The following is a 57,671-nucleotide window of genomic DNA, read 5'->3' on the forward strand; positions in this document are numbered from 1 at the left end:
ACAAGTAGAAGGAAGAAAAGACCTTGTAAGTGCTAGATATGATTTGCAAAGACTTAAAAGAAATTATGAGCAAAACAAATCTCTGTATGAAGAAGAATTGATTTCTAAAGAAGATTATTTGGTTGCCAAAGAAAATTACGAACTTTCTCAAAAACAATTTGATATCATCAAAGTTCAGACAGAGCAAGATAGTGCTTTGCGTAACACCTCTTTGAGTGAGTTGGATACCGATCTTGCCAGAATGAAAAAAACATTGTCTATGGTATATGAGCGTATTGATCACCTAAATGTAAGAGCTCCAGCCGATGGACAATTAGGATTTTTGGATGCAGAAATAGGGCAGAATATACGACAAGGGCAACGCATAGGTCAGGTAAATGTACTTACAGATTATAAAATAGAAGCAGAAATCGACGAACATTATATCGATCGTGTAAAAAGAGATCTAACTGCAGTATTAGAACGTAATGGGAAAGAATATAAATTACGTCTTCGTAAAGTATATCCAGAAGTACGTAATGGTAAATTTAAAGTAGACTTAGTATTTCTTGACCAGAAACCAGAAACCATAAGAAGTGGACAAAGCTATAATATCAAGCTACAATTAGGACAATCTAATGATGCTTTATTATTACCTAGAGGAAGCTTTTTTCAAAGCACAGGAGGGCAGTGGATATTTGTCTTAGACGCTTCCGGAGAAACTGCTTGGAGAAGATCAATTAGGATTGGGAAACAAAATTCGAGATATTATGAACTATTAGAAGGGTTAGAAGCTGGAGAAAAAGTAATAACTTCAAATTATGATAGCTTCGGAGAAGCCGAGAGAATAGTTTTAAAATAAAATAATAAAAGAAAACAATCAAAAAATGATACAGATACAAAATTTGAAAAAGAGTTTTAGAACAGAAGAAGTAGAAACTCTTGCCTTAAATAGTGTAAACCTTAAAGTAGAAACAGGAGAATTTGTTGCTATCATGGGGCCTTCAGGATGTGGTAAATCTACTTTGTTGAATATTATTGGGATGCTTGATAACCCAACAGATGGTGCTTACTTTTTTAATGGAGAAGAAGTAGGCGGGCTTAAAGAAAACCAAAGAACCAAAATCAGAAAAGGAAATTTGGGATTTGTTTTTCAGAGTTTTAACCTTATTGATGAACTAACGGTTTATGAAAATGTAGAACTTCCTCTTATTTATCTTAATATGAAAAAGAGTGAACGTCAGCAAAAAGTAAAAGAAGTGTTAGAACGTATGAAGATAGCACATCGAGAAAAACATTTCCCACAACAATTATCAGGAGGTCAGCAACAAAGAGTAGCAATAGCAAGGGCAGTAGTAACCAATGCAAAACTAATCCTTGCTGATGAACCGACAGGTAATCTTGATTCTAAAAATGGTATAGAAGTAATGAACTTACTTACAGAACTTAATCAAGAAGGGACAACCATCATAATGGTAACACACTCAGATAGAGATTCGCATTATGCTCATAGAGTAATCAACTTATTCGATGGTCAAATCGTAACAGAAAGCCAAAACAAACCTTTTGAAGTTAATGCACAATAAAATAAACTCAATTCAATCATAAAACAATAGCAGTCATGACAAAAATATCTCTATATCTCGTTTCAATAATTATATCACTAATCACATATGTATCTGGTTTTTGCCAGTCAAAAACTATAGAAGTAAATGATTTTAATAAAGTGATTGTAAGCCCTCATATTCAGGTAACTTTCAAAGAAGGCGATAAAGAAGCTGTTACCATAGAAAGTGCACGCCTTCCTGAAGATAAAATCAATATCAAAGTAGTAGGAAAAACATTGAGAATATATCTTGATGGTGCTAAAATGGTTACTAAAAACGAAAAAATTAAAGAAAATGGATGGAAACGTAAACAATCAATATACAAAGGAACACAAGTTGTCGCAACAGTTACATATAAGAATCTTAAGGAACTTTCCGTACGAGGTGAAGAAATAATAGCTTGTGAAAGCAAGATTACACAACAGGATTTTAAATTAAAAATGTACGGAGAATGCAAAGTAACGCTTAACGCACTAGAGGTTAACATGTTCGATACAAATATGTATGGTGAGGGGTATCTGGAAATCAAAGAAGGCATGGCAAGCAAACAAAAATATACCGTGTATGGCGAGGGCGAAGTAAATACCCTTAATATGAGCAACGAAAACACAAAAATCACTGCCTATGGAGAAGGTAATTTTAGAATAAAAGTATCAGATCAGTTAAAAGTGACCGCTTTTGGAGAAGCTACTGTAGCGTATAATGGAAACCCATCAATAAGTAGAGGAATCGTAATTGGAGAAGCTACCATCCAAAAAATGGATTAATACTTTTTTATCGCAAACCCATATTCATCAAATCAAAAAAACGAACAGTTATGTTTAAAAATTATATCAAGATCGCATGGAGAAACCTATTGAAAAACAAAGTTTTTTCTATGATCAACATTTTTGGGTTGGCTATAGGTATTACGTGTGCAAGCCTTATCTTTCTTTGGGTTGAAGATGAATTAAATTTTAATAGCGTATTCGAAAAAGAAGATCAAGTATACTACGTGCCTACTAATCAAAGGTATGAAGGAGAATGGCGTACATTTTTTAGATCTACACCCGGACCTTTGGCAGAAGATATGAAAAATGAGATTCCTGGGATTATTAGATCAGTTAGAACAACTAAAAGTGAATTCTTATTTAAGGTAAACGAAAATTCTATAACCAAAACCGGGAGACATGCCGATCACGATATTTTTGAAATATTTGGACTATCTTTTATAGAAGGTAATGCACAAGAAGCATTTGCAAATCCAGAAGCCATAGTCTTAAGCAGAAAAACAGCAGATCAACTTTTTGGAGAAAACACAAAAGCCTTAGGTAAAGTCATTAAAGTTAATAACCTAGACAATTATGTAGTTACCGGGGTTATCGAAAACTTACCAGAAAATGTTACTTATACTTTTGATTGGATCGCTCCTTTTGAAAGGTATGCAATAGGAAAAGAATGGATGACAGAATACGGCAGTAATTTTGCAGACACCTTTGTAGAGCTTTCGCCAGAAGCAGATTTTGGAACAGTAGATGCCAAAGTACGCCAAATCATGCAAGAAAAAGATGAAGGAAATGATACCTATGCCTTCTTACATTCAATGAAAGATTGGCATTTACGAGATAATTTTGAAGGAGGCAAGCGTGTCGGAGGACGTATCCTGTATGTTCGTTTATTTTCGATCATAGCGTTTATTATCTTATTAATTGCCTGTATTAACTTCATGAACTTGGCTACTGCGCGAAGCGAAAAAAGAGCAAATGAGGTAGGCGTTCGTAAAGCATTAGGTTCTGGTAGGAAAAAAATAATAGTTCAGTTCATTTTTGAAGCTTTATTAATGACAACAATGGCAACAGGAGTGAGTATTATTTTCCTATTGATATTGCTGCCACATTTTAATATTCTAATCGAGAAAAATTTAACCTTAGGGATATTAGAACCTCTCCATATAGGGTTTTTATTTGTAATTACCATAGTCTGTGGTTTCCTTGCAGGGGTATATCCCGCTTTTTACCTGTCTTCATTTAAACCGCTAGAAGTACTAAAAGGGATAAAAGTAACACATGGTGGCGCATCTTTAATTCGAAAAGGATTGGTTATTGGTCAGTTTACGGTTTCGATTGTGTTTATTATCAGTACTATTTTAGTATATCAGCAAATCCAACATGTAAAAAGCCGAAGCCTAGGCTATGATAAAGAAAACCTGATCACAATGCGAGTTAAAGGAGATATGGTAAAAAACTTTACTGCAATCAAACACGATATGATCAATTCGGGGATGATTACCAATGTAGCATTAAATAGTTATGAAACTTTATCTGCTGGTAATAATGGGTCCGGAGTTCACTGGGATGGGATTGATCCAGAAAGTGATTTATTAGTCTCATACAGATACATAACCCCAGAGTTTTTATCAACGGCAGGAATGGAAATTATAAATGGTCGTGACTTTTATACAAACTCATTAGCCGACACTACCAAAGTAGTCATTACAAAATCTCTCGCTCAACTCATAGATCAAAATAATGTAGTTGGAAAAATGATTGGATCCAGAGGTAAGCAAAGAGAGATTATTGGGGTGATAAACGATTATGTATATGGTGATATGTATGGAACCAGTGATCCTGTAATTTTCTTTTTCGACCCTGAGCAAGAAAATAAGAGGTTCAGCTACAGAAATATGTATGTAAAATCAAAGTCCGGAGCAGATATTACTCAAGTACTCTTAACAATGAAAGATATTATGTATAGACATAATCCGGCTTTTCCTTTTGAGTATAGTTTTGTGGATGATTCTTTTCATTCAAAATTCAAAAGTGAAATGTTGGTAGGAAAACTATCCAGAGTCTTTGCCATACTTGCAATCATTTTATCCTGTCTCGGTTTATTTGGTTTAGCAGCATATACTGCCGAGCAGCGCAATAAAGAGATAGGAATACGAAAAGTATTAGGAGCGAGTGTATTTGGAGTAGTTCGATTACTGTCAAAAGAATTTATTCGACTGGTTTTTCTGGCAATTCTCATTGCAATACCTCTAGCATGGTTGATGATGCAATATTGGTTAGAAAACTTTGCGTATCGAATTGAGATAAATTGGACAATCTTTTTACTAGCCGGTGTAATTGCAATTGGTATTGCTTTGATTACCGTAAGTTTTCAAGCAATAAAAGCAGCAACATCAAATCCTGTAGATAGTTTACGCACAGAATAAATCATTATCAAAAAACAAATTGTTATGTTTAAAAATTATATCAAAATAGCGTGGAGAAGTCTTAAAAAATCACCGTTTTTTACTTTCTTAAATACTTTTGGACTTGCTGTTGGTATGGCAGGGGCATTAATTATGTCTTTGTATATCTACGATGAACTTAGCTTTGATACCATGTTTGCCGATGCTGATCGTATCTATAGAATAAATGCAGATATAAAATTTGGAGGAGAAGCCAATGAGTCAGCAGAAGTATCTGCACCGATGGCAGAAGCTCTCAAAAATGATTTTGGCCAAGTAGAAATGACGACCAGATTTAGAAATATTGGGAGTGTACTTATTAAAAAAAATAATACAAAAACCAATGTGAAAGAGCTTTCTGCTGCTTATGTCGATTCTACACTCTTTAAAATGTTCGGTATAGAGTTATTATATGGAGATGAAGCAACGGCTTTAACAAAACCCAATACACTGATTCTGACCAAAACAGCGGCAGAAAAACATTTTAAGATAGAAGAAGCTGTCGGACAAGTTGTTGTATTAGAAAATTCAAATGCATATACCGTTACTGGTATAATAGATGATTTACCTCAGAACTCTTTTCTTAGAGATCGAGGGGTTTTTATGGCGATGTCGGGATATGCAGATGCTCAAGAAAACGGATGGGTTAGCCATAACTATTTTACTTTCGTAAAGTTGATTGAAAATGCAGATATGAGTGCTTTTCAAGAACTTTTGCAATCAATGGTTGGTAAATATATAATACCATATGCACAAAGAATTTATCCTGGTATTACAGAAGAGCAATTTGTCGCTTCAGGAAACTATTTGCGATATACTACTATTCCATTAACAGATATCCACTTATATTCTGATAGATATACAGAGTTAAGCCCTAACAGTAGTATTCAAAATGTCTATATTTTGTCTTCTATAGGAATATTTTTAATCCTGTTGGCAAGTGTAAATTTTATGAATTTATCTACAGCCCATTCATTAAAAAGAGCAAAAGAAGTTGGCGTAAGAAAAACGCTGGGATCACGTAGATTAGACCTAGTTAGGCAATTTTTGATAGAATCTTCAATGATTTCATTTTTTTCTCTGGTATTAGCTTTACTAATAACAGTCATAGTATTACCATTTTTTAATGAGCTTTCAGGAAAAGCAATTGCTATACCATTTACAAACCCTGTTTTTTGGTTGTTATTGATGTTAATGACCATCATATTAGGGCTTTTTTCAGGAAGTTACCCCGCATTCTTTATGTCAAAGTTTATGCCTGTCAAAGTACTCAAAGGTACAGGGAGCGTAAAAGTAGGAGGAGGGCGTATAAGAAATGCTTTGGTGATTTTTCAATTTGCAATATCTGTGTTTTTGATTATGAGTACATTAGTTGTATTTCAACAACTGGATTTTATACAAAATAAAGATATTGGGTATGCCAAAGATCAAGTTTTAATTATTGAAGACATATATGCTGCAGGCAATCATGTAGAGTCCTTTAAGAAAGAAGTAATGCAACTTGGACAAGTAGAAAACGCATCTGTAAGTGGTTATCTACCAACACCTTCTTATCGTAATGGTTCTACTTTTTTTAAAGATGGATCATCAGATCAAGAGGATGCAATCAGCATGCAAAAGTGGAAAGTAGATCATGAATATCTATCTACTTTAAATCTAGAATTGATTGCCGGGCGTGATTTTAATCGAGATTTTAGTGGGGATTCTACGGCAATGCTTTTAAATGAGTCTGCCATCAAAATTCTAGGGCTGAAACCCGAAGAAGCTATAGGAACTAGGATACAAGATTTGGATCAAGAAGACGAGAAACTTTTCACCGTAATAGGAGTAATTAAGAATTTTCATTTTGAATCACTGAGAAGTGATATCAATGCATTGAGCCTCTCTCTCGGAAAATCTAACGGTTATATGGCTGTAAAGCTAAACTCAGGTAATTTTTCGAATACTATAGCAGATATAGAAAAAATTTGGGATAAGATTGCACCGGGGCAACCATTTAATTATCGTTTTATGGAAGACTCTTTTAATACTACATACAAAGCTGAGCAACGTTTGAGTCGAGTATTTATAGTATTCACAATATTATCTCTTCTCATCGCATGTCTTGGGTTATTTGGCTTGGCAACTTTTAATGCAGAAAAAAGAACCAAAGAGATTGGAGTAAGAAAAGTAATGGGAGCCAATGTTTTTCAAATTACGTATAGGCTTACTGTAGATTTTCTTAAACTAGTTGGGATTGCAATCATTTTTTCTCTGCCACTGGGATGGTATGCTATGACAAAATGGTTAGAGGATTTTGCATATCGAATAGAAATTGGTGTCGAAGTACTCATCATCGCAGCATTATTGGCAATTATCATTTCTATCATTACAGTGAGTTATCAAAGTATAAAAGCTGCAATTGTAAATCCGGTAAAAAGTCTTAGAACAGAATAAAATAAGATTCATCATCAAAATCGAACAAAAATGTTTAGAAATTATATCAAAATAGCTTGGAGAAACCTGATAAAAAGTAAGGTGTATTCTGGTATTAATATTATGGGCCTTGCCATAGGCCTTACTGCCGGATTTTTGATTTTATTGTATGTAAACTTTGAGCTTAGCTACGATAAGTTTCATGCCAAAGGCGATCGGATTTATAGAGTCGTATCAGACTTAAAAACTCCTGATGGAGTAATGAAGACTGATGTACCATCTTGTGCAGTTTCACCTCATTTACAAGAAGAATTTCCAGAAGTAATCTCGGCAGTGCGTCTTATGTATTTAAATCTGGCGGTACGAAAAGATGATATCAAATTTATAGAAAATGATGCCGCAGCTGCAGATGAAGCTTTTTTTGAAATGTTCGATTTCACATTACTACAAGGAGACAAAAAAGATGTTTTAAGAAAACCTTTCAGCGTAGTATTAACAAAAACTACAGCCAAAAAATATTTTGGAGATCAGCAAGCAATAGGACAAACACTGAAAATTAAAGATGAAGATATTAATGATTTAAGCTTTACAGTTACAGGGATTATGGATGATATTCCTGAAAATTCTCAAATTAAAGCTAACATGGTTATCTCTATGACTACCTATAGTCAAAGTATACTTCCAACAATCGATGATGCTTGGGGAACGTATGATCCTTATACTTATATTCTATTACACCCCAATACAAACCCAAATGCTTTAGAAGAAAAATTTCCTGAATTTTTAGAACGTAATACAGGAGAAATGATGAAAAGAGATCAGTTGTATGTTTCTTTATATCTAGAGCCTTTTCAAGAAGTGTATTTACATTCGGCTCGAAGTATGGGCGATGCTGATGGTGACATCAATTCAGTGTACGTTTTTTCTGTAGTCGCTATTTTTATATTACTTATCGCTTGTATTAATTTTATTAATTTGACAACAGCACGTTCTGTAGAGAGAGCAAAAGAAGTAGGTGTTCGAAAAGTAATTGGTGCAGAAAAACCTCAATTAGCGATCCAGTTTGTAGGAGAATCCATTATTATCTGTCTCATAGCATTTATGATTACGATCATGCTTACGGCTTTAATATTGCCAACGTTTAATACACTAGCGGGAAAAGTAATTAGTCAAGGTATTTTTTCTAATCCTATCCATATTTTTTATCTCTTTTTAATAACAATCACTATTGGTGTTTTGGCAGGAATTTATCCTGCATTTGTGATATCATCATTTAAACCTGTTCATGTTTTAAAAGGAAGTTTTTCTACAGGAACTAAAGGGATAATACTGAGGAAAGTATTAGTTATCACTCAATTTACAATTTCTATTGCACTTATTTTGGGAACTATTATTATCTATACACAGATGGATTTTATGCGTAGTCAAGAATTAGGTTTTGATAAAGAGCATACGATTGTATTAAATACCAGAGTTTCTCCTTCTCAAAAAGAATTAAAAGACAAACTAAATGATTTGCCAAATGTGCTATCGACCAGTCTTGCTTCTAGTGTGCCGGGAACAAATAATGCCATAGCATATTCTACTCTCGAAAATAGTAATAATGAAGATCAGGCAGTAAGCATCAGTGCCTATTTTGTAGACTATGATTTTATTTCTCAATTTGGATTAAAGATACTTGCAGGTAGAGGTTTTTCAAGAACGTTTGCAACAGACTCTACACAAGCAATGATTGTAAACGAAAAAGCAACACAATTATTAGGTTTTACTTCTCCCGAAAAAGCGATAGGAGCTCATTTTTCACAATGGGGAAAAGAAGGTAAGATTATAGGTGTTTTACAGGATTTTCATTTTAAAACTTTAGAAGAAAACATCGTTCCCTTGACGATGACTATGAAACGAGATCAAATGGATCTAATTGCTGTAAAAGTGAAAGGTCAAAATATAAAAGAAACTTTAGCATCAGTCCAGGAACTTTGGGAAACGGTAGTACCAAATGAGGCTTTTGATTTCTATTTCTTAGACGAGTCTTTTGATAAACAATATCGTACTCAAGAACGTTTTGGGAGCTTGTTCTTTAATTTTGCCATTCTCGCTATTCTAATTTCTTGCCTTGGATTATTTGGTCTTGCTGCTTACAGTATACTTCAGCGTAGACGCGAAATAGGAGTACGTAAAGTATTAGGAGCTTCGGTAGGTGAGGTCGTAAAATTATTATCAAAAGATTTTTTGAAATTAGTAATTGTAGCATTTGCTATCGCTTCGCCAATAGCATGGTTTCTTATGGATTATTGGTTAGCCGAATTTGCCTACAGGATATCGGTACAGTGGTGGATGTTTGTATTAGCAGGATCATGCGCTTTTATAATCGCTTTATTAACGATCAGTTTTCATGCAATTAAAGCATCTCTAACTAACCCTATTATAAGCCTTAGAACAGAATAAAATAAGATTCATCATCAAAATCGAACAAAAATGTTTAGAAATTATATCAAAATAGCTTGGAGAAGTCTTCTAAAGAATAGACTTCAGACATTAATTAACTTATTAGGGTTAACAATAGGTACAGTTTGTTGTTTGAGTATTCTTGTTTATGTCTTTGCACAGTTTGGATATGATAAACATCATGATGACTCTGAATCCTTGTATAAGGTTCGAACTTTTATCAAAGGTACAGGCAATGCCGGTAGCGATGCAAATGTGGCAACAAGTTCACCTCCTATTGCTTTTGCAATGAAAGAAGATTTTCCCGAGGTGCTTGAGGCATGTCGTGTTGTTTATTTTGGAGAAGGAAATGACGCATTATTAAGAGATAAAAATAGTACAAACAGCTATTACGAATCTAAAGGATATCTTGCAGATCCAACTTTTTTTGAAGTATTTAAATATTCTTTTACTCAAGGGGATGCAAAAAAAGCATTAGAAGAACCGAACACTATCGTTTTATCTTCTACACTGGCTCAAAAATTATTTGGAGCCGAAAAAGCATTGGGCAAAACACTTGTTCTTGGTAGTGGCGAGGATAAATTTGATGTGACTGTAACAGGTGTTTTTCAGGAACGAACGTACAAATCACATATTAACCCTAACTATATTTTAAGTATGAACTCGCCGGGAGTAGGCGAATTCGTAAAAAATGTAACTAATTTTGCAACTCAAAATTTTGCCCATACTTATATAAGAGTACTTCCCGGGACTGATTATAAAAAACTAGAACAAAAATTACCAGAATTTCTACAGAAAAGAGGAGGACAGAACCTTGCCGCGGTTGGGTTTGATAAAAGCTTGTTTCTGCAAAAGGTCGGAGATATTCATTTATACTCCAAAGGGATTGAAAATCAATTAGAAGAAGTCTCTAACATACAATACTTGTATCTATTACTTATTCTAGCTTTGGTTATTCAAATAGCAGCATGTATTAATTTTATAAACCTTAGTACTGCTCGCGCCAATAAAAGAGCTAAAGAAATTGGAGTTAGAAAAGTTGTTGGAGCCAATAAAGCTTCACTCATACGTCAATTTCTAGGAGAATCGGTATTATTATCGATCATTTCTCTCATAATAAGCATACCCATTACAGTTTTGGTACTACCATTTGTAAATATCCTGACCAAAGGTGATGCGATATATGCCGATATATTTCATCTTAACATTTTACTACCAATGTTTTTACTAAGTGTAATTAGTGGCCTTCTTGCAGGGATTTATCCTGCCTTGATTCTATCTTCAGTTAGACCAGCGCATGTTTTAAAAGGGATTATGAATGTGTCTTCAGGAAGCGGAAATTTTCGTAAAGGATTAGTAGTGTTTCAATTTGTGATTTCTATTGTATTGATCGTTGCAGTCATTATAATAAATAAACAGATAGAGTATACAAAGAATAAAGATCTGGGATTCAAAAAAGAAAATCTTATTGCAATTCGACTCGGAACTGACGAAGCCATCAAAAAGTTTGACGCACTTAGATCACAAATCTCTGGTATTTCTGGGATAACGTCTTTGGCAGGGAGTAATCAATACCCTTCAGAAAATATTTTAGGAGATTTAGGACTACATCTTCCTGGCGAAGATCCTACAAAGCAAAAAATCGTTGTCTACAACGGGATAAGTGATAACTATTTTAAAACGGTAGGCACAAAATTGGCGATTGGGAGAGATTTACGTGTAGGTGATAGCACTCAAGTTATTGTAAATAAAGCTACGCTCAAGGCCTTTAATATAGACCTAAAAAATGCGTTGGCCTCAAGGTTGATACAGACATATGAGGACCGAACGTATACATATGAAATAGTAGGTGTAGTAGAAGATTATCATTTTTCTTCTCTAAAAGAAGTGATAGCTCCCATCATACTATTCAACGAAAATGAACCAGATTGGTTACTTGTCAAAACTAATACTACGGACTTTGCATCGTTACTATCCAACCTAAAACAAGCTTGGACATCTGTCAACTCACATATTCCTTTTGTGTACACTTTTGTAGATAAAGAAGTTGAAAAACTATATGCAGAAGAACAGAGATTGAGCCAGATTTCAATTGTTTTTACCGGGCTGGCGATCTTAATAAGTTGTTTAGGATTATTTGGGTTGATCTCTTTTATGGCAGAACAAAGAAAAAAAGAAATCGGGATTAGAAAAGTATTGGGAGCTAGTGTAGCCACGATCATAAATATGTTTGCCAAAGATTTTATAAAACTGGTAATCATTGCATTGGTAATAGCAACTCCTATAGCCTATTATTATTTAGAAAACTGGTTAGAGGGATTTGCATATAGAACATCTATTAATTGGTGGGTTTTTATTTTGGCAGGAGGAGTAACTATTGTGATCACCTTTGTGACCATATTTGTTCAAACATTTAGGGCTGCTACTATTAATCCAACCAAAAATTTACGAGCCGAATAAATCATCATCAAAAACAAATCGTTATGTTTAAAAATTATCTAAAGATAGCCTGGCGAAATATTGCTAAAGACAAATTTTTTGCGTTCATAAAAATTGCAGGATTTGCCTTAGGAATTGCAGCGTGCATACTTATCAGTCTTTATATCAAAGACGAATTGAGTTATGATAAACATTATGAAAACAAAGATCGAATTTTTCGAGTATACAGCTCATTGCATGTCGATGGTAAGCTTGAGCAATGGTCGGATTACCCTGCACCCTTTGCAACAGCACTCATGAGTGATTTTCCTGAAATAGAAAAAGCAGGTCGATATCTAAATAGTGAGCTTTTTGGTACAGGTAGCAAAGAATTAAGAGTAGAAGGTCAAACACAAAATGTTTTTGAGAGCGGTTTTATCTACGCAGATCAAGAGTTATTAGAAATTTTTGAGATTCCATTTAGTAAAGGAAAAAAAGAAGAAGCCTTAACATCACCCGGTACTATTGTGATTTCTGAAGAAAAAGCGAATACATACTTTCCCAATGGAGACGCTATAGGACAAACGCTAATTCTAGGAAATGATACCAAAAAACCATATAAAATTACAGGCGTTATGAAAAAAACAAATCAAAAGTCACATTTTGATTTTGATTTTTTAATGACTACGAAAGGACGCGATTTTTATCCGGGAGAAGATACAAATTGGAGGGCTCAAAATTATTACACCTATATCAAATTAAATGAGCAAGCAGATCCAAAAGAAGTAGAAATAAAATTACAAGATATCATCAAAAAATACTTTATCCCCGATGCAAAAAATAGAGGAGATCAAAGTATGATACCATACTTGAAAGAAATTAAATTTCATCTTCAACCGGTACCTAATATCCATCTATATTCTAATGATATTCAAGATAGAATGCAACATGGCGATATTAGATTTGTTTGGTTGTTTGCAGCAATAGCTGGTTTTATTTTGTTTTTGGCTTGTATTAATTTTATAAATCTTTCTACAGCAAAATCAGCAAATCGGGCTAAGGAGGTAGGACTTCGTAAAACTATAGGAGCATTCAAAACCAGTTTGATCTATCAATTTTTGATAGAATCTACTGTGTTTAGCCTTATTTCTTTTGGGTTGGGCATTTTACTCGCTACAGTGTTATTACCTACCTTTAATACAATAGCTTCAAAAGATTTATCTATACCATGGACAGATTGGTGGTTCATCCCTACATTACTTACTTCTTCTTTGATTATAGGAGTAATATCAGGATTATATCCGGCATTTTACTTATCAGCATTTAGACCCTCCAGCGTTTTGAAAGGGCAATTAAGTATTGGAAGCAAAAGTAAAAAATTACGTAGCGGACTTGTTATTTTTCAATTTACAACTTCAATAGTGTTGATTATTAGCACCTTAATAATATACCAACAAATGGATTTTATCTTAACTAAAAAATTAGGGTACAACAAAGAGCAAGTAATCATTATAAAAGGAACAGCTTCTCTAGAAAATCAAACAGAAGCGTTCAAAGAATCTTTAGAAAATATTTCTGATATACAAAGTGTCTCTATAAGCGATTATTTACCGGTTCATGGCAGTAAACGTAATATGAATTCTTTTTGGAGAAAAGGAAAATTTAGACAAGAAAGAGCAGTTGGCGGGCAAATATGGAGAGTTGATAAAGGATATGTAGAAACACTAGGCCTTACTATTAAAGAAGGAAGAAATTTTTCTGAAAGAATGGCTACAGATTCTGCCGAAGCAGCTATCATTAATGAAAAAATGGCTAAAGAATTGGGATTTGCGAAACCTGTAGGGGAGTATTTAACTAATGGAGAATTGAAAAAGATTATCGCAGTAGTAGAGGATTTTCATTTTGATGACCTAAAAAAAGATATACAACCTTTGGTACTTACTATGGGTAATAGCCCCGGTATGATCACAGCTAGATTACAAACCAATGATTTTGAGAAATCAGTAGGCAAAATACAAAGCATTTGGGATATGTTTATACCCAATCAATCATTTCGATATACCTTTTTAGATCAGGATTTTGCAAAAATGCATGCCGAGGTAAATAGAACAGGAAAGATCTTTAACAGTTTTGCGGTCTTTGCGATTTTTGTTGCTTGTTTAGGATTATTTGCATTATCAGCTTTTATGGTCGAGCAACGTAAGAAAGAAATCAGTATCCGTCTGGTGTTAGGTGCTCCTTTTAAAAGTATTTACAAATTACTTACTCTCGATTTTATGCGATTAATAGTTATTGCAGTCTTAATCGCTATACCCATTGGTTGGTTTATGATGAACAGATGGCTAGAAGATTTTGCTTATAGAACCCAAATCAGCTGGGAAGTTTTTTTACTATCAGGTTTTATAGCTTTTGTAGTCGCATTATTCACTATTAGTTATCAGTCTATAAAGGCAGCTATTATAAAACCATTAAATAGTCTGAAAACAGAATAAAATTCATCAACATCATCATCAAAAAACGTGAGTCTTATGTTTAAAAATTATATCAAAATAGCTTGGCGAAATCTGCAAAAACGAAAAGCCTTTACTTTTATCAATATCCTTGGGTTAGCCCTTGGTTTTGGATGTGTAATATTGATTTTTCTATTCATAACACACCATCTTCAATTCGACAATTTTCATGAAAATTCTGATCGTATTTATAGAATTGTAACTGAAGAGCGCAGTGACGAGATAGAGTATGAAGCCGCAGTGCCTCCGGGATTTGCTAATGCGTTTCGTAATGATTTTGGATATGCCGAAAAGGTAGTGAGCGCTTATTTCAGAGATAGACAGCAGGTAAATGGGATCGAGAATAATAGTGCAAAACAATTCAAAAATGATATTGTTTTTGTTGATCTGGAGTTTTTTGAGGTTTTTAATTTTCCTACAGTTCAGAAGCTGAGTAATCGAAGCCTGATCGAACCTAATACTGCTTTTGTAACCGAAAGTTTTACAAAAAGAATGTTTGGAGAAGAAAATGCTTTAGGTCAAAGTTTTGTTTTAGAAAACTTAGAAACAATTCAGATCATAGGAGTACTCAAGGACTTGCCAAATAATTCTACGATTCAGGGAGATGCTTTTATTTCATTTAAAACATTAAAAGCATATGATGAGTTTATTACTAGTCAGTCTTGGGGAGGTATTGATAGTGACCTAAAGTGTTTTGCTATTTTACATCCAAATCAAGATATTGCTCAAATCGAAACTTCTTTGGTTCCTTTGGTTGCAAAGCATAGGCCAAAAAGCAAAAATATACATCGATATAAACTTCAGGAGTTTAATACTGTTCATCTCAATAGTGATTATGGAGGTATTAATACAAATCTATTGTGGATTTTTGGTTTGATAGGTATATTTTTAATCACTATTGCATGTATTAATTTTATTAATATTTCTACAGCGCAAGCTTTTTATCGCTCTAAAGAAATAGGGGTAAGAAAAGTGTTAGGAGGTCAAAAAAGACATTTTTTCTGGCAATTTATTTCAGAGACATTTATTATTAGTCTTTTTGCATTACTGATTGGTGGAGTTGTCGCTTTTTTAGCTTTACCAAAGTTTAATGAATTATTCAATTTAACGCTTACATTTCAAAAGGCATTTACTCTAGAATTTGTAGTCTTCATCTTACTCCTTCTTACAGGGGTTTCTTTCCTTGCAGGAAGTTATCCTGGAGTTTTATTGGCAAAAGTTCTACCCACTCTGGCCCTAAAAGGAAAGCTAACTCAACGTGATACAGGAGGGCAGTTTACTAGAAAGATATTGGTAACTACACAATTTGTAGTTTCAGTCATATTAATTGCATCAACGATTATAATAAGTAAGCAAATCAATTATGCTGTAAATACAGATTTGGGTTTTGATAAAGATGCTATTGTAATGTTGGACATTCCTCGTGATGCAGAGGGTGCTAAAGTAAAAGGGTTAAGAGATCGTTTTATACAGCTTGCCGGAGTCAAAAATGCATCTGCTTGTCTCGCAAGTCCGGGAGGTTCTTATAGTAATTGGTCCACAAGGATAAAATATGACCATCGTCCGGAGAGCGAAGAGTTTTCTATCTCAGCAAAGTTGGCAGACGAAAATTATGTAGATGCTTTTGACCTAAAATTGGTTGCAGGTCGACAATTTATTGTATCTGATTCTATTACCGAAGTAATGGTTAATGAAAAACTAGCTGAAAAACTTGGTCTTGCTTCTTCAGAAGAGTTGATTGGTAAATATGTTGAATTAAATGGAGGAAGAATTAAAGCCAAAATTTCTGGAGTAGTTGCAAACTTTCATGATCAGGATTTTCAATCAGATATATCACCCGTATTTATATCACCGAACAAAAAATATTATGAATATGGTGTAAAAATAAACACACAAGATATAAGTGCAACTCTAGAAAGTATAGAAAAGTTATGGAAAGAAACGTTTCCCAAATACATCTATAGCTTTGATTTTTTAGATCAACGTGTAGCCCAACAATATGAAGAAGAAAAACGCTTTTTGTCTTTGTCAAAATTGTTTTCGGGGCTTGCTATATTTATTAGTTGTTTAGGGCTTTATGGGTTAATCTCATTTTTTGTAGCACAAAAAACCAAAGAGATAGGAGTTCGAAAGGTATTAGGAGGAAGTGTTTCGGATATTTTAATACTGTTTACACGAGATTTTCTCAAACTCATTTTTATTGCAGGTCTCATTGCATCTCCAATAGCTTGGTATTTGATGAACAATTGGCTACAAAATTATCGATATCGAATCGCAATTGATTGGTCAGTATTTGCCATTGCTATTATAGGAGTACTGATCATTATGTTAGTAACGATAAGCTATCAAGTTGTACGTGCAGCGATTGAAAACCCAGTAAATAGCTTGAAAGCAGAATAATGAAGATTAATCAGGAGTGACTATGTTTCAAACTAAAATTAGAACAGCAATTAGGGTTTTTAAAAAAGAAAAAACCTTTATGATCATCAATGTACTTGGTCTTTCTTTGGGGATATGGTGTAGTTTGTTGATCGCATTATGGGTGCAAGATGAGTATAACCAGGATAAATTTCATAAAAACGGAGAACAAATATATAAGGTAATACGCAATGAAAAAGTTGATAAACAAATTGTAAGTACAAAATTTGGTACGGCATACCCTATAGGGCCTGCCTTAGAACAAGAGGTTCCAGAGATTGAAAATATCATACGATATGCTCAGCCCAGAAAAGGAGTTATGCAGGTTTCAGATACTTTTATAGAAGCTGATATAGCTGCGGTAGATGCTGGTTTTTTCAATGTTTTTTCATTTGTTTTAAAAGAAGGAAACCCAAAAAAATGTCTTAAAGATGTAAATGACATAGTTGTCTCAGAAGAATTTGCCTCTAGGTATTTTGAAGAAGGAAATAGTGTGGGTAAAACCATTAAAACTGTAATCAATGAGACCGACTTTACATTTACGATCTCAGGAGTTTTTAAAAAAATACCTCAAAAATCCTCAATGCAATTTGATGCGGTGATCCCTGTATATAATTACCTTCAATTCAATAATGAAAGTTGGGGTAATTCCTGGCTTACTACATATGCCGTAGTAGATACTAATGCCAAAGTAGAAGATGTATTACAAAAAATTGAAAAACTTCCTGCTAGAAAAGCCGATGTAGATTGGTTTACACTATCACTCCAGCCTTTTCATGAGATCTATTTATATTCTAAATTTAGAAATGGTATTGCTACAGGCGGTAGAATAGATTATGTAATACTATTTTCGTTTATAGCAATTTTTACACTTCTTATAGCTTGCTTTAATTTTATTAACCTTACCACATCCTGGTCAATCAAAAGATCAAGAGAAATTGGGGTAAAAAAGATACTAGGTGCAAAAAGAGGCACACTAATAGGGCAGTTTATTTTTGAATCTGTCATTTTTGTTACAATATCACTAGTATTAGGGATTTTATACACTCAAATCTCTATCTCATGGTTTAATGAGATTACCTCAAAACAATTAGAGATACAATATTTTGACTTTACGTTTTATGGTATCTTATTGATGATCGGTTTATTTACCGTAGTATGTTCTGCTATTTATCCGGCTTTCTTTTTATCATCTTTTAATGCGGTATCTGCACTAAAAGGAAAAATCAGTAATAGCATTAATCAGACAATGTTGAGAAAAAGTTTAGTCGTGATTCAATTTGGGATTTCAATCATTATGGTCGCAGGTACAATTGTCGTTTACTTTCAATTAGACTACATACTCAATAAAAATCTTGGCTTAGATAAAGAAAATGTTATTTACATGCCAATGGATGCAAATATCTATAAGCAGGCAGAGGCTTTTAAATCTGAACTGGCAAAATTTCCGGGAATAGTTAGTGTTAGTTCTTCTAATAGTGATTTGATTACTCCGATAGGAAATTCATCAGACCCTGTTTGGGAAGGGAAAACCGAAAATGAAGGACAATTATGGTTTTCTATCCTAGATGTAGATTTTGGACTTATAGAAATGCTCAATCTCGATATCACAAAAGGAAGATCTTTTTCAAAGAGATTATCTAGTGATACAATACACTATATCATTAATGAGGAGGCAGCAAAATTAATGAATATAAAAGATCCTATTAATGCGTCGTTACGTTTTTGGGGAGATGAAAACGGAAAAATTGTGGGAGTAGTCAAAGATTTTCATTTTACGTCATTGCGTAGTCCTATAGCTCCTATGATTATTAGATGTAGGCCGACCAATACAGATATGTTGTACATAAAAACATTACCGCAAAAAACAAAAGAATCTATCTCATATTTAGAGCAATTACATAAACGATTCAGTAGTTTTCCTTTTGATTTTCATTTTCTTGATGAAACTATTGAAAAAAGCTACAAAGAAGAGCAGAGAGTTCAGAAAATAGGAGGGATTTTTTCTGCTTTGGCCATTTTTATTTCTAGTATGGGATTATTTGGTTTGGCATCTTTTACAGCTAATCGAAGAGCCAAAGAGATTGCGATTAGAAAAGTTTTGGGAGCAAGTTCTTTTGGAGTGTTTAATATGTTGTCTAAAGAATGCTTAAAACTTGTATTGGTATCTTCTCTATTTAGTATTCCGTTTGCCTGGTATATTGTAAATGGATGGATACAAGACTTTGCTTTTCGTATTGATATCCAATGGTGGATGTTTGCAATAGCAAGTATTGTAGTTTTACTAATAGCGTTATCAACTGTTAGTTATCAAAGTATAAGATCTGCAAAAACGAATCCTGTAAAAAGCTTAAAAACAGAATAAATACTGCTCACATCAAAAAATGAATAATTATGTTGAAACATCATCTTATCCTCTACATGAGGAGTATCAAAAAATATAAAATTCCCTTTATAATCAATATTATTGGGCTTTCTACAGCTTTAACTTGTAGTATATTAATTTATCTATGGGTGAGTGATGAGTTGCATGTAGATAAATTCCATAAGCATCAAAACCAGATTTTTCATTTGATGGAAACTCTCGACTTTGCAGATGAAAAATCGGTAAGCCCACATACATCTGGTATTATAATACCTTTGTTAGTAGAAGAAATGCCAGAAATCGAGCAGGCAACTCGTGTAGCAAAATACCCTAAAAATGCTTCAATTTTTGTAGAAGACAAAACGATAAAAGCAGATGGGTATTATGTGGGAAAAACGTTTTTTGATATTTTTTCTTTCCCAATTATTGAAGGAAATAAAAATACAATCTGGACGAATACCAATAGTATTTTATTGTCAGAGTCGCTTGCAAAAAATTTGTTTGGAACTACACAAAACGCAATCGGAAAAACAATAGACTTCCAAAAAAAGAAAAAATATGTTGTCTCAGGTATATTCAAAGATGTACCTACAAAATCTTCAGAAAATTTTGATTTTGTTCTCTCTTATGAAGAACGAATACTTGTTCAACCCAATCTTATGGAATGGGGTAGTTCGGGTACTTATGCATATTTAAAAATGAAACCCGAAACAGATGTAGTGGCGTTTAATCTAAAAATAAAAGATTTTATAAAGCAGAAAACAAATAATGATCAAATATACCGAACTCCATTTCTAAAAAAATATTCTGATGAATATCTGTATGGTAACTATAAAGATGGTATACAGACAGGTGGTAGAATTACATATGTAAAACTTTTTTCTATCATAGCTCTATTTATCTTGATTATTGCATGTATCAATTTTATGAATTTGTCTACAGCAAAAGTTTCAAGACGATTAAAAGAGATTGGGATCAAAAAAGCGATTGGAGCAAGTAAAAAAACACTTGTTTTTCAATATTTGACAGAAGCAGTTGTACTAGCATTTATGGCGTTATTTCTTGCTATGATTTTTGTACTTCTATTACTTCCGGAGTTTAACCAAATAACGGGAAAACAACTTACAATTACTCTCGATAGTACACTTCTTATAGCATTATTGAGTATTACTTTGTTTACTGGTTTATTATCAGGAAGCTATCCCGCATTGTACTTATCAGGATTTAAGCCTGCTACTATTTTAAAAGGTAAATTAAATACTTCTGTTGGAGAATTATGGACACGAAAAGGACTTGTAATTATACAATATACAATTTCTATCATTTTAATTGTGTCGGTACTGGTGATCTACAAACAAATTGAATTTATTCAAAATAAAAATTTAGGATATTCTAAAGAGCAAGTGATTCATTTTGATCGAGAAGGAAAAACTCTTGATAATAATTATATCCATACTTTTTTGTCTGCATTAAAAAAAGTTCCCGGTGTAGTCAATGCTTCTTGCACACGTAATAGGATGACCGGTAATAGTTGGGAAGTTGGTGGATTTGATTGGGAAGGGAAAGATCCAAATGACTATACTCAATTTGAGCACATGATAGCATACTATGATCTCATTGAAATGTTGAATATTGACGTCTTACAAGGAAGAGCCTTTTCTGAAAATTTTAAATCAGAAAATACTAAGGTGATTTTTAATGAAGCAGCCATTAATCATATGAATCTTAAAGATCCGGTAGGAAAAACAATTTCTTTTTGGGGAAAACAAAAAGAAATCGTAGGGGTTGTCAAAAATTTTCATTTTCAATCATTGCATGAAGATATTAAACCGATGTTGATCAGTTTTTGGCCTGATAGACTCTCTAAGTTTATGGTGAAAATAGAAAAAGGAAGAGAAAAAGAAGCGATCGCTAACTTAAATACCTTTTACAAAGAATACAATCCTAACTTTTTGTTCGATTATAGTTTTCTTGACGAAAACTACCAAAAATTATACTTATCAGAGCAGCGAATTGCAAAACTATCAAGATATTTTGCAGTATTGGCGATATTGATTTCATGTTTGGGGCTTTTTGGCTTGGTCTCTTTTACCGCAGAAAGAAGAAAGAAAGAAGTTGGTATCCGGAAAGTACTAGGAGACAGTAGCGCACATATTTCTTTTTTACTCTCTAAAGAATTTGTAAAACTTGTTTTGGTAGCGATCTGTTTGGGTCTACCTATAAGCTATGTCCTTACTAATAGCTGGCTATCAGGGTTTGCATATAATGCAGGAACAAGTATATGGTATTTTTTGACCGCTGGTGCATTCGTATTAATTATCACTATCCTTACCGTAAGTACTCAAACTATAATTGCTGCCAATAGAAACCCTGTAGAAGCTTTGAAGGATGAATAACTGTTATTTAAACCACCCATTATGTATATGAATTATCTAAAAATAGCGTGGAGAAACCTAAAAGGGAGTAAACTGTTTTCTGTAATCAATATTCTGGGTCTATCTATTGGTATTGCAGTTACTATAGTATTACTCTTGTATATACATGCAGAGCTTAGTTTCGACAAGATGTATACAAATCAAGATCGTATCCATAGAGTGTTGTTGCATACCGAAGATGGTGTAGCAAAAGAAATTTGGACAGGAATTCCCTCTGCATTAAGCCCTGCTTTACAAAATGAAATTCCTGAAATTGAATACGCATCAAGATTACTAAAACATGACTATGGTGGCAATGCTGCAATTATAAAAGCAAATCAAAAACATTTTTCAGAACAAAAATTGTATTGGGCAGATGCAGCATTATTTAAAATCTTTGATATTGAATTTATAGTGGGGCAGAGTACCACTATATTAAACGATCCCAATACTGTAGTGTTATCAGAAAGTACCGCCCAAAAATATTTTGGGAATGATAACCCTTTGGGCAAACTTATTACACTTAATAATAGTGAGCAACTCGAAGTAAAAGGAGTTTTTAAAGATTTCCCCTCAAATAGCAGTCTAAGTTGTGATATAATTGTTTCATTTACATCACTACAGTACCATCTTAACCCAAGTTGGGGCAATGCAAGTTTTGAAACTTATTGTTTATTGAAACCTAACACTTTTGTTGATGATATACAACAAAGTATTCAGCAGATTGTAGACAAAAATATTCCAAAAGATGAGCAATGGTACTCTTTTACATTACAACCTTTAGAACGTGTTCATTTATACTCAGCTTCTTATAAAGATAACTATTCAAGTAAAATAGGCGATATCAACGAAATCCAAAACTTATCTTTTCTTGCCATTTTGATTTTACTTATCGCTTGTATTAATTACATGAACTTAATTACTGCCCATTCTCAAAAAAAAGCTAAAGATATAGGAGTCAATAAAACATTAGGAGCGACTTCAAGAACATTGATATTTAGGTTTTATGTCGAAACAGCTTTACTTACTTGCATCGCTATGATTATAGGTATTGTGTTTACTATTGTTATGCTACCTTTTTTTAATACTGTTTTTCAAAGTACCCTTGATATTGCGATGCTGGGGAATGTATATTTTATATTTGGAATGATCGTTATTTGGCTTATTGTTACTTTGATTGCCGGGTCTTATCCTGCTATTTTTTTATCAAAAGCTTCGACAGGGATGATGCTTAAGCCATCTTTTAGAATGGGAAAAAATACGATTCTAGTTAGAAAAGGACTGGTAATTTTACAATTTGCAGCATCTGCAGTATTAATCGTAAGTGTGATCATCATGCATAAACAACTTCAATTTATGCAAAATAAGGAATTAGGTTTTGACCCCGAAAATGTAGTAGCGATACCTATAACTGCAATACAAACACCACAAAAACAACATACTTTGGTAAAAGCTTTTGAGTCTTTGGCTACTATATCTCATGTTACAAAAGCACAAGGATTTCCCAGTGTTGATGTAAGTGGAAATTCACTATCAAGAACTCAAGATTTTGCAACATATATCGATATTAGATCAAATGCTGTAGATCCAAATTTTGTGGATGTACTAAAGCTTAACATGTTAGAAGGAAAGCGACTTTCTGAAAATAAGCAAGATGCTGATACGATCAAAGAAATGGTACTTAATGCAAAGGCTGTGAAACAACTTGGATATGATATCAAAGAGGTTGTTGGTAAAAAAGTATATATGAATAATAGGATTTTTTATGTTGTAGGGGTAGTAAATGATTTTAATTTTTCTTCTTTACATATTCCTATTGGAGCCTATGCCTTTCATAATGGTACAAGAGAGTCCAAAAGATATCTTCTGGTGCGCACTACGGGATCAAATGTAAGCAGTTCAATACAACAGTTGGAAGCTACTTTTAAGAAGATAGCGCCAGATGCAATTTTTGAGTTTGAGTTTTTGAACAAGAGACTACAAAATCTATATACTTATGAGCAAAAGATTGCTCAAATTTATGTCATGTTTTGTGGTTTGGCGATTTTGATTGCTTGTCTAGGCCTTTTTGGATTGGCAGCTTTTACTGCAGAGCAACGTACCAAAGAAATTGGTATCAGAAAAGTCCTTGGAGCCAGCGTTACCAGAATTACACAAATGCTTTCACTTGATTTTGTCAAGTTGGTTTTGATAGCGATTATAATTGCTTTTCCTATTGCCATTTTGATCATGAACAATTGGCTTGAGAAATTTGCTTACAAAACAGATATAGGGTTGCATGTTTTTTTGAGCGCAGGTTTTATGATCCTTACTATAGCATTGATCACAATAAGCTCTCATGCTATTAAGGCTGCTATGCAAAACCCAGTAAAGAGTTTGAAAACAGAGTAGTAAATAGTCAATGAGTATTGATAATATTTTTAATGATGTATGTATACTTTATATTTTAAAATAGCGGTCCGATATCTTTTTAAGAATAAATTGTATTCTTTTATCAATATCCTTGGATTAGCAATAGGAGTAACCTCTTTTATTCTAATCATGGTATATGTGAATTATGAACGTAGTTTTGACCGTTTTCGAGGATCAGAAAATGTTTATAGAGTGTATATGGACTATTTGGAGGGAGATCAATATGTTCCCGGAGATGCACAGTCTTATAACGCCATTGGACCTGCGTTTGCAAATGAGTTTCCCGAAGTACTGGATTATGTACGTTTTTATCGTTTTGGCGAAACCGTTTTGCAGCACAACGATAAGTTCTTCGAAGTAAACAATGGTAATCTTGCTGATCACTCATATTTTAAGGTTTTTGATAAACGTCTTATTAAAGGAGATATAAATACAGCATTACTTCAGCCTAATTCTATTGTGCTTACAGAAACGCTTGCGCAAAAAATATTTGGAGATCAAGATCCAATAGGTAAAACCATTACAATGTTTTATACCAAACCTTTGGTCACTACCGTAACAGGGGTAATGAAGGATATTGCAGAAAACACACATTTTAAAATCAAGTATCTAATTTCTTTTGATACCATGAAATCCTGGGAAGGGTTCCCATCTCAACCGCGGTTAAATTGGAATTTGAATGAATATTTTACATATCTACACATTGACCCAAAAACTGATATAGCAGTATTGCAGGACAAAATTATAAATAGCAATTTTGAATCAAATAGTGAGGAACGCCATAATATAGAACCCATAGAGGATATACACTTATACTCAAACAAACCTTATGAAGCAGAAGCCAATGGAAGCATTATGAGAGTGAAGTTTTTGACAGCAATTGCTTTTATCATTATTATTTTGTCATGGTTGAATTATATTAATCTGTCAACTACAAAATCAATGGAACGCTCAAAAGAGATTGGAATACGAAAAGTATCGGGAGCACAAAAACGACAACTCATTTTGCAATCCCTTCTTGAATCGTTTATTTTAAATCTGTTAGCTATTGGAATTGCAATTTTGATCGCTGTACTGATCATCCCATTATATAATTCGCTAACCGGTCATGTCTTAGAACTTGATTCGGCAATTGTCTTTAGAATTCTTCCGATACTCGGTATTTTGCTCCTTGGTATACTAATAGTTGGGTTGTATCCTGCGATAATACTAAGTAATTATTCTCCTTCCAAAGCATTAAAAGGAAAGATAAGAGCTTCTGCAAATGGATTAAATGTGAGAAAAGGATTGATTATACTGCAATTTTTGGCAACTATAGTATTACTGGTAGGCACATTAGTAGTAAATAAACAAATCAGGTTTATGCAAGATCAGCCGATTGGTTCTGATTTAAATAACATCATAGCAATTAGTGGAACGCTCCTAGAGAATAAAACAGATTCTTTGTTGGTAGATGATATGCTAACATTGCAACAAGAAGTAAACAAACTACCTTTTGTAAAAAGCGCTACGATTGCACAAACGTATCCCGGTGGAGGTTTTGAAGGGTTATCATCTTTTATGGGAATCACAAGGCCAGATGGAGTAGAAGAACAACATAATGTATATTATAATTATGACGTGCAGCCTAATTTCTTTGAAGTAATGGGGATCGAATTTCGAGCAGGAAATACATTTACATCTACCAGTAAAAGCAATGACAATAAAAATATAATTGTTAATGAGAACTTTATTAAAAAAATTGAAGCAAAAGGCGCACAAGAAGCCATTGGTAAAAAAGTAAAGTTTTGGGATAATGAGTGGACTATAATTGGAGTGATTAAAAATTATCATCACTTTGGGGTAAAAATGCCTACAGTACCCATAATTTTTATAAATGGTTTTGATATCAGTAACTTACTAATAAAATTAGATGCTAATAGTACCTCGATTTCTGGGTACAATGATATTATTGCTGACCTGAAACGTACATCAAAAAAGACGTTTTCAAACAGTATATTCAAAACCACTTTTATAGACAAAGAATTTCAAGCTCAATATCAAGAGGATAAAAAATTTGGTGATGTATTCAACATATTTACATTATTGGCAATCATAATAGCAGGATTAGGGTTATTTGGGTTAACCTCATATACCTGTATACAACGTAGAAAAGAGATAGGTATTAGAAAAGTAAATGGCGCAAGTGTGTTTAAGATCCTTAAGCTTTTGAATATCGATTTTATAAAATGGATAGGTTTAGCATTTCTACTAGCTATACCTATTGCTTGGTATAGTATGAATACATGGTTAGAAAATTTTGCAGTACGTACTACAATCGGAGTATGGACATATATATCTGCAGGTTTCATAGCTTTATTGATTACTTTACTTACGGTAAGTTGGCAAAGTTTTAAAGCTGCTACGGATAACCCTGTCAAAGCTTTAAAAGACGATTAGAAAAACAATATGGTAAATAAAAAAATAAAAAAATGTTATTACAATTAAAAAACGTATCAAAATGGGTACAATCAGGAGGACAAAAGATTTCTTTGCTCAAAGACATTAACTTTTGGGTTAATGAGGGTGATTTTATCTCTATTATGGGGCCATCAGGATCAGGAAAATCTACATTATTAAATGTTATAGGTATGTTAGACACCTTTAATGAAGGTGAATATACATTTTTGGATCAATCTGTTCACAAATTAAGAGAAAAACACCGTTCTAATCTATACAAACAGTATATGGGGTTTGTTTTTCAATCCTACCACTTAATCGATGAATTAACGGTAAAAGAAAATTTAGAAATGCCATTATTATATAAAAAATATAACTCTTCTGAACGAAAAGCTTTGGTAGCCGATATATTGGATCAGTTTAATATTGTAGGTAAAAAAGATCTTTTTCCAACCCAATTGAGCGGAGGACAACAACAATTAGTAGGTATTGCACGAGCACTTATTGCAAGTCCAAAATTAATTCTTGCAGACGAACCTACAGGAAATCTTAACTCTAAGCAAGGTGAGGAAATTATGGAGACTTTTAAAGAGCTTAATAAGCAAGGAGTTACGATTATACAGGTTACACATTCAGAAAAAAATGCACAATATGGCTCGAGAGTCATTAATTTGCTAGATGGTAGTATTGTATAGTAGGGTGTAATGCTGTATTATTGGTAAAAAGGTTCTTCTGTTTTGTCGATTACGTCTTTTTTACCTTCCGTTGGGTCTTTATGATCAAAATTTCTATTGAATACGTTGAAATTTTAACGTGTGAAGTCAAAATTTCAACCTTGCGCGTTAAAATTTTAAAGATCAAGGCCAAAATTTGAGTTACACTTCTTAAAATTTCAACCTTTGAAGTTAAACACTTCGTCTTTTTTACCCATAATTTGGTCTTTGAGGTTAAACGTTTGGTGATAAGTGTGAAAAATTTAAGAGGAATTATCAAAAATTTAATGCTGTTCGTTAAACGTTTGAGCTTGATTGTTGATTTTTTAATGTTTTACTCGATAATTGAGATTTAAATCGTTGTCTAGGTGTGCCTCTATAATATCTATTGAAGGTAATTAATCGTATTACGATACTATTTTGTGTTTATCATAATACTTGTAATATTAATATATATATAGAAACCTAGCTATTCTGTATCCGGAGCTGCTGTAAATTCTCTTATTGCAGTATTGGGTTCTATGATGTTATACCCTTTCCAAAAGCCGGGATTATATTGTGATAAGTATTTGGGCCGTATCGATTTATTTTCTTTGCTATTATTATAGGCACTCTCGGTTAATTGTTTTGTATTAAAAACAACAACTTCAAACTTGCTAACATTCTTGTTTACAGCATCAATGTCTAAAGAGAGTTCATTTTGCTTGCGTCTCCCTTTTACATGTTTGTTTTTTTCAATCACTTTTAGAGGGCGATCAACACCAAATGTGTTGCCTTGTGTTTTTTCTAGGTACTTAAGCGTGTATTTTTGATCAAGACCTTTGGTAAAAATTGTTTTTCCTTTGTACAATGTTTCTTTGTAACTAAGCCCTAATAACTTAAAGTTTCTGAGCCATTTTACATTTTGATATTCTACCCTCATTATAGCATAATCCTGAGTGTTTACATAAATTGTACCTTTAAAATCTTCTCTACGTTTGGGAGAAAACGTAATAATGTATACGCTGCTATCGTCTATATAGGTATAGTCTTCGAGTTTGAATAGGTATCTGCCGGGTTTGTGTATAAAGTTTAACTTAGAATCTTCATAAAAAAACATATTCCCCAATAGATCTTTTAGGGTTGATTTGCGATGTTTTACAAATTTGTTTTTGTTTTTTGATGCTACTTGATCTTTTGCAGCGCTAACAGCCTCATTATCATTTTCCAGAATAGAATCAACCTGTACTTTTGTGCCAAAAATTCCGGATTTGATTTTTAGATATGAATCCGGTTTCACATTTTCTTTAAAGATTTTTTCTAATCTTTTAGATAAATCATCCATCGAGCCAAGATTATTTTTATCGTATAATTCTGCGGCCTTGATAATATTAATTTTTCTTTTATCGAGATCACCATAAAAATCACATAAGGTTTCTATATAATATTCAGATTTTCTGGGGATAAGCCTGGTTACACTATCAATAAACTTTTTGTTAAGCTCTTCGATGGTAGACTTCTTAAATTCGAGGCTTAATTTATTAAGCTTATTAAAATCGGATTGTCTGTAAAACAGTCGTTGCTGAGTCATATCAAAATGGTAATTGTCTTCTAACCGATCAATAACATTTTCTATAATTTCATCAACAGTAAGATTCTTATTTGAGACAAAAACACTTTTTAGTTCTATTGCCTTGGGAGTGATATATATAATGCTATCAATGACACTATTAACAGCAAGGCTCACTCTCTCATACCCCATAGAAGAGACATGTATAGAGTCTGTTTTGATTGTTGATTGATCAAGATTTAGTGTAAACCTACCTTCTTCGTTTGTAATGATTCCTTGTTCTTCTGATATTTGAATCGTTGCATAAGGGATAGGTTGGTTTGTATTTTTATCAATTACTTTAGAAGAAATTGTCTGGGCTTTGCCTGATAAACTTATTACAAGAGAAAAGAATACTAGAAATATATGATAGTTCATATTCATAATTTTTTGACTTGACATTTTTATATAAAGACATCGATAGAGGGTATAAGGTTGCTCCACTATAGCATCTTAATTATAATAGGATAGACCGAAAATCAGTATGATTTGTTACATCTATCATTGTAGCAATATGGTATATAAAACTAAAAGTTAATCCTTGTTTATAATATACAATACTTTTGAGAACCAATTTACTTTATTATTCTCAGAAAAATTTAAATTAATGTATAAGAAAAAGTTAGATTTTAGAAGTTTGAGAGTAAGATGTTTTTTTGAAATCTTATAGCTATCTATCGGCTGAAAATCTTCAGTAAAACAGTTTTTTTCACTAGTTTTTTTCTTATGGTCACGTTAATGTTTTGTGCATTAAGCATAAAATTTAGTTAAAATAATGCGTTTTTGTGATTGAAAAATATGTTTTCTTGTGAATGAACTGCATCAAAATTATCTTAATTTTTTTAACACGTTTTGTCAGTTCGTAATTTGCATATAGTCAGAATGATAAATTATTTTTTCCTAGTAATAATTTCTAGCTTATTAAAAATAAAATTATTTTATTGCCGTATTTTAATTATGGTTTTACCATGATTTTTTCTGATTATTTGTAGTTTGAGATGTTAAATTTTAATTTCTAAAGTTTATATATATTGCCGCCCTAATACAAACTCAAACTTATTCAGATTATGAAAAAAAGTGTTTTTTACACCTGCTTAGGTGTGGCTATGCTTGGCCTTGTATCTTGTCAAACAGATTCAAACGAGCAACAAGAAACAGAACAATCCTTACTTACATCAAAAGTTGAATCTTTAGGTTTTAGTACAGAAGGCATGTACGAAGCGACTATGGATGGTAAAGAAGGCATTGTCGTAGAAGGAGATATTTTTCTAGATGATGAAATGATGCATCATCTTGAAAATAAAACACTACATTCTGTGAACGAAGCAAACAGCAAACATTATGTAACCCCGGACTTATTGCCAAGAAATCAGGCGATTACTCTAGATATATTTTTAGATCCTGCTTTTAGTAATAATGCTGTTGCTGCTTTTAATGAGGCGTTAAGCAGATACAATGAGTTAAATATCAATCTTACGTTTAGAAGAACATTTAACCAAAGTAGTGCAGACATCGCTATTCTTTTACAATTTATTCCACCACCACCAACAGGAGGCACTGTTTTAGGAAGAAGTGCAGGATTTCCAAGAAACGGCAGACCTGCAACTCCTATCATTTTGAATTCTACTGTGTTTGGAGGTACAAATGTACGTGCGGATACACCAGCAGTTATTGCTCATGAGATTGGGCATGCCATAGGTTTCCGTCATACAGATTGGCAAGATCGTTCTTTTAGTTGTGGAGGGGATTTTGATGCGGAAGGAAGATTTGGAGCTTTGTTTGTTCCTGGTACTCCTAGAGGAGCAGAGTCAGGTTCTTGGATGCTAGCTTGTAGTGGTGGTGTAGATAGACCATTTACCGCTTCGGATAGAACAGCATTAAGATTTGTTTACTAGAGAGAGAAAAAGTCAATAACTTCGAGGTGAGCCTTGAAGGATTGAAATCTTTACGACAAAGTAAATATTAAGCTTAAAAAATACTGGTTGTTTTAAGAAAGTATGTAGAAGTCACTTTTGCATACTTTCTTTTTTTACAAAAAAATCACGATCAGAACAGCGCTATCCGATCGTGATTTTAAATACACCTGCTCTCTCTTTCCTTTATTCCTCTTCAACAGGTTTTAAGTTATCATCAGAATTTCTATCGATGAGTTTATTGTATGGATCTATCCCCGCTTTTAATGGTTTTTTGTCGGTAACTATAGTAAAAGTATTGTTTCCGGGTTTAAGCCATTTTCTTTGTAAAAAATACGGATTTTTGAGAGGAACTTCTTGCTCATCAACAATGTCCTCTCCAAATAGACCTACCTCAATATAATTTGTACGATCATCAGTACGTTCTTCTTTACCGGTATCATCATAATATATCTTTTTTGAATCAATAGTAAAAGTAGTCTCATACTTACCGTTATCTAATGCTTTGGTTTTGGCAATTAGAACTCTATTTTCATACAAAGCAATTTTTTTGAAACCATCTCGTACGGCATATTTGAGTGAGTCTGGAGTTACTTTATAAATAGCATCATAAAGATTTTCTGAGGTAGGAAATACTCCTTTTTCAAAATATTTATATTCGTTAAGGAAGTTTTTTAATGCAGTATTGATATTGTCTTCTCCGATTAAATCCTGAAGCTCATACATAACCATTGAACCTTTGCGATACCAAATATGCTGTCCTATTTCTACATTTAATAAAGAACGTTCTGGTTTTAGGCTGAATGATCGACTTCTCAAATACTCATCCAAAGAATATTTTAAAAAGTTTTTGATTCCGTTTTCACCATATTGATGTTTCATTGCCATAAGAGAAGAGTATTCTGCAAGGGTTTCAGAAATAATATTGGCTCCTGATGTTTTACTTGGAGTAACGATATGACCCCACCATTGGTGCGCTACCTCGTGTGCTGTAACTCTGAAAGCATAGTTGAAATCCTCTGCTTTTTCAAAATTTGCAGCAAATCCAAAATCCTCAGAATAAGGAATTGTGGTAGCAAAAGACTGAGCAAAAACAGCATGAGCAGGAAACTCTACAATTCTTATGATAGAGTTAGGATACTCATAGAAGTTTTTTGAGCAATAGTCAAGCGCGACTTTTATACCTTCTACAAAATATTTTAGATTTCTTTTATGTTTTGGAGAATGATAAATCTGGATCTCGACTTTTTTACCACTTGGAGCTGTCCAACTAGAAGTTTCTACATCATATTTTGCAGAAACAATATTAAAGAATAGATCTGTTTGTGATTCTAACTTATAATGATAATAAGCCCTGTCAGATTCATTCCATTTTTTTACGAGTTTACCTGGTGCTAGTGCTATTTGATCTGAAGCTGTGCTTACTGTTGCTTCAAAATTGATGTAATTAGCATCCTCATTAAATAAATTCTTCTTTAATGCTGTAGAGTCTGTTCTTGCAGGAAAAATATAGTCTAGTTTTTCTAATCCATGTTTGACACGTACTCCATTATCAATTAAGCTCCTCTCAAAATGAAACCTCGGAAAAATAGTACTGTTAAAAAAAGAACCATTGTATAAGACTTCTGTCTCCCTGGCATTAGCAAAACCTTTTGTTTCTGCAAGTACTTCTATGGTAAGGTTTGCTTTTTCATTGGGTTGCATAGGTTTAGGCAACTTATAGAAGTACACTCTGTATATAGAGTCTTTACTCACTGGCGTTAATTCTGTACCATTATATACTACTTTTTCTAGAGAGGTATGATGCGTGGGATATTGAACCTCTAAAAATAATGTATCAATAGCAGTATTAAAATTGTTTATGATTTTGAACTCACCTCTTGCTTTTACATCACGTTTTTTAGGAAAAACATCAATAAACGCTTTCAGGTCGGTTACTTGTGGGTGAGCTTTACCTATATATTTAGTATATTCTTTTTCGGCATCGACTTCTACTTTTTCTGCATAATTACCATTTTCGAGTGAGTTCAGTACCTTAAGGTTATAGTATGAATATCCCGAAACACCCACAAAAGCAATAAGTACACCGATAAAAGTTATAGCAGTCTTTGTATTAAATCGTTTTTTTGCAATCGACAGTCGTTCTTTTGCAGAAGAAAAGAAGCCTCGTGTCCAGAATACTTTTCCGATGAGCATTAAGATCGTTGTGATCAAAATCCAATACAGATTTAACCAGAAAATACCAATAAGATAATGCCCAAAACCATTTAAGTCACTGATAAAAAATGGCGTAGTACTACCATAAACCAGCATAGGATTTGAACTTTTGAAAGCAAATGATACCAATAATGGTAATCCAACATACAGAACGATAACTATAAAATGACCTAGAAATTTATTATTCACCAACACATGAACAAAGAATGCGAGCAATATAGTGGTCAAAAAACCAGGGAATATCAACATAAAGTTATATGTAAGGTACATATCTAACTCATAGTTAAAATATCCGTTTATCGTCTGAAATAGAACTCCTATAATGATATTAACAAGCGTAAGTATAAATGAAACTCCAATTAGGGATATAATCTTTGAGAAATAAAGACTGAAATTACTTATCGGTAGCGCATCATAAAATACAAATGTTTTATTCTTTCGGGTTCTATGTACTGCTTCACCAGAATAAATGACTAAGATTATGGCAGATAATAATGTGATCCCTCCAGAAACATACATAATCACATATCTGGTAAGCGGTAGATTAGGTGTGCCGTAGATTTCATTTGCTTTAAAAACAGTGATAATCGAAATGATAATACCGATAATTAATAGAATAGAAAAAATAGGATCTTTTACAATAGATAAAAATTCAATTTTACTCAGAGACCAAAGATTCTGTTTTGCTGTTTTTTTATTAAAAATTTGTTGTACCGAGGTTACCAAAGAAGGCCTGTAGATATCAGTATCAAGTTGCTTACTTTTTTTGCCGGATAATAAGAATTTCTTGTAATCGAATTTAAAATAGGTGATCAAGAAAAAGAGTATTCCTAGTGAAAACCAAATCACTCTGTTCAGTAAAAAATTACCATAAAGAGGGAGTTGATTGATATTAAGTTCGTTTATAGACCAATATTTTTTAACAAAATTAAAAGCTCTGTTACCAAAAGGATCAAGGTAAGGGGTCAACCACTGATTATCTAAACTAGAAAGTAAATCTCCAGATATATTGTATAATAGAAACAGGCAGATTCCCCCTAGATAAATAATAGGCATCTTCTTGAAAAATGCCATAAGACAAAAGAACAAAGCACCTATCAAAAGAGCATTAACCTGTAAGATAAAAAGAAATGGTAAAAGATAAGATTGCATATCAAAACCACCGTATGTTCCATAGTCAGGACGTTCCATAAACTCACCAAATCCGAATCCTATGATTACACCTATAATGATAAATAGATTCAATAAAGTGGCGATAGCATAACTACCCAAAAAACGACCTAAAACATAAGATTTTTCTCGTATTGGAAACGTAAAATAGGTCTGTGCCGTATTATGGTCTTTGTCTCTAAAAATAGGGACACCCATTATTGCTGCATAAAAGAAAATACAAACAATGGATAATGGAGCAATTACTCCTACAATATTGCTAGGACTATTTACAAATTGAGCGGTAACAGATTTTTCAAAAAAAGAAATCAAAATAGCAATTGCAAGCCCCAATATCGCATAGATCCATGTAGCAGGTCTTTTTAAACGATATTTAAGTTCAAATAGTAAAATTTCTATCATGCTATAACCTCCTCTTCTTTTTTGTTGATACAATAGAAGTAGAAGTCCTCCAGCGTATTTGAAACTTTTTCAAACCCTTCTCCGGGATCAGTCTCACTGTATATGTTAACATAAAACTGCCCCCCTCTTAGGTAATTCGAAAGAATGATATATTCACTTTGAAGGTTTTCTAATTCGGATTTTTCGATTTGTTTTTTATATACTTTTCCGTTTAGCGTATTAGAAAGTTCTTGCGGATTTCCTTGTACAAGAATCTTACCTTCATTGAATACTGCCATGTTTTGACACAAATTAATAACATCGTCTACAATATGGGTACTTAAAATCACAACAGCATTCTCACCTAATTCACTTAATAAGTTATGAAATCGATTACGTTCCAATGGATCAAGTCCTGCCGTGGGTTCATCTACAATGATCAGTTTTGGATTGCCTAGTAGCGCTTGTGCGATACCAAAACGTTGGCGCATTCCACCAGAATAGTCTCCAAGATTGCGATTTCTGAATTTATAGAGGTTTACCTTTTGCAACAAATCTGCAACATACCCTTTTCTTTCTTGCTTATTCGTGATTCCCTTTACTTTTGCAATATGATTTAGCATCATTTCGGCAGATACTTTTGGATATACGCCAAAATCCTGAGGGAGATACCCTAGTATTTTTCTTAATTCTTCGGGTTGTTTAAAAACATCGATGCCATCAAATATAATTGAGCCTGAGTCTGCTTGTTGTAGCGTGGCTATCGTTCTCATTAATGAAGATTTTCCTGCGCCATTAGGGCCTAAAAGACCAAACATACCCTTTTCTAAAGTTAAAGTAACATTATTCAATGCTTGTGTACCATTAGGATATGTTTTATTAAGACTTTGTATTGAAAGCATATTTTAGAATTAAAAGTTTTATACTTATTAATATTAGTAATAAGTATCTATATAATGTTACAATAATCAAAACAAAAAACTAAAAAAATGCCTAGATTAGAAAATATTCTATATGAAAGACAGAGAAGTGAATTTCCTTAATACCTTTAGAACACATCCAAGAAGAATTTTTCTAGTCGATGCTCTCGGAGCGTTGCTCTCGGCAATTTTATTGTTTGGAGTCTTGGCGCAATTTGAACACTATTTTGGCATGCCTAGAAAAGTGTTATACATATTATCCGTACTTGCTTTTTGTCTGTTTGGTTATTCCATAAGTTGTTACCAATTTATCAAAACTAACCGAAAACCTTTTTTAAAGGTAATTATAGCTTGTAATATCGTGTATTCTTTGATTTCTATAGGGTTAATAGTAGAGTATTTTGATAAAATTACTGAATTGGGATTTATTTATTTTGTGCTCGAATTGATAGTAATTGGGGTAATTGTTTTTGTAGAATATCGAACCCTACAGAAAATACAGTTCTCTTAAGTTTTATCCAAAGATAGTATGTCTAAAAATCAAATCTATAATTCATTTTGAAGGCAATACCCCAGTTTTTACGAATGATATCCTGATTGTAATTGTCTGAAATGACGAGATAAATATAAGACAACGGTTTGTATTCCCATTGCAAGCGACTATTGATATTGAAATTATCAATTTGGGTGTTATATTGTATATAAGTAGTCCAATTCAATCGATTAGAAAAGAAAACTTCGCTCATAAAACGCCCTAAATGAAACGTATCGCTTCCTAATTCTTTTAAGTCTATATCATTACGCTCATATAGAATTTGTAGACGCGCCAAAGGCATTAACCTATATTGGGCATTAATACTAAATTGGTTTCGGTACCCACTGTAATAACTGCCAAAAACAATATCACCTACGTATTGAAACTTTTTATTATCAGCAGAAGAATACTCTACACCGACATTGGTATAATTATATTGGTCTACAGCAATAGCGTTTCCATTATTGAGTGGGTCAAACGCATATTTTAAATTGACATACTCATGAGTTATCCTTGCATATAACGAAGATTGATTTTTGAATGTTAAAATATTATTGAAAATACTAGTGGATTGTAAAACTTTGTCTTTTTCATCCCAATATGTATTGTTTGCCAGATGAAAATAACGATGACGATCAAAAACTTTAGAGCCTTTATAGAATTTGGTCAAAGTAATACGGCCGCTAGATTGCGTATACCCCTCTCTAATGGTGCTTTCTGTAACGGCATCAAAATTATATAAACGGGGTACAAAACCAACAACAGTGATATAATTTCTTTCTACTTTTCTAATCCCGGCATATCCAGATGCATTTATATTGTTATACCAAACCCCTAAGTTGTAAAAATTATTATCAGTTTCTGAAATATCACTTGTATGACTACTGGCAAAATTGGCAAGCCCTGCCCACTTATTATTTTGCGACTGATAATTTACATTCATTCCCATTACTCTATTGTAATCATTTATAAAAGATAAACCATCTGTTTCTTGTCTATTAATCAAAAATCCGGTAGCAGTAAAAGACTTGAATATTTGTTGTTGTATCACCAATGCTCCATAATTTTGTGCAGGGTCTTCGTCCTCTGATTTTGTTGCTACATTAAGCATACCTATTCGTGTTTTTTGAGTGATATTTCCAGATAATTTTAATCCGAAGGAGATATCACTATCGGCGCCTATTCGTCTAGAATAAAAGGGGTTTACTCCACTTACTCCCAAACCGGTAAAGAGGTCGCTATTCTCTAAAAAGAAATTACGTCTTTCTGGAAAAAATATCGAAAACCGACTTAAGTTGGTGACTTGCCTATCTACATCTATCTGCGAAAAATCAGGATTTATAGTGGCATCCAGAGTTAAAGAAGAACTTACATTATATTGTATATCTAGACTTGGTTGTATCTCTGTATCTTTATTGTCGTTTACAACATCTTCTGTATGGTTTATAGTAACAGATGGCATTACAGCAAATCGGGATGATTTATTTTCTGAGAGGTTTTCTACTTTAAATGTCTTGGCAAATCGCAAATCAAATTGTCTGTAATTACGGCTTATTGGTGTACTGGTCGTCCATTCATTCAATTTAATGTTTCTTGTATGAAACATAATCCCCCATTCTGGAGTTGTCGCTTTATAGCCTAATGCTTTTAAAGGGATTTCTATTTCAAATATTTTTAGATTTCTTCTTACAGAAGTTTTAGCATTCCAAACCGTATTCCAACTAGTATTGATTTCAAAACCGTCTCTAAGTCTGGCTACTAATGCATCGATTAGGGCACCACCCATATTAACAATAAAGAAATAACCGGATTGTTGTTGATTATAGGTGTCAATAAGAATTGCAAAAGAATCGCTCTCCCCTCCAGAAGTTCTGATATCATCTCGTTTTAAAGATTCAATTTGAACATTAGGCATTATATCATGGTAAATGGCGCCTATAAATAAACTTTTGCCGTTATGAAACATCTTTACCTCTGTTTGATTGGCTGCTAGATCTCCATTATTAGGGATGTAATTAAGAAAACTCCCCTCGGGAGCCAAAGTGTTCCATACGGGTTCATTTAATTCACCGTCCAAATGAATAGTACTATTGCTAAAAACGAGTGTATTTGATTCTAAATTTGACTGCCCATTGACTTGAAATAGAACAAAAATGGATAGTAAAAGAATTACGATTCTTTTCATATATTTTATTAAAAAACTTAGTGATGGGTGTACTAATGATTGCGACTAATATGTTTTGCTGAATTATTGGATACTATAGTCCATGCAAATTTTCCATTTTCCATGCTCTTTTCTCCAAACCAAGAGTTTTTCGCCACGGGTTCTCTTACCATTTTCGTCAAGTATTTCAGAATGCTCCGTAATATGTATGGCAAGATGTTCTGAGATGTACAGTTTTTTGGTAGTAACATCAAGTTCAAAAATCGTTAGGGTTTTGTATGCAGGAATAAGTAACGCCCTTAGTTTGTTTTTTCCTTCGATATCAATATTACCTTCGATAACTCTGCAATCCTCTGTCCAGAACTCGAGCACAGCATCAGCATCTAATGTTTTGATGGCTTTGACATAGCTTTGCAAAGTTTGTTCGATTTCTATGGTTAACTCTTTTTCAGATTTTTTTGGAGTTTGAGTGTTGCACGAACAAATTCCTAATATTAAAAGAACCCATAAAAAAAGCGATCCTTTTTTTACTATTAATTTTTTATAATTAAACATGAGAAGTATAGGTTTACATAAAACATTTGGTCAGCAAACCTAGTATATGCATGTATTGTTATTTTAAAAAGTAGACAAATAGGCTATTTTGTCCTTATAGAGAGTTGAATTTGAAAGAATTTAAGTTTTGTCTATATGATTTCCGTTTTTAGCTACAAAAAACTGGTTTTAAGCTATTATTAATGATCAACCTCATCAAAATTGTATTTTAGTGCACTTATGAGCAGTTTAAAAAAAGTATCATTATTTTTTAGTCTTCCGGTAGTTAAGCATTTTTTGTTTTGGCTGGGGGTGTACGCTTATTTTGTTTGTACTGTAAACATAACCCATTACAGCGGTTATCAAGAAGTAATCTCTCATTTTTTCGGTTATGTTTTATGTCAGATCATTGTAGCTTATACGTGCTTATATTTTTTGATACCCTACTTTTTAATACCCAAAAAGAATGTTCAATTTGTGATAAGCTTATTGTTGTTGCTAATAGTAGTGTTTGCTATTTTTATAGCACATCATGAGTATTATCACATTCCTCAATTCGTAAAAAAAGGGGATTATTCTATATCCGAATCAACTAAAAATTTCTGGGAAAAACTGTTTAATCCTCGTATCTTTTTGAGTAAATCCACTATAATTTTGACACCTACAATTGTGCTGGTTATCGCTAAATTTTATAAAGAAAAGCAAAACTATTTACAGCTAAATGAACAAAAGAAAACTACAGAATTAGCCGCATTAAAACATCAATTAAATCCGCATTTTTTGTTTAATACGCTCAACAACTTATATGCTTTATCTATCAACAAATCCGATGAGACTCCAGAGGTTATTGCCAAACTTTCTGAAATACTAGATTATATGCTGTATGGTTGTAATGATAAATATGTATCCTTAACAAAAGAAATCGAACTTATAGAAAACTATCTTGCTTTAGAAAAAGTGAGATTTGATGAGCGCGTTACTATTCGTTTTGATAAAAATGTGGTGATCGATGCTCAAATTGCTCCGTTAATTCTTTTGACTTTTATAGAAAATGCCTTTAAGCATGGGGTCTCTCAAGAATTAAAAAGAGCATACATCCATATAAAAATTGAGATTGAAGAAGGGTTTATCCTGTTTGATATTACAAACTCAATAGCGCAAAACGGAGCTTCTACAAATAAGAAACCGATAGGATTAACCAACATAAAAAAACAGTTAGAATTGTTATATTTAGAAGAGTATTCTCTAGAACTTAAAGAAGCAAAGAATAGTTTTAATGTGTGTTTAAAATTGCCGGTAAAATGACCTACAAATGTTTAATAGTGGATGACGAGAAGTTGGCAAGAGGACTTATAAAAACACATTTGTCTCAACTTGATGATTTTGAAGTAATAGCTTCTTGTAGTAGCGCCATCGAAGCCAGTAAGATACTTCAATCAGAAACAATAGATTTACTGTTTTTAGATATCGAAATGCCTGTTTTAAAAGGTACTGACTTTTTCAAAAACCTAGTACAAAGGCCTCAGGTTATTTTTACTACAGCCTATAGGGATTATGCCGTAGAAGGTTTTGAATTGAATGCAGTTGATTATATTTTAAAACCTATTACTTTTCAGCGTTTCTTTAATGCTATAGAAAAATTTAGAACCATACAAAGAGCCAACGTTGCAAATGCGTTAGAAATTCCTACTTCTAACCATCAAAAAGATGCTTTTATTTACATAAGAAAAGAAAGAAAACAAGTAAAAGTATACTTAGATGCGATCTTATATATCGAAAGCTTAAAAGATTATGTAAAAATACATTTAGCAGAAGAAAATCATGTTACTAAATCTAGTATTTCAGCTTTTGAAAAAAAATTAGATGAACGTTTTATAAGGGTACATCGCTCATATATTATCAATAAGGATAAAATCACAGCCTATACAAAAAATGATATTGAAATTGAACTCGCTGAAATCCCAATAGGTGAAAGCTTCAGAGAGAATATTACAGCACTTTTGACATGATGAAATAATTTCTGACGTCAATTTTAGTAAGGTTATACTAGTCGTCAGGTAATGAATTTGGCAAAAGTTGAATTGACTACACAAAAAACAAGTATATTTATACCGCAGGTAATTAAAAAAAACATTAAATGAAAAGAGTTGTTTATGTGTTGCTAGTAGCTGTGTTATGTAGTTTTACGGCTAAAGATATTAGGCTTCAGTTTTCTGAATTTGAAATTAAAGATGAAAACGGTGTTACAAGAATTGCAGTAAATAAAACAGGAGAAATTAAAGTAGGAGAACAACTGGTTGGCAAGATCAGTAAAGATGGGATGTTACATGACAACAATGGAGAATTACTTGCTAAAATAACTGATGATGATATTCTTGAAAATAAAGAAGGTAAGAGCCTTGTAAAAATAGACAAGGATGGAAAAATTAATAATGGTTCGGGGATGTTTATCGAATGGTCTGAAAATGGAGAGTTTTTGAAAGGAGATAAAAAAACAGGGATACATATCACTCCGGTAGATAAAAATTCATTTCAGACGGCTTCAATCATTTTATATTTATACTTGAGTATTAAATAATATACAAGTATTCTTCATTATTTTTAGCTTGTAAAATACATACATCTAGAATTTGTTGAGTAAGGTGTTTGAAATAGAAGATATTAGAATCATTACATGTGTATATCAAGGATAAGGTATAAAAATATAGATAGTGTAATTTTAATTCTTTTTTTAGTACTACTGTCTGCTTGTGATACTAGTTTTAGAATAGAAAAAGTATCCTCAGATAATACAAGCATTACAAAAATCTATGAGACGTATCTCGTTTCTAATGTATCAAATATTCCTGAAGAAAAATATTCGATTTTACAAGCCTCATTAAAAAATCGATTTATTCAGTTGTGTGAGAAAGATACCTTCGTAAACGAATTTAGTGTTGATTTTTATGAGGATATTTATTGCACTAGAAATTATTATAAAAGAATAGAACAATTAAGAGGTGCAGAATCTTTGATAGAAAAATGTGAAGATTACTATTACGGAAGTTTTCTTTACAAAAGATCCAAAGAAAAACCTTATATGTGGTATTTATCATACCCAACAAATCTAAAAGACACAATTTATTGTAAATAGAAAAGAATGATTTTTAAGCTTTGGTGTAACACTTTTATGTCATCACCATCTATATTTTACAATCTAGGCTGCTTCATGAAAACTGTATCTGTAATTCTTATTTTTAGATCGCCACCACTCCAGCACAAACCTTTAACCGGATAATTTTTTTTACAGATTGCATCACCTGTTTCTTATAGTCAGGGTCTTTTTTCATTTCAGCAAGAATAGCATTAATGGTTTTGATTTCACTGCGAGGCATAAGAATCAGATCACAACCGGCTTTTGATACGCGTAGAGGAGCATTATCTAAAATAGTAACAGCTTTCATGATATTAAGCGCATCAGAGATAATAATACCTTTGAATCCCATTTTTTCTTTCAGTAGCCCGGTAACAATTTTTCTTGAGCAACTAGATGGCAGGCCATTTGTATCGTATTCTGGATTATTTTTTATTGTAATATGAGCAACCATAATAGATAGTACACCATCTTCGATAATCTTTTTGTAATTGTCAACTTCTTGTAGTTTGCCATCGATATAGACACTTTGTTTATGAGTGTCTCCTTTTACAAGCCCATGACCGGGAAAATGTTTTGCAGTAGCAATAATACCTCCTTCTTGAGTACATTGTATAAATTGATTAGCCAAAGTAACCACAGTAGTAGGGTCGTCACCATAACTTCTGGATTTGATAGCTTCATTACCAGAACTGATGTCTAGTACCGGGGCATAATTATGATGTACACCTATTTCTCTAAGCTCTTGATTGATTACATTCACAACCTCATTAGATTGTTCTTCAGTTTTGATGTCAATTGTTTTTCCTACATCTTTTGCTCCTTTTATTCTACTGCCAAACAAACTAGGCTCTGCGTCCATGCTAAATAAAAGTGGAACGGTTTTATTTGTTGCAGAAATTGTATTGAGTGCACCAATGCTTTCAATATGTTTTTGTTTAGCACCCTTTAGAAATACCACTCCACCGATAGCGTCCTGTTCTGCTAGCTTTTTTACAGTAACTTCTGGTTTTCCGAGTTCTCCGGCAGAAGTAATGATCATTTGCGCAATTTTTTGTCGATCGTTTAAAGTGTTGAATATTGAGTCTACCACATATTCTAACTCGGGATCATAGGTATAAAAATCGTTTAAGCTAAATTTTTGGGCTTTTTGGGCAGTACTACTTACTGATATTAAAAACACACAGAACAGTAATTGGCAAAAGTATTTCATTATATAATTAAGTAAGTATTTGTTTAACATTGAATAGGAACGCCTTCTAATTGCCCCCATTCGCTCCATGATCCATCATATATCGATAGATGATTATATCCGGCCAATGTAGCAGCCAACATAATAATACAAGCTGTGATTCCGGATCCGCAGGTAAAGATCAACTTTTTATCTGCAATAGTAAAATGTTGTAAGATTTCTTTTAATTCTGATACAGGTTTTATTTTACCGTTTTGTAATACCTTTTCATAATGTAAGTTTACTGCATTAGGCATGTGTCCACTTTTGAGGCTTGCTCTAGGCTCTGGTTCTGAGCCTAAAAATCTTCCCGGGGAGCGAGCATCTAATATGAGTATGTCGTTTGAAGTTATATTATGAAGTATTTCATCTGCGTTTATCACAAGATTAGGGTTGTAGTCAGCGATAAAATCTCCTTGCAGATATGTATTTAAATTTGATTCTGGTTCTGTAGGTAAATTTTCTTCTTTCCATGCTGGTAAACCACCATCAAGAACTGCTATTTGCTGATGCCCCATTGTTTTAAACATCCACCAAACTCTTGGGCTAGAATAGATACCTAATCTATCATATACTACAATTTTGTGATGATTACTAATGCCAAGGGTTCTACAAGCCTTTTCAAAAACAGTTGGCGATGCCAACATATTGGGAATATCTGTTGTAGTGTCTGAAAAAGCATTTTTGATGTCAAAAAAACGAGCATTTTTTATTTTTTCAACGGCAAGATTCTGATTTTCTTTTGCGGTCACTTTTTTGATAGTTGCATCCAAAATGATGAGATCAGGATGATCAATATGTTCAAAAAGCCACGAAGCTGAAACTATTGGTTGAGTGATCTCTAAAGAATTCATGTAGTTAAAAAATTGAGGATTAAGAGTTTATAAATTTATCAAGTAAGTAATTTGTTTGCTTGTGCAGTTTTTTCTTAAAGAACCCCATACCTCCAAATAGTTTTCCTTTCCAGCCTAATGCTTGTGATGCCCATCGATGTAAGTTAAAATGGTCTACATGCTTTACAATTTTGCCGTCTTTGAACTCGAATCTGGCTTCTATTATATTATGTACAGGTCGCCCGGTTTTACTAAAGGTATACCAAGCCTCCCAATGTGCTGAACCATTTTGGTCATTGGCCCGTACTTCAGAAAACTCGATCTTAAAGTTTCTTGCATTCTTACAAAGCATGCGCCACATGTTTTTAGCGCGGTCTCCTTTTAATTGCCCAAATCCGGGATCTTCAAAAATAATATCCTCATGGTAGCAGGATATCATCTTTTCTGCATCAAGCTCATTGAAGCCTTCATAAAACGTTGTGATAAGTTCTTTCATAGGATTTTACAAAAAATCTGAGCTATGAAGATAAGAATAATTAATCTAGCTTATCCGCAAGTTTCTTAAATACTTTCTTAGGATTCTTATTTTCATAGAGAACAGCATGTACTGCATCTATAATAGGAGTTCTTGCAGCTTTTGTAGCATCTAGCTCATATGCAGTTTTAGCAGCATAATATCCTTCTGCAACCATATTCATTTCCATTTGAGCACTTTTTACAGTGTACCCTTTACCAATCATATTACCAAACATTCTATTACGAGAAAATATAGAATACCCAGTTACTAGCAAATCACCCAAATATGCAGAGTTATTAATGTTACGTTTCATTTTGTGTACTTTCTTTATAAAACGTTTCATCTCTCGAATGGCATTACTCATCAAAACACTTTGAAAATTATCTCCATATCCAAGTCCGTGGGCAATTCCTGCTGCTACCGAATAAATATTTTTGAGTACAGCAGCATATTCAGTTCCTATAATATCGTCGCTTATCTTACATTTAATATATTCACTACTTAGGTGATCAGCTATTATTTTTGCTTTTTCTTCATCATTTGAAGCTATAGTAAGATATGATAAGCGTTCAAGGGCTACCTCTTCTGCATGGCAAGGTCCTGTAATTACACCTATATTATTAAATGGGATATCATATTTTTCATTAAAATGCTCTCCTACGATTAACCCTGTTTCTGGAACAATACCTTTGATTGCAGAAAAAATAACTTTGTCTGTTAATGGTACTGTGAGTTTTTGTAATTCACTATGTAAAAATGCAGAGGGAATGGCAAATATAAGATAATCAGCATATGCTATTGCCTCATTGATATCATTGGTAAGTTTGAGCTGATCTATTTTGAACTCTACAGAGCTTAAATAATTAGGATTATGTTGTTGTCGTTTTAAGTGCTCTAAGGCATAGACACTTCGCATATACCAACCTACTTCATCAAGGTTTTCGGTGAGCATTTTTACAATTGCAGTAGCCCAGCTACCTCCTCCTAAAACTGCAAACTTTCGCTTTTTTTCCATACAAACATATTATGGCTTCAAAAATAAGTAAAATAGAAATTAAATTAAAAAACTGAAAACCAGTAATTTAAAAGTTTGGCATGCGTTTTGGTTTTAGCTTTATGAAATTGAAAACACTTACCTTATGAAAACATTAAAACTACTTTCGGTTATTTTTTTAGGTTCATTTTTATTGACATCATGTGTGGCAGAGGTTATTGTAGAAGAAGATGTATTTATAGAAGAACCTTCAATAAGTTTGAATGCATTATTAAATTCATATGAGATTTGGTATGTAGATATAGAACGTAAAAGAGGTAATGGTGAAATTCCGTTTTTACAAAAAGCATTCACAGTTTCTTTTCGTAATGGTGCTTTTTTTGCCAATAATAATCTTGTTGGTTTGGGTAGTAATGGTAATGGATTTGGCCTTGATGTAGGTTTTTATGACACATTCAGAACAGAAATAGACATTAGCCATGACATTGATGGAGTGTACGAATTGGCTGTAGGCCAGTTATCTGATAATGAGATAGAATTATATGACCGAGTGACCAACACAACATACTATCTAATAGGATATCAACGTAATAACTTTGATTATGATCAAGTATTTTATGATAATATTCATTATTTCCTTCAAGAGTATGAAGTCTGGGAAAAAGTGTATACCAGTGAGTTTGGGGTGTTAAATGAATTTGATGAAGAAAATTACCTGAAGTTTGAATATTTTGGAGCAGGAGAAAATTTTAGAAGTTCGAGAGATGAAATAGGAATTCCACTCAACGATATACTTTATGATTATACTGGACGTTATGAGATTAGAGATATTGTTAACACTTTTGATAGGAAAACTTTAACACTTGATTACGATTATTTGGGCAATGAATTCTTTGAATTATCCGTTATCAATGATAACAAAATAGAATTGTTTCATCCAACCTCTGAAACAGTTTACCAATTTGCAGGAAGAGGGCGTATTCAATTTAAGAATACCGCGGGTGAATCATCTCAAAATAATAGAAAAAGAATAAAAAAAGCTGATTTTATGAAGCTTTCAAAATAAAAAGTAAGGCTAGCACTTAGCAATAAAAATTTTTGGTTGGTTATTTAGTTGGGAATCGCTCTACAAAAGAAATTTTGTTGGGGCGATTTCTTTTTGGTCCCACTTTGTATTGCCGTACAATTTATTTTCAGATAATTCTTTACTCAATAATTGAGATCGAAATGCTCTGAGACTTGTCCTAAGGTATTTCACTTCAAAAACACTATTACTTCTTCTCGTAATTGCGTATTTTTATACTTATTTTAAATCACATAAAACTATATAAAAATGGCAATTCAAAAACCATTTAACCTTAACAAATGGATTGAGGAAAACAGAGACACACTAAAGCCTCCTGTAGGAAATAGAAATCTATACAAAGATGCAGGAGATTATATTGTAATGATTGTTGCAGGCCCTAACGCAAGAAAAGATTACCATTATAATGAGACAGAAGAGTTATTCTATCAATTAGAAGGTACTATAGAGGTTCATGTTCAAGAGAACGGAGAGAAAAAAACAATGCAATTGGGCCCGGGAGATATGTATCTGCATCCTGCAAAAGTACCCCATTCTCCTGTAAGGCACGAAGGGTCTTTAGGTCTTGTTATTGAAAGAAAAAGAGTTGATCTGGAGGCAGAGGACGGTCTACTTTGGTTTTGCGATAACTGTAATCATAAACTTCATGAAGTATATTTTAAATTACATGACATTGAAAAAGACTTTTTAAAACACTTTCAGGACTTTTATGGGAACAAAAATTTAAGAACCTGTGCTAATTGCAAAACAGTAATGCCAACAGATAAACGATTTGTGGCAGAAGTCTCTTAAGTCAATTTAATTTTCTAAATAGTTAATTTGTGTAAAATTGACTTTTCTTACGAAGATTTTTTGTAAAACTATCTAAATATCATTTTAAAATCAGTCAAAATTTATAATTTTTTCAAAACACAGTATCTTTACTTTTTCAAAACAAAATAATCATGGCAACAGCAATAATAGACTTTGGGATTCAGGAAGCCTTACAAAAACTAGGCCTTACAGAATTGAATAAAGGAACTTCTACAGGATTAAACTGGTTTTCTAATGAAGAAACAATATCATCTTTTTCACCAGTTGATGGTGAGCTAATCGCAAAAGTAGAAACGACAAGCAAAGAAGACTATGAAAAAGTAGTAGCTACTGCAACTGATGCTTTCAAGACATGGCGAGTAATGCCAGCGCCCAAGCGAGGAGAAATCGTAAGGCAATTTGGTGAAGAGTTGCGTAAACTCAAAGAACCTCTAGGTAAACTTGTTTCTTACGAGATGGGAAAATCTTATCAAGAAGGTCTTGGCGAAGTACAAGAGATGATAGATATCTGTGATTTTGCAGTAGGCTTATCCCGTCAGCTACATGGTCTCACCATGCATTCAGAGCGTCCGGGACATAGAATGTATGAGCAGTACCACCCCCTTGGGATTGTAGGAATTATTTCTGCATTTAATTTCCCTGTAGCAGTATGGTCTTGGAATACGGCTTTGGCTTGGATTTGTGGAGACGTTTGTATCTGGAAACCTAGTGAAAAAACACCCCTGTGCGGAGTTGCATGCCAAAATATAATTGCAAAGGTCTTAAAAGATAATAATCTTCCTGAAGGAATCTCATGCTTAATTAATGGAGATTATACAGTAGGAGAGATGATGACTACAGACAAGAGAGTACCACTAATATCGGCTACTGGATCTACAAGAATGGGTAAAATTGTTGCAGCAACTGTTGGACAACGCCTTGGTAAATCATTATTAGAATTAGGAGGAAATAATGCAATTATTGTTACTCCTGATGCAGATATCAAAATGACAGTAATTGGTGCGGTCTTTGGAGCAGTAGGAACAGCCGGACAAAGGTGTACTTCTACTCGTAGACTCATTATTCATGAATCTATTTATGACAAAGTAAAAAACGCCGTAGTAGATGCTTATGCACAGTTGAGAATAGGTAATCCATTAGATGAAAACAATCATGTAGGCCCTCTTATCGACAAAGCCGCGGTAGAAGGCTATCAAAATGCACTTCAAAAAGTAGTAGAAGAAGGAGGAAATATTGTAGTAGAAGGAGGTGTGCTCTCTGGTGAAGGATATGAAAGCGGATGTTATGTGAAACCTGCAATAGCAGAAGCTAACAATGTTTATGAAATTGTACAACACGAAACATTTGCACCAGTTTTATACCTTATAAAATATAGTGGTGAGGTAGAAAATGCCATAGAAATGCAAAATGGTGTGGCTCAAGGATTATCTTCTGCAATAATGACTAATAATTTGAGAGAAGCAGAAAGATTTTTGTCTCATGCGGGATCTGATTGTGGTATTGCCAATGTAAACATAGGAACTTCTGGAGCAGAAATAGGAGGAGCATTTGGAGGAGAAAAAGAAACCGGTGGTGGTAGAGAATCTGGTTCAGATGCGTGGAAAGTGTATATGCGTCGTCAAACCAATACGATCAATTATACAACAGAATTACCGTTGGCACAAGGAATCAAATTTGATTTGTAAAACACTGATATTAGTTTCTCTTTTTTGATGTATGGATATTGGTAATCAAATAAAGACCAAACGACTCGTTTTAAAGCGTCCGGATATAGAAAATGTTTCCAAAATTGTTCAATATGCCGGAAACAAGAAGATATCTGATATGACGCTAAATTTGCCTTATCCATATCAAGAAGAAGACGCAGTGTTTTGGATCAATATGGCTAATCAAGGTTTTAAAAGTGGAGAAGCTTATATTTTTGAAATCACTTTAATTGAAAAAAATGAATTTGTAGGAGGAATAAGTCTTACAATTAACAAGAGATTCAATAGAGGAGAAATAGGATACTGGATTGCAGAACCCTTCTGGAATAAAGGATATGCTACAGAGGCAACAAAAGCAATTATACAGTTTGGGTTTGAAGAAATAAAGCTAAATAAAATTCTATCAAATCACATTACCGAAAATCCAGCTTCTGGTAAAGTGATGATCAAAAATGGAATGATAAAAGAAGGAGAGTTACAAGAACATATCCTTAAAGACAATAAATATTATTCATTGATTCAGTATCGAATACTCAAAAGCGAGTACATAAATTCTTAAGCACTTTTATAGCTCAATATATTATCTAAAAAGGCCGGTTGGTGAAAAGACTAACTGGCTTTTTTAGGTAAAATCTCAACACTAAAACTTTTGTTATAAACAAGAAACCAGCATTTTATTTACAAATCATAAAGAATTAAAATAAATATTAAGATAATTTTAATAAATTGTTGATGAATTCGTTTTTAGAAGATTGATTATTCTGATTTAAGTCAAAACGTATGTATATCAGTATATGATTATATACATCTTCTTTAAAAAATTATTTAGCAAATGTTTTCATATCGTATTTGTTTTGCATTAGAATTATACGCCATACTTAAAACCAAAATCAACTAAAGATTTACTTATTAGTTATTATCATGAGAGGGAAAATAACCATATCAATTATAATTTTTGGATTATTAATATTCAATAATAATGCACAAACAAAACAAGTTGATTGTGATCAATGGCAGAATCGTGTTGATACGATACAAAATATTAACAGAGCACTTCATTATAGTAAACAGGTGCTTGCAATGGTAGAGGATGAATGCAAAGCCAAAATATATTTGAACTCAGCCAAATTATTACATCTGGGATTGCAAAAAAATGATTCTTCACTTTACTTATATGATAAAACTATTAAGCTTTCTAAAGCACTACAAAATGACCAAATTCTTTCCGAAGCGTATACAAATAAGGCTCTTATATTAACCCAACTCCTAAAAAATGAAGAGGCTATTGTGCTACTGGAAAACGCAGAAAAGTTACTTAAAAAAAATCTGGAAGATAAATCTTGGGCAGTGTTTTTTGAAGCTCAAGCAGAGATTGCAGACAACAATTCAGAATACTTAAAAGCAATACAATATGCTGATTCTATGACAGAAGTGTCTATCATTACAAAAGATACTTTCAATTTATATAGTAGTTATCACAACAAAGGGATTTATAATTTTAGGTTATCTAATTATGAAGATGCTATTATTAATCTTCTCAAAGCACTAGATCTTCATGAATTAAATAAAGATCTCGTAGGAGAAGCTAGAACAAATTATCTGGTAGGGTACAGTTATCTCAAATGGGGATATCTGGAAACTGCAAAAAGATATTTTGAAAAAGGAGTTACAATTGCAAAAGAAAAGGGTGATCATCATACGCTCTTGCTGACATATCCTTATTTGGCAGAATGCCATCGTAAATTGAATGAAAATGAAGAAGCGCTACAGACCATAAATAGAGGGATAACATTGGCCGAAGAATTTAATAATAATGAAAGAATTGCACGTGCCTTTAGTGAAAAAGGGTGGTTATACCTTAAGAATTTTAAAAAATATATAGAAGCAGAAGACTATTTTACAACCGCTTATAATGCTGCAAAAGTTACTAACAATGATGTTTATCTTCAACCCTCGCTCCACGGATTAATAGACGCGTATCTTGAACAAGGAGAATATACAGAAGCTCAGAAGTATTTTAACCTATTTGAAAAAGTAACAAAAAACCTGAATATTTTATATCATACACAAGAGTATCATAAGATCTATAGTAGATACTATGAGAAAACTTCTCGACCTTCGCTGGCTATAAAACACTTAAAAGAATACTATAAAATCAAAGATTCTATATCAAATCTACAGGTGAAAACGCAATTGACTAATCTTGAAAAGAAATATGATACAAAGAGAAAAGAAATCACAATCTTGAATCTAAAACGACAAAAAGAACAACAAGAAAAATTGACAGAAGAGGCTAGCTTAAGACAAAATTTATTTCTTGGAGCGTCTATTTCATTAGCTATTATTCTGACTTTGGTGGGAGGGCTATTTTTTAAGTTGAAAAAGCAAAAAAAGCAACTAGACGAAGCGCACAAAAATGTAACTGAGATTAATCAGGTAAAAAACAGGCTTTTCTCTATTATTGCGCACGATTTAAGAGGAATGATACTTCCTTTTCAACGATCAGGCAAAATTTTGAAGCATTATATAGAAAAAGAGAATCATGATAAAACCATTGAACTATCTGAAGCGATAGAAAAAAATTCAGAACGATTATCACAAACATTGGATAACTTATTGAACTGGTCTTTAGAACAAATGAATGGTTACAATATGAAAACCGAAACGATTTCAGTCTATCATGAACTAAAAGAAATTACTTTGGGATATCAAGAACAAGCAGATTATAAAAAAACTAAAATAGAAATAAAGTATACAGAGGATTTGTGTATCGATTTTGATAAAGGTGCTTTTCATGTGATTTTTAGAAACTTAATAGGTAATGCTTTAAAATATACAGAAGAAGGGTGTATTACAATACATTTTAAAGAAGAACATAAAAATTTGGTTTGTTCACTTACGGATACAGGAATTGGGATGAATGCAAATCAGCTGCAAACTATTTTTTCGCTAGATAAACAGCAAACCACTGTTGGTACCAAAGGAGAAAAAGGAACAGGCTTAGGGTTAAATCTGGTATATCGTTTTATAAAAATGCAAAAAGGAGAGATTGTAGTATCATCAGAATTAGGTATTGGTACACGTTTTGATATAAAAATTCCCATCACAAAATTGCTGAAAGGGGGAACAAACAAAAATTTGAAACCTATGTCAGCCTAAATAGATAAATCATGAATGTATATATAGTAGAAGATGATATATTTCATTTAGAAGACATAAAAATTTCGCTCGAAGAGTTAGGGTATATGTGTGTAGGGAGTACTGGTGATCCGTTTGAAGCTTTAGAGCAAATTAAAGCGCTCAGACCTGACGCTGTAATTCTGGATATTCACCTCAATGGAAGAGAGTCAGGAATAGCACTTGGACAAAGAATAAAGGAGACCTATCAAATACCGATTTTTTTTACAACTTCAGATAAAAATAAAGAAGTTATGATAAAAGCAGCCTCGATTAATCCTGTAGCATATCTTACCAAACCTGTAAGTAAAGATGATCTGCATGCTGCGCTTATTCTTGCTGTGAACACAAATACTACGACAAATGTCGATACTGCTGATGTACCTGTTATCTTTGTAAAAAGCGGAAACAAACTGGTCAAAGTGCCTTTAGAAACCATTCTTTTTGCGCATACAGATTCAAAAAATTATTGTTCTCTAGTTACGTCCGACAATAAAAAATTATCAGTTAGATATTCTATTTTAAAATTAGGCAAACTTTTAAATAATCCAACCTTTGTACAAACGCATCGTTCATATATCGTAAACTGGCAAAAAATAGACTCTTTTCATGAATATGACCAAACTATAGAAATACATGGACATCATGTACCTATTGGTCGTACTTTTAAAGATGAAATTTATAAAAAATTAAAGATTATATAGTTCATTTATTTCGTGTTAAAATACGCTTACAAGATCTTATTCTTTTGATATTTTGAACCTGAGATTTTAGTGTTTTGAAACAAAAAGGCACAAAATTTTAAGCAAAAGTCCTCTGATATCTGTCATTCCTCATCATCTCAAGTATCAATCTTGCCATTAACATTATTTTAATAGTGCTTTAATACTTTGTTTTTAAATAAAAACGAGCACTATCATGGCTACAGACACACAAGTACAAATTTATATAGGGGGAGAGCAGATTACTGCATTTAAGAAATTAACCCTGCATCAAGAGATAGATGCACATCATACTTTTGAATTAGTATGTAGAAAAGACGTTTTAGAATCGATATCTCCAGATGTATTAGGAGAAAGCCTAAATTTTCTGGGGGAGATCTTTTTGCTTAAAATTAGATCTGAAAATGGTTTTTTGGATACCGAAGAGTTAAAATTCAAAGGCCTGGTTACAAATATTAATACTGTCAAAGGTTTTTATCAATCTACGGGAGATTGGGTATATATAAAAGGTAAAGGATGTAGTATCATTGCAGATGATGGACCACATTATGCATCGCACAAGGAGATTAGCCTCTCCGAAATTCTAGAAGAAACTTTTATGGGTTACAATCGATCTGCCCTCGAGCTTCAGTTTAACCCCCAAAAAACAAATGTAATTCAATACAGTGTTCAACAACACGAAAGCGCTTTTGAATATGCAAGTAGATTAGCAGCACAATATGGAGAATGGTTTTATTATAATGGAAGTCAATTAGTTTTTGGAACTCCGGAAAATAAAGATAGTATCACCCTACGATATGGCTATGATCTTTTAGAACTCTCTGTTAATGTAGAAGCTGCACCTAATAGTTTTAATTATTTTACAAACGATTATCTTAATGATACGTATCACGAGGTAAAAACCAAGGAAGTGTCTACAAATGCAAATGGGTACATTCAATTTGCAAATAAAAAAAGTGAAGAGATTTTTCACAAAGAAACGCAAGTATTTGTTAGTTCTCATGATAGTCCTTCGTCTAGATCAGGAATTGATGAAAAAATAGCCTTACAAAAGCGTGCAACAGAAATCAATCAAGTAATAGTAAAAGGAAAAAGTAGCCAGCCCGCAATACAAATTGGCAGTGTTATTAAAATCGAAGGCGAATCCTCATCATACGGAGGATTTAGAATCATAAAAGTAGATCACTCTTGTAATGAAAATGGGAAGTATGAAAATACTTTTGAAGCAGTTACTACAGAAATAGATGCATATCCCAAAACATCAATTAAAGCTTTTCCTAAGAGTAAATCTCAGACAGCAGTCGTTGTTAATAATGCAGACCCAGAAGGTCTAGGTAGAGTTCAAGTACAATACCCTTGGCAAAAGTCTGTGGGAGAAACAACACCATGGGTTCGATTGAGTAGTACAGCGGGTGGACCAGGCCAGGGATTTTATTTTGTCCCCGAAGTTGGAGATGAGGTAATTATGGGGCACGAAGGTGATAATGCAGAGATTCCTATTGTAATGGGAAGTGTATATAATTCATCTTCAGTTCCTGATAGTTTTAAAAGTAGTGACAACCACCTAAAAGCAATAAGAACTCGTAGTGGGAATCAAGTTACACTTAATGATACAGATGGCAGTGTCACTATTAAAGATCCAAGTGGTAATACAATTACTATGGCAGGTAACGGTGAGATTACAATCAACGCTCCAAATAAAATAACATTCTCTTCTACAGATATTGCCATAGAAGCAAGTAATGATGTAACTGTTAATGCAGGTAATACTATATCATCTACAGCAGCTACAGATATTAATTCTTCTGCAGGTGCAAATGTTGCGATCAATGCAGCCAATAATATGAATGCCAAAGCAGGGTCTAAAGCCTCATTAAAAGGTTCAAAAAGTGTATCTGTTTTTGGAAAAAGAGTTTCAATTACAGGTACAATAATGGCCAACATTCAAAGTGGAGCGATTCTTACCCTTGTTACTGCTGGGGTATTGAATGTAACAGGCGCAGCAAGAAACCTTCTTAATGGAGCGAAGGTAAAAATATTGGGTCAAAAGGTCGAGATCAACTAATATGTAATTATGGAAATGCAAATTCTAAATAAAGAATTGACGCTTTCTATACATGAAGATTGTGAATTTTATGACTTCGGTATGATTCAACATACTTCTATGAAAGGAAAGGCAAAAACGATAAAAGATAAATATACGGCAACTATCGAAAAACAATTTTTGAGTAAAGATAGTCGTGGATATCTCTATAATGTAGAAATACGAGATCAAAAACACTCAAATACCGATGAGGTCTTCAAAACTGAAGAAGTGTTTGCATTTCTACTTCAAAAATTAGTTCTATATACAAACAATCATGGTGAGATATCAAGTATTGTAAATTTAAATCAAATCAAAGAAGACTGGTATGATCAAGCCAAAAGCATAAAGCAGAACTATAAACATTTTGTTGCTAATATAGAAGAGACTATAGATAGTCTAGAATTTTTAATACGTAACCCAATAGAGTATATCAATTTTATTAAAAAATCTCAAATTTATAGCTTATTGTTTCCTGATTACTATGATCATAACCTTGAACACAAGATAGAAATTGAACAACAAAAAGTAATAGAAAGGTTTTTTGATACTGTAGCCTTACCATTAGAACTCAAAACAAAACTTTCTGGATTTAATACGATCACAAATGGATTTCAATTGATTAGATCAGGAAGATTAGATAAATATCATTTTGATAAAGAAGGAGCAAGTGAGTTGTTTTCTGATCTATATTCAATTCATGAGTCTGCACTCAATTTTGAAGCGTCATATTTAGAAACATACGATTTGAATTCAAATAATACTACAGACAAGGCAAATACAATGTTAGGAGTAAAAGTCAATGATGTATATCAAGTAAAAGAGGTTTGCAACCTTAGTAAAAGAAAGTAGTATTATGGCAGAAGAACATTTTATACCTAGTAATTCTACAATAGAATGTAGCGGATGTAAAGGAATTTACTCTACAGTAGTGTCTACAATGGCCAATGTATATGTCAAAAAGCAACCTATGGCAATAGAGAGCGATGGGACTTCTGCTCATATTACACCCTTTTGTGGCATTTGTAGCTTTACAAGAATGACCTGTACCCCTGTTCTTACAGGAAAATGGGCAAGTCCTAGAGAGACCATTACAGTTCAAAAAAAAATGCCTCTTATAGAACAAAGTAAAGCATACTGTGCAAATGGCGGGACCATTACCATAGTAGAAAAAACCGATACTCCCGCACCTCCAGAAAATGTTGTTGACAAAGCGCAAGCAAAAATTAATAAAGCGGCAAACTATACGGTTAAAAAAACAACAGAACTCGCACAAAATGCAAAAGTAGCAATGGGTGATCTAGGTGCTAGTGTACAGCAGGCTGCCAGTGTTTTTCAAAATGACAATGTAAGGGATCTCCTTAATAATACTGGAGCTCTGGTAGACAGTTTTGATAGAAAAAAAGCAGAATTAGATACGGCAGTTGGTAATGTCAATATCAGATTAGATAACTTACGTGCAGAATTAAAACAATTACTTACAGGTCAAGAACAAGAATTGCAGGATCTTATGACAGTCAAGAATCCTGAGCAAGAAACAGAAGAAAATAAAAACGCAGAAGAAGATAAGTATCATCAAGAATTTTTTAATGAAGCAAATAGTGAAACGGTTAATGAGTTTTTAAGAGCGATAGAATCAGATATTGATGTGTTGGGAGGAATTCCTCCCGAAGCACTCGAAAAAGATTTTGAGATTACAAGTGTAGATGACTCTTCAGAAAGGTATTTTACCTCTTCATCAGAAGAAGCTACTACAAAAGCTGATGCTACTAATCAAGAAGAAACTCCTACAGTCGAAGCAAAAGATAAAACAAGAGCAGAGCGTTTTTTAGATAATGCAAGAACAGAAAAAGAAAAAGAAGTAGAAATAGCTGAAAAGCATTATAACGAAGCCAATAAAATTCTTGAAGAATACAAACAAAATTTAGGTGATCCGAATCAAAAAAAGCAAGTACTCAAATCAATTGCAGCGTTAAATGGTATTTCGAGATTTTTAAACAAAGAACAAAAAGATGCACTAAAAGAAAAACTGCTTGCCAATCAAAAAGCTCCTAATCCATCAACCAAAGAAACAATTGAGCGCCTGTCATCAAAATTTAAAGAAGAAAAAAAAGAAGACCTCAAAGCATTGATTGAAGAAAAGAGAGAAGGGCTTGATGCCAAAGTCCAGACAGAGATTGATGAAGTCTTAAATGAGATAGGGTATTTAGAAAGAATGCAAAAATACAAGCAGGAATCAGAAGAACTACAGGAAAAATTAGACAAGACTTCTGCTGCTTTGGATGCGATGAGTAATTTTAATGGGTTTATAGATGGCGTAACAGCAAAGTATTTTGGTAGACTTGGAGAAAAGTATCAAAAAGCAATGGATCAGATGGGTAAAAATATGACCCGTCTCAATGATGCTTCAAGAGGCGCTAGTTATGTAACTTCAGGTTTTGCTACCGGAGATGTGGTTACTCAGGCTCCCGATGTAAAAAAAGAAGAACCAAAAACAGAAACACCACCTCCAGTTCTCCCACCTCCTACAAAACCAGAACCAGAAGAACCAGAAGAGTCCAAAGAAGAACCAGAATCAACTGATGAGTGTAGTTTTACAAAAATTAAAGT

At 33.1% G+C, this 57,671-nt stretch carries 38 protein-coding genes (2 of these 38 only partly in view); 29 read left to right on the top strand and 9 right to left on the bottom strand.

What is annotated here, in order from left to right; translation table 11 throughout:
* The 14 genes in view from FHK87_RS10580 to FHK87_RS10645 are tightly spaced (at most 50 nt apart) and all read left to right on the top strand, a layout consistent with a single transcriptional unit that may run on beyond the window.
* A protein-coding gene (locus tag FHK87_RS10580) for an efflux RND transporter periplasmic adaptor subunit (protein ID WP_140592647.1) crosses the window boundary here: on the top strand, positions 1 to 841 show its 3' portion. Its footprint begins 410 nt before the window's first position; the window shows 841 of its 1,251 coding nt (coding positions 411-1,251); the start codon falls outside the window, past its left edge; it ends in the stop codon at positions 839 to 841.
* A gap of 25 nt (positions 842 to 866) precedes the next feature.
* Entirely contained in the window at positions 867 to 1,565 is a 699-nt protein-coding gene (locus tag FHK87_RS10585; RefSeq protein ID WP_140592648.1) for an ABC transporter ATP-binding protein, read from the top strand.
* A 35-nt stretch (positions 1,566 to 1,600) separates the two neighbouring features.
* The gene (locus FHK87_RS10590) at positions 1,601 to 2,353 is read left to right on the top strand and encodes a head GIN domain-containing protein (RefSeq protein ID WP_140592649.1); all 753 of its coding nucleotides are present in this window, start codon (positions 1,601 to 1,603) and stop codon (positions 2,351 to 2,353) included.
* A 50-nt stretch (positions 2,354 to 2,403) separates the two neighbouring features.
* Positions 2,404 to 4,779: an ABC transporter permease gene (locus FHK87_RS10595; protein ID WP_140592650.1), complete on the top strand. Its 2,376-nt coding sequence runs from the start codon at positions 2,404 to 2,406 to the stop codon at positions 4,777 to 4,779.
* A gap of 24 nt (positions 4,780 to 4,803) precedes the next feature.
* A complete protein-coding gene (locus tag FHK87_RS10600; protein ID WP_140592651.1) occupies positions 4,804 to 7,233 on the top strand; it encodes an ABC transporter permease in 2,430 nt (809 codons plus the stop codon).
* A gap of 30 nt (positions 7,234 to 7,263) precedes the next feature.
* Positions 7,264 to 9,657 (top strand): ABC transporter permease, encoded by a 2,394-nt coding sequence (locus FHK87_RS10605; protein WP_140592652.1) that lies wholly within the window; start codon positions 7,264 to 7,266, stop codon positions 9,655 to 9,657.
* A 30-nt stretch (positions 9,658 to 9,687) separates the two neighbouring features.
* The gene (locus FHK87_RS10610; RefSeq protein WP_140592653.1) at positions 9,688 to 12,117 is read left to right on the top strand and encodes an ABC transporter permease; all 2,430 of its coding nucleotides are present in this window, start codon (positions 9,688 to 9,690) and stop codon (positions 12,115 to 12,117) included.
* A 23-nt stretch (positions 12,118 to 12,140) separates the two neighbouring features.
* Entirely contained in the window at positions 12,141 to 14,567 is a 2,427-nt protein-coding gene (locus tag FHK87_RS10615; RefSeq protein ID WP_140592654.1) for an ABC transporter permease, read from the top strand.
* Positions 14,568 to 14,603: 36 nt separating this feature from the next.
* The gene (locus FHK87_RS10620) at positions 14,604 to 16,985 is read left to right on the top strand and encodes an ABC transporter permease (protein WP_140592655.1); all 2,382 of its coding nucleotides are present in this window, start codon (positions 14,604 to 14,606) and stop codon (positions 16,983 to 16,985) included.
* 22 nt (positions 16,986 to 17,007) lie between these two features.
* Positions 17,008 to 19,368, top strand: coding sequence for an ABC transporter permease (locus tag FHK87_RS10625; protein WP_140592656.1), 2,361 nt, complete (start codon positions 17,008 to 17,010; stop codon positions 19,366 to 19,368).
* A gap of 29 nt (positions 19,369 to 19,397) precedes the next feature.
* A complete protein-coding gene (locus FHK87_RS10630; protein WP_140592657.1) occupies positions 19,398 to 21,764 on the top strand; it encodes an ABC transporter permease in 2,367 nt (788 codons plus the stop codon).
* Positions 21,765 to 21,791: 27 nt separating this feature from the next.
* Positions 21,792 to 24,173: an ABC transporter permease gene (locus FHK87_RS10635; protein WP_226294184.1), complete on the top strand. Its 2,382-nt coding sequence runs from the start codon at positions 21,792 to 21,794 to the stop codon at positions 24,171 to 24,173.
* A 39-nt stretch (positions 24,174 to 24,212) separates the two neighbouring features.
* On the top strand, positions 24,213 to 26,633 hold the full coding sequence (locus FHK87_RS10640) for an ABC transporter permease (RefSeq protein WP_140592659.1): 2,421 nt from the start codon (positions 24,213 to 24,215) through the stop codon (positions 26,631 to 26,633).
* A gap of 32 nt (positions 26,634 to 26,665) precedes the next feature.
* A complete protein-coding gene (locus FHK87_RS10645) occupies positions 26,666 to 27,328 on the top strand; it encodes an ABC transporter ATP-binding protein (RefSeq protein WP_140592660.1) in 663 nt (220 codons plus the stop codon).
* Between the two features lie 487 nt (positions 27,329 to 27,815).
* Here the strand turns inward: FHK87_RS10645 and FHK87_RS10650 are convergent, their stop codons facing one another.
* Positions 27,816 to 29,312 carry a carboxypeptidase-like regulatory domain-containing protein gene (locus tag FHK87_RS10650; protein WP_226294185.1) on the bottom strand — a complete coding sequence of 499 codons (1,497 nt, stop codon included), beginning with the start codon at positions 29,310 to 29,312 and terminating at the stop codon, positions 27,816 to 27,818.
* 689 nt (positions 29,313 to 30,001) lie between these two features.
* Between FHK87_RS10650 and FHK87_RS10655 the strand changes: the two genes are divergently transcribed.
* On the top strand, positions 30,002 to 30,829 hold the full coding sequence (locus FHK87_RS10655; protein WP_140592662.1) for a M57 family metalloprotease: 828 nt from the start codon (positions 30,002 to 30,004) through the stop codon (positions 30,827 to 30,829).
* A 204-nt stretch (positions 30,830 to 31,033) separates the two neighbouring features.
* Here FHK87_RS10655 and FHK87_RS10660 read toward each other — a convergent pair whose 3' ends face one another.
* A complete protein-coding gene (locus FHK87_RS10660; RefSeq protein WP_140592663.1) occupies positions 31,034 to 34,636 on the bottom strand; it encodes an ABC transporter permease/M1 family aminopeptidase in 3,603 nt (1,200 codons plus the stop codon).
* Positions 34,633 to 35,517, bottom strand: a complete 885-nt coding sequence (locus tag FHK87_RS10665; RefSeq protein ID WP_140592664.1) for an ABC transporter ATP-binding protein — start codon at positions 35,515 to 35,517, stop codon at positions 34,633 to 34,635. The genes FHK87_RS10660 and FHK87_RS10665 overlap by 4 nt, the downstream gene beginning before the upstream one ends.
* 112 nt (positions 35,518 to 35,629) lie before the next feature.
* On the opposite strand from FHK87_RS10665, the gene FHK87_RS10670 reads away from it, so the two are divergent.
* Complete coding sequence (locus FHK87_RS10670; protein ID WP_140592665.1) at positions 35,630 to 36,046, top strand: hypothetical protein; 417 nt, start codon at positions 35,630 to 35,632, stop codon at positions 36,044 to 36,046.
* 22 nt (positions 36,047 to 36,068) lie between these two features.
* On the opposite strand, the gene FHK87_RS10675 is transcribed toward FHK87_RS10670, so the two are convergent.
* Together FHK87_RS10675 and FHK87_RS10680 are read right to left on the bottom strand one after the other, a co-directional pair.
* Entirely contained in the window at positions 36,069 to 38,255 is a 2,187-nt protein-coding gene (locus tag FHK87_RS10675; protein ID WP_140592666.1) for a DUF5916 domain-containing protein, read from the bottom strand.
* Positions 38,256 to 38,318: 63 nt separating this feature from the next.
* Positions 38,319 to 38,789, bottom strand: a complete 471-nt coding sequence (locus FHK87_RS10680) for a YybH family protein (RefSeq protein WP_140592667.1) — start codon at positions 38,787 to 38,789, stop codon at positions 38,319 to 38,321.
* Between the two features lie 456 nt (positions 38,790 to 39,245).
* Here FHK87_RS10680 and FHK87_RS10685 point away from each other — a divergent pair, with 456 nt between their 5' ends.
* The 4 genes from FHK87_RS10685 (at position 39,246) to FHK87_RS10700 (ending at position 41,901) form a co-directional block, all read left to right on the top strand.
* A complete protein-coding gene (locus tag FHK87_RS10685; protein WP_226294186.1) occupies positions 39,246 to 40,073 on the top strand; it encodes a sensor histidine kinase in 828 nt (275 codons plus the stop codon).
* A complete protein-coding gene (locus tag FHK87_RS10690; RefSeq protein ID WP_140592669.1) occupies positions 40,070 to 40,777 on the top strand; it encodes a LytR/AlgR family response regulator transcription factor in 708 nt (235 codons plus the stop codon). Before FHK87_RS10685 ends, FHK87_RS10690 begins: the two co-directional genes overlap by 4 nt.
* Positions 40,778 to 40,905: 128 nt before the next feature.
* Positions 40,906 to 41,346: a hypothetical protein gene (locus FHK87_RS10695; protein WP_140592670.1), complete on the top strand. Its 441-nt coding sequence runs from the start codon at positions 40,906 to 40,908 to the stop codon at positions 41,344 to 41,346.
* Positions 41,347 to 41,442: 96 nt separating this feature from the next.
* Positions 41,443 to 41,901: a hypothetical protein gene (locus FHK87_RS10700; protein ID WP_140592671.1), complete on the top strand. Its 459-nt coding sequence runs from the start codon at positions 41,443 to 41,445 to the stop codon at positions 41,899 to 41,901.
* Between the two features lie 103 nt (positions 41,902 to 42,004).
* Here FHK87_RS10700 and FHK87_RS10705 read toward each other — a convergent pair whose 3' ends face one another.
* The 4 genes from FHK87_RS10705 to FHK87_RS10720 are packed head-to-tail and all read right to left on the bottom strand — an operon-like array spanning position 42,005 to position 45,497.
* Positions 42,005 to 43,084, bottom strand: coding sequence for a glycoside hydrolase family 3 N-terminal domain-containing protein (locus FHK87_RS10705; protein WP_226294187.1), 1,080 nt, complete (start codon positions 43,082 to 43,084; stop codon positions 42,005 to 42,007).
* A 53-nt stretch (positions 43,085 to 43,137) separates the two neighbouring features.
* Positions 43,138 to 43,986: a sulfurtransferase gene (locus FHK87_RS10710; RefSeq protein WP_226294188.1), complete on the bottom strand. Its 849-nt coding sequence runs from the start codon at positions 43,984 to 43,986 to the stop codon at positions 43,138 to 43,140.
* 19 nt (positions 43,987 to 44,005) lie between these two features.
* On the bottom strand, positions 44,006 to 44,461 hold the full coding sequence (locus FHK87_RS10715; RefSeq protein ID WP_140592673.1) for a nuclear transport factor 2 family protein: 456 nt from the start codon (positions 44,459 to 44,461) through the stop codon (positions 44,006 to 44,008).
* Positions 44,462 to 44,501: 40 nt separating this feature from the next.
* A complete protein-coding gene (locus FHK87_RS10720) occupies positions 44,502 to 45,497 on the bottom strand; it encodes an NAD(P)H-dependent glycerol-3-phosphate dehydrogenase (RefSeq protein WP_140592674.1) in 996 nt (331 codons plus the stop codon).
* Positions 45,498 to 45,621: 124 nt separating this feature from the next.
* On the opposite strand from FHK87_RS10720, the gene FHK87_RS10725 reads away from it, so the two are divergent.
* The 9 genes from FHK87_RS10725 to FHK87_RS10765 form a co-directional block, all read left to right on the top strand.
* Entirely contained in the window at positions 45,622 to 46,542 is a 921-nt protein-coding gene (locus FHK87_RS10725) for a nicotinic acid mononucleotide adenyltransferase (protein ID WP_140592675.1), read from the top strand.
* 267 nt (positions 46,543 to 46,809) lie between these two features.
* Complete coding sequence (locus tag FHK87_RS10730; RefSeq protein ID WP_140592676.1) at positions 46,810 to 47,352, top strand: 3-hydroxyanthranilate 3,4-dioxygenase; 543 nt, start codon at positions 46,810 to 46,812, stop codon at positions 47,350 to 47,352.
* Between the two features lie 152 nt (positions 47,353 to 47,504).
* On the top strand, positions 47,505 to 49,058 hold the full coding sequence (amaB, locus tag FHK87_RS10735) for an L-piperidine-6-carboxylate dehydrogenase (RefSeq protein WP_140592677.1): 1,554 nt from the start codon (positions 47,505 to 47,507) through the stop codon (positions 49,056 to 49,058).
* Positions 49,059 to 49,089: 31 nt separating this feature from the next.
* The gene (locus tag FHK87_RS10740) at positions 49,090 to 49,638 is read left to right on the top strand and encodes a GNAT family N-acetyltransferase (RefSeq protein WP_140592678.1); all 549 of its coding nucleotides are present in this window, start codon (positions 49,090 to 49,092) and stop codon (positions 49,636 to 49,638) included.
* Positions 49,639 to 50,000: 362 nt separating this feature from the next.
* Positions 50,001 to 52,238 (top strand): tetratricopeptide repeat-containing sensor histidine kinase, encoded by a 2,238-nt coding sequence (locus tag FHK87_RS10745; protein WP_140592679.1) that lies wholly within the window; start codon positions 50,001 to 50,003, stop codon positions 52,236 to 52,238.
* Positions 52,239 to 52,249: 11 nt separating this feature from the next.
* A complete protein-coding gene (locus tag FHK87_RS10750) occupies positions 52,250 to 52,960 on the top strand; it encodes a LytR/AlgR family response regulator transcription factor (protein ID WP_140592680.1) in 711 nt (236 codons plus the stop codon).
* A 214-nt stretch (positions 52,961 to 53,174) separates the two neighbouring features.
* Positions 53,175 to 55,043 carry a type VI secretion system Vgr family protein gene (locus tag FHK87_RS10755; RefSeq protein ID WP_140592681.1) on the top strand — a complete coding sequence of 623 codons (1,869 nt, stop codon included), beginning with the start codon at positions 53,175 to 53,177 and terminating at the stop codon, positions 55,041 to 55,043.
* Between the two features lie 15 nt (positions 55,044 to 55,058).
* Positions 55,059 to 55,913, top strand: coding sequence for a hypothetical protein (locus FHK87_RS10760; protein ID WP_140592682.1), 855 nt, complete (start codon positions 55,059 to 55,061; stop codon positions 55,911 to 55,913).
* A gap of 4 nt (positions 55,914 to 55,917) precedes the next feature.
* Positions 55,918 to 57,671: the 5' portion of a PAAR-like protein gene (locus tag FHK87_RS10765; RefSeq protein WP_140592683.1), read on the top strand. 1,372 nt of this gene lie beyond the right edge of the window; only the first 1,754 of its 3,126 coding nucleotides appear in the window; its start codon is at positions 55,918 to 55,920; the stop codon falls past the right edge of the window.

The organism is Aquimarina algicola (assembly GCF_006443095.1).
GTDB classification, from domain to species: domain Bacteria; phylum Bacteroidota; class Bacteroidia; order Flavobacteriales; family Flavobacteriaceae; genus Aquimarina; species Aquimarina algicola.

Excerpts from the sequence above, each read along its gene's own strand:
- FHK87_RS10585 (WP_140592648.1), top strand. The coding sequence starts at position 867 with ATGATACAGATACAAAATTTGAAAAAGAGTTTTAGAACAGAAGAAGTA.
- FHK87_RS10750 (WP_140592680.1), top strand. The coding sequence starts at position 52,250 with ATGAATGTATATATAGTAGAAGATGATATATTTCATTTAGAAGACATA.
- FHK87_RS10760 (WP_140592682.1), top strand. The coding sequence starts at position 55,059 with ATGCAAATTCTAAATAAAGAATTGACGCTTTCTATACATGAAGATTGT.
- FHK87_RS10745 (WP_140592679.1), top strand. The coding sequence starts at position 50,001 with ATGAGAGGGAAAATAACCATATCAATTATAATTTTTGGATTATTAATA.
- FHK87_RS10695 (WP_140592670.1), top strand. The coding sequence starts at position 40,906 with ATGAAAAGAGTTGTTTATGTGTTGCTAGTAGCTGTGTTATGTAGTTTT.
- FHK87_RS10670 (WP_140592665.1), top strand. The coding sequence starts at position 35,630 with ATGAAAGACAGAGAAGTGAATTTCCTTAATACCTTTAGAACACATCCA.
- FHK87_RS10680 (WP_140592667.1), bottom strand. The coding sequence starts at position 38,789 with ATGTTTAATTATAAAAAATTAATAGTAAAAAAAGGATCGCTTTTTTTA.
- FHK87_RS10645 (WP_140592660.1), top strand. The coding sequence starts at position 26,666 with ATGTTATTACAATTAAAAAACGTATCAAAATGGGTACAATCAGGAGGA.
- FHK87_RS10595 (WP_140592650.1), top strand. The coding sequence starts at position 2,404 with ATGTTTAAAAATTATATCAAGATCGCATGGAGAAACCTATTGAAAAAC.
- FHK87_RS10710 (WP_226294188.1), bottom strand. The coding sequence starts at position 43,986 with ATGAATTCTTTAGAGATCACTCAACCAATAGTTTCAGCTTCGTGGCTT.
- FHK87_RS10625 (WP_140592656.1), top strand. The coding sequence starts at position 17,008 with ATGTTTCAAACTAAAATTAGAACAGCAATTAGGGTTTTTAAAAAAGAA.
- FHK87_RS10640 (WP_140592659.1), top strand. The coding sequence starts at position 24,213 with ATGTATACTTTATATTTTAAAATAGCGGTCCGATATCTTTTTAAGAAT.
- FHK87_RS10615 (WP_140592654.1), top strand. The coding sequence starts at position 12,141 with ATGTTTAAAAATTATCTAAAGATAGCCTGGCGAAATATTGCTAAAGAC.
- FHK87_RS10715 (WP_140592673.1), bottom strand. The coding sequence starts at position 44,461 with ATGAAAGAACTTATCACAACGTTTTATGAAGGCTTCAATGAGCTTGAT.
- FHK87_RS10600 (WP_140592651.1), top strand. The coding sequence starts at position 4,804 with ATGTTTAAAAATTATATCAAAATAGCGTGGAGAAGTCTTAAAAAATCA.
- FHK87_RS10660 (WP_140592663.1), bottom strand. The coding sequence starts at position 34,636 with ATGATAGAAATTTTACTATTTGAACTTAAATATCGTTTAAAAAGACCT.
- FHK87_RS10610 (WP_140592653.1), top strand. The coding sequence starts at position 9,688 with ATGTTTAGAAATTATATCAAAATAGCTTGGAGAAGTCTTCTAAAGAAT.
- FHK87_RS10690 (WP_140592669.1), top strand. The coding sequence starts at position 40,070 with ATGACCTACAAATGTTTAATAGTGGATGACGAGAAGTTGGCAAGAGGA.
- FHK87_RS10665 (WP_140592664.1), bottom strand. The coding sequence starts at position 35,517 with ATGCTTTCAATACAAAGTCTTAATAAAACATATCCTAATGGTACACAA.
- FHK87_RS10590 (WP_140592649.1), top strand. The coding sequence starts at position 1,601 with ATGACAAAAATATCTCTATATCTCGTTTCAATAATTATATCACTAATC.
- amaB (WP_140592677.1), top strand. The coding sequence starts at position 47,505 with ATGGCAACAGCAATAATAGACTTTGGGATTCAGGAAGCCTTACAAAAA.
- FHK87_RS10700 (WP_140592671.1), top strand. The coding sequence starts at position 41,443 with ATGTGTATATCAAGGATAAGGTATAAAAATATAGATAGTGTAATTTTA.
- FHK87_RS10720 (WP_140592674.1), bottom strand. The coding sequence starts at position 45,497 with ATGGAAAAAAAGCGAAAGTTTGCAGTTTTAGGAGGAGGTAGCTGGGCT.
- FHK87_RS10650 (WP_226294185.1), bottom strand. The coding sequence starts at position 29,312 with ATGAACTATCATATATTTCTAGTATTCTTTTCTCTTGTAATAAGTTTA.
- FHK87_RS10655 (WP_140592662.1), top strand. The coding sequence starts at position 30,002 with ATGAAAAAAAGTGTTTTTTACACCTGCTTAGGTGTGGCTATGCTTGGC.
- FHK87_RS10755 (WP_140592681.1), top strand. The coding sequence starts at position 53,175 with ATGGCTACAGACACACAAGTACAAATTTATATAGGGGGAGAGCAGATT.
- FHK87_RS10620 (WP_140592655.1), top strand. The coding sequence starts at position 14,604 with ATGTTTAAAAATTATATCAAAATAGCTTGGCGAAATCTGCAAAAACGA.
- FHK87_RS10730 (WP_140592676.1), top strand. The coding sequence starts at position 46,810 with ATGGCAATTCAAAAACCATTTAACCTTAACAAATGGATTGAGGAAAAC.
- FHK87_RS10605 (WP_140592652.1), top strand. The coding sequence starts at position 7,264 with ATGTTTAGAAATTATATCAAAATAGCTTGGAGAAACCTGATAAAAAGT.
- FHK87_RS10740 (WP_140592678.1), top strand. The coding sequence starts at position 49,090 with ATGGATATTGGTAATCAAATAAAGACCAAACGACTCGTTTTAAAGCGT.
- FHK87_RS10630 (WP_140592657.1), top strand. The coding sequence starts at position 19,398 with ATGTTGAAACATCATCTTATCCTCTACATGAGGAGTATCAAAAAATAT.
- FHK87_RS10635 (WP_226294184.1), top strand. The coding sequence starts at position 21,792 with ATGAATTATCTAAAAATAGCGTGGAGAAACCTAAAAGGGAGTAAACTG.
- FHK87_RS10725 (WP_140592675.1), top strand. The coding sequence starts at position 45,622 with ATGAAAACATTAAAACTACTTTCGGTTATTTTTTTAGGTTCATTTTTA.
- FHK87_RS10675 (WP_140592666.1), bottom strand. The coding sequence starts at position 38,255 with ATGAAAAGAATCGTAATTCTTTTACTATCCATTTTTGTTCTATTTCAA.